The sequence below is a fragment of the Xenorhabdus stockiae genome (genome assembly GCF_002632825.1).
Lineage (GTDB): Bacteria > Pseudomonadota > Gammaproteobacteria > Enterobacterales > Enterobacteriaceae > Xenorhabdus > Xenorhabdus stockiae.
This window is the reverse complement of record NZ_NJAJ01000011.1, coordinates 1-57,671: the sequence shown is the minus strand read 5'-3', so window position 1 is coordinate 57,671 and position 57,671 is coordinate 1. Positions and strand designations below refer to the sequence as shown.

Below are 57,671 nucleotides of genomic sequence, written 5' to 3'. Positions count from 1 at the left end.
TATAGTCGCAAGGCTGGCAAAAGCAGGTTGTTCATTTGTCATTTACGTTGGGCACGGCGGTACTAACTTTGGCTTTACGGCTGGCAGTAATGGAAAGTCAACTTCATCAGTCCCAGTGATAACCTCTTATGACTATGGCGCACCAGTATCAGAAAATGGCCGACAAAATGCAAATTTCCAAGTTATTAAAACTGCTTATGCTAAAAATGCTTCATATATAGTACCTTCTAATCCAATTCCTGCGTCGATCCCCAGTATTACTGACGGCGAAATCTCGCCGATATCGAACAGCCAATTCGTTTTCAGTGATTTTCTATCTAATGTCATTCCGACCATTCCAAACCCCATACCACAGACCATTGAGTGGATCGCGTTGACTCTTAACAGCCAACAACCAGCCAGTACTGGTATTTATCCGGCTGGTATCACTGTTTATCAAACAGAGCTACCTAAGTCAGGTTATGATCTCTCTGTGGAATTCAATCGGCCACCCGATTTTGCATTGGCCTTCCTCAACGGGGTTCGTGTTACAAGCGATGTATTAACAACGGTGAAAGGGGGAAAAATATCTCCTGTAACTTCATTCAAAATTGATGATGTGCCGCCAAATTCTATATTACAGATCGTCTGTATGTCATTCGGACGAGCAAATTATGGTGGTGATGAAATGAGAACGGATGGACGTGGCCTTTCTGGCAACGTAATTCTGAATGGTGATGTGCTGACAAACTGGAAAATGACTCTTTATCCGCTATTGGCATCACAACTGGCGAAACTGCCTTTCGGTATCAATAAACCCACGAGCCCTCGTCCATTTTTTGCTAAAGCAATTCTTACTATCGATATTCCTAAAGACATGTATATTGATATGTCCTCATGGGGTACTGGCTACGTTTTAGTGAACGGACACAATCTCGGCCGTTATTGGACGTTGGCAGGGCCTCAGACCCGGCTATATTGCCCCGGAGTGTGGTTAAACAGCGGCAGTAATACGATTATCATTTTTGAATTTACTCAGGCTACTGCCGGTACGCTTAGCTTCTTTAGTTCGAGTAATTTGCCATATAACCATTAGAATATAAGCTTAGTACTATCAGAGATGATAGGTTTAGATGGTGGGTCGTGCAGGATTCGAACCTGCGACCAATTGATTAAAAGTCAACTGCTCTACCGACTGAGCTAACGACCCATCTGAGGTATATCTGAATTGAAGATTTAAATGGTGGGTCGTGCAGGATTCGAACCTGCGACCAATTGATTAAAAGTCAACTGCTCTACCGACTGAGCTAACGACCCATTTACATCTTGTTTAGCAACACTATTGCTTGCCAACGGCGGCATATATTACTGATTTCTCAGCACGGCGCAACATTTATTTTATTAAAACCCGTTCAAGCGACTACTAATCACCCAATTATCCCCAAAAAGACCGATATATAACCTTTTGGGGATAATTATTACATTCCAGCAATCTTTTTGGCAGCCATTTTTGCCGCGTTGGTACCGGGATATTGCTTAACTACCTGCTGATAAACTGCCTTGGCTTTATCCTTTTGCCCTTTTTCCTGCATGATCAAACCAATTTTATACAAGGAATCGCTGCTTTTTGATGATTTAGGATAATTTTTCACCACTGTCGCAAAATAATAAGCCGCATCATCTTTCTTGCCTTTGTTGTAATTCAACTGACCTAACCAATAGTTAGCATTCGAAAGGTATTTAGACTTAGGATACGCTTTAACAAAGTTCTGAAAAGCAACGATTGCCTTATCATATTCTTTGGTATTAATAGCCAAAGCGACGGCAGCATCATAATCTCCCTTCTCATTACCTGTACTCGTGGCAGCGGCCGGTTGATTATCTGAGCTTTTCTCTGCTGACGGAGTAGCATTATCAGTTTCAGAACCTGAAGGATTGGTGATTTTATCCAGTTGCTGATAAATGTCCTTCTGGCGCTCAATAACCTGATTTAATTGGTACTGATTTTCCTGAATCTGACCACGTAGCGTATCAATATCACGTTGGGAATCAGCAAGCTGCTGCTGAAGTTGAGTTAATAACTGACTGTGAGCGTCAGAAATACGCTCTAACTGGGAAAGGCGCTCATCGGTGGAGCCTGAGCCGACATTACTGATTGGCGCTCGGGCGGTAGCGGCCCAAGGAGCCGCTACGCCAACCAATAACGACAGACCCAATACAAAACGTCTGAAGTTACTGTTCATGCATTACTCTTAGTATACGATTACAGCGCGACGGTTTTTAGCGTATGCTGCTTCGTCATGACCCAGTACTGCTGGTTTTTCTTTACCGTAAGAAACAACAGCGAGCTGGTCAGCTGAAACGCCTTTGCCTTGCAGGTACATTTTAACTGCATTTGCACGACGCTCACCCAGAGCGATATTGTACTCAGGAGTACCACGCTCATCCGCATGACCTTCGATAGTCACTTTAACAGATGGATTGCTACGCAGGAATGCAGCGTGTGCATCCAGCATCTGAGCAAATTCATTGTTGATGTCGTATTTATCGAAACCGAAGTATACGATGTTGTGGTTTTGCAGTTCCTGCATTTGCTGACGTGCTAATTCTTCAGCAGACAGACCTGCTTTAGAAGAATTATCAACAGTGCTTACGCCTGACTGATCACTGTTACCATTTTTATTGGTATTACTACACGCTGCTACGGCCATGATTGGTAAAGCTAACATCAGCCCTTTTAGCACTTTGTTCAATTGCATCTCTTTGATCCTTTTATAGTTTGCCATACATACTTGTTATGCATCACAGATACGGCGACCAGGCAGGAGCTTTCACCTGTCCATCAGTAGCCGGAAGACGCGCTTTGAAACGTCCGTCAGTCGAAACTAGCTGCAATACAGTCCCCAACCCTTGGGTGGAGCTATAAATAACCATAGTGCCGTTAGGTGCGATACTCGGCGTTTCATCTAGAAACGTATCTGTCAAAACCTGAACAGATCCCGTTGCCAGATCCTGTTTGGCGATGTGCTGACTGCCACTCGCTGTGCTAACCATAACGATAAACGTACCGTCAGGACTCACATCAGCGTCCTGGTTCTGTGAACCTTCCCAAGTCAGTCGTTGTGGAGCACCGCCATTAATATCAATTTTATATAACTGTGGGCGACCGCCCTGGTCCGAAGTATAGACCAGCGTCTTATTATCCGGCATCCAGCTTGGCTCAGTATTGTTACTGCGGCCGTCCGTGATCTGATTAATTTGCCCTGAGGCCAAATCCATCACATATAAATTCAGGCTGCCCGTTTTAGATAATGCAAAAGCGAGCTTGGTGCCATCTGGGGAAAATGCCGGTGCACCGTTGTGACGAGGAAACGATGCAATCTGACGCACAGCCCCTGTTGCCAGAGTCTGGATCACCAGAGAAGAATGCCCGCCTTCAAATGTCACATAAGCCAGTTGAGAACTATCTGGTGACCATGCCGGTGACATTAAGGGGGCTGGTGAACGATGCACGACATTTTCGTTATAGCCGTCATAATCAGCGACACGCAATTCATACGGGTACTTATCTGTGGCTGTTTTCTTAACGACATAAGCTATACGAGTCGCAAATGCTCCCTTGATGCCAGTCAATTTTTCAAATACTTCATTACTGACTGTATGTGCAGCATAGCGCAGCCATTTTTTATCAACTTGAAATTGATTCTGAGCCAAGACCGAACCGGGCGTACCAACGACATCAACCAATTGATAGGAAACTAAATATTTACCATCAGCAGCAGGCTGAACCTGCCCGACAACCACTGAATCTATCCCAAGGGCAGACCATGCGGCAGGTGTAACTTCCGATGCCGTGGTAGGTTGTTGTGGCATACGATCCGAAGTGATGGGATTAAACTTCCCACTGTTTCTCAAATCAGCTGCAACAATAGAACCAATTGCTTCAGGTGGAGTATCCGCCCCAGTCCATTTGAATGGTACAACGCCAATAGGACGGGCTGAATCAACACCCTCTGTAATTTCAATGCGAACTTCCGCACGGGCAACTGTTGCCCACAGCAGCAGAAAACCCAATAATGCCTTAAACGTCAGTTTAAAAGTTTGCTTCATCATCTCTCCCTTATCGCGATCACCATGCCCGCAATAATCCGCCGGATTCTAACAAACGCCAACAAACAAAACCAGATACCTAAATAAAATCTGATGATTTTGTTTACATAGATAAATTATCCGCAGTTTTACCTAATAAATTATCCATTATTACCAAATATTTATCTTACTACGGCTTAAAGTCTAGTGAGAAACTCTTGAAATGTTCATAAACCTCTTTACTTGGTGGGCGGGGCATTTTTGTTTGGTTAGCCGCTGCAATTGCCGCTTGGCACAGAGCAGGATCGCCTCCATTAGCATGAATGCTAATTAACATACCATCCGGTGCCAGTTTTATCGTCAAATCACAGGTGCGCCCTAAGAACAAACTCGGATCAAGAAACTTACCCTGAATTGCCGCACGGATTTGTCCTTTATAATTATTGATATCTGATTCAGAAGCGCCACTCTTTTTACCTCCGCCCTTACCTGCTGCGGATGCCCCTCCCTGTTTAGGTGTATCGGAAGTTAGCCCCCCTAACAGATCATCGACTGTCTGAGCCTGTTTGGCGTCTTCTGCCTTGGCTTTCGCTTTTGCTTTGGCCTCTGCTTTGGCTTTAGCTGCTGCTTCCGCTTTAGCTTTTTCTTCAGCTGCCGCTTTAGCCTTCGCTTCGGCTTCTGCTTTAGCTTTTGCCTCAGCCTCTACTTTTGCCTTCGCTTCCGCTTCGGCTTTACGTTTCGCCGCTTCTTCAGCTTCTTTTCTGGCCTGAGCCTCTGCTTTTTGTCGAGCCTCTTCCTGTTCTTTCAGAATTCTTTCCTGCTCTGCTTTCGCTTTGGCTGCTGCTTCTTCTGCAATTTTCTGCTCTTGGCGAGCTTTAGCGGCGGCAGCATCAGCCTGTTTTTTCTGCTCTTGCGCAACCTGCTGTGCCTTTATCCGCTCTTCTTCCGCAGCTTTCAGGCGCTCTTGCTCTTCCGCCTGCTTAGCTCGCAATTCAGCGGCCTGTTGTTCGGCTTTTTTCTTCCGCTGCTGCTCAGCCAGCTTTGCATTAGCCTGTTGCTGTTGCTGCTGGTTATATTGTTGAACTACGGCATTTGGATCGACCATAACCGCATCAATAACTGTACCACCGACTCCACCACCGCCCATCTCAGTTTTTTGTTCTAAAGAACCCCAAATCAGAAACCCGAATAGGATAATGTGCAAAATAACTGAAATAATAATGGCGCGATTTAGCCTGCTGTTTTGCTTGTTTGTCTTTCCCACGCTCGACATCCAGAAACTTTAAGTGTAAGCCGCCATTCAGGCGCCAATAGGCTGAGTCATTAAACCCACTGATTTCACTCCCGCCTGACGAAGCATATTCAGAGCCTTGATGACTTCATCATAAGGAACTTCTTTTGAACCCCCAATCAAGAAAATTGTTTTAGGGTTAGCTTTTATCAGAGTTTGAGCTTCAGCAATAATTTGTTGCTCTGGTAATAATTCCAGACGCTCCTGATTAACAACCATGTTGTACCGCCCTACCCCAGAGACCTCTACTATGACGGGAGGATTATCAGTGCTGGAAACCGTTTTCGAGTCCACTGAGTCAGGTAGATCAACCTCTACGCTTTGCGTAATAATGGGTGCGGTTGCCATAAAAATCAGCAGTAAAACCAGTAACACGTCCAGCAAGGGAACGATATTGATTTCGGATTTTAGCTCACGTCTGCGACTGCGAGTGCGCGCCATTCGCTTTTCCCCTTACTTTTTACGACTTGTTAGTATTAGAAACAAAAGCCTGACGGTGTAATATCGCCAGAAATTCTTCCATAAAATTGTCGTAAGTTTGTTCCAGTTTATTGACACGCTGATTCAGACGGTTATAAGCCATAACGGCAGGAATGGCTGCAAACAGACCGATTGCTGTTGCAATCAGAGCTTCTGCGATACCGGGTGCAACCATCTGTAACGTTGCCTGTTTCACTGATCCCAACGCAATGAAAGCGTGCATAATACCCCAAACTGTCCCGAACAGGCCGATATAAGGGCTGATAGAACCGACGGTACCCAGGAATGGAATATGATTTTCCAGTGTTTCCAATTCACGGTTCATGGAGATACGCATAGCACGGGAAGCCCCGGTCAGAATAGCTTCAGGCGCATGGCTGTTTGCCTGATGTAAACGAGAAAATTCTTTAAAGCCAGAATAGAAAATTTGTTCAGTGCCGCTTAATGAATCACGATGTGACTGACTCTCTTTATAAAGGCGGGACAATTCAATCCCAGACCAGAATTTATCTTCAAATGCTTCCACTTCCCGAGTGGCGGAATTCAGAATTCTTGTTCTTTGAATAATAATCGCCCAAGAGACGACAGAAAAACCAATCAGAATTAACATGATCAGCTGTACTAAAAAGCCTGCCTTCAGGAATAAATCTAGGATGTTCATGTCAGTCACTGCTTAAACTCCGCGACAATAGACTTTGGAAGCGCAATAGGCTTCATTTGAGATGAATTTACGCAGACAACCAGACATTCTGCGTTACTGATAACTACATCATTACAATCAATTATCCGTTGAGTAAATGTCAGCGAAGCACCGCGGATATTCGTCACTTCGCACTCCACAACCAGCTTATCATCTAATCTGGCTGGCTTCCGGTAGTCAACGGTCATACGACTGACAACAAAACCAATTTGTTCATCCAACATATACTTCTGGTGGAAGCCCTTATCACGCAACATTTCTGTGCGGGCTCTTTCATAAAAAGCCAGATATTGAGCGTGATAGACCACACCACTAGCATCTGTGTCTTCGTAATAAACACGGATAGGCCAACGGAACAACATATTACTCACACATAATCCTAATCAGACTAATTGACGCTGCCACTATACTTAAGACAATAGCGCTTTGGAATGACTTGTTATTAAACTAGTCAAAAAAATTTATGGGCCAGTGTCCTGTAAAATTACAAATAGTTTACTTAAAGAAATGATATAAGCCAAAAATAAGGATTAAAAGTGCGGGTAATGGATGAAAGAAGAGACGCCAGACAAAATGTTTAGGATTAAATCCAACGCCAAAAATAACCCCGGAACAAATTGCCCAAATCAGTAAAATACCCTGCCATATCATCAACGAACTGGTGTTCCATGCAAATCGGGTCGGATCCCACAAAATACAGAAAGCAAGCCCTAAAGCCATAATGAGGATAAGGGCCCTCAACAGGCCCTTATTCATTATTAGCTGATAAAGTCTATCAACCAACATTATTTTTTGTCACTCTCAGTTACTTTTTTTGACTCACTGTGCTCAAGAGCTAAAGCCGCAATAATGGCAAAACTACAAGCTAAGAGCGTTCCGAGAATCCAGGCAAAATACCACATGTGCTATGCTCCTTTAGTACAGTGAATGTTTGTTGTTTTCAATGTAACCCTTATCCAGACGCCCGAAGGTTTTGTAGTAACACCAGATGGTGTATGACAAAACAATCGGAACAAAGATAAGCGCAACAACGAACATAATTTGTAGTGTCCACTGACTGGATGTTGCATCCCACATGGTCAGACTGACATTTGGATCAAGGCTTGATGGCATCACAAACGGGAACATGGATATCCCTGCGGTCAAAATAATGCAGGCAACCGTCAATGATGAGAACAGGAAAGCCCAGGCACCTTTATCCAGTTTGGTGGCTAACATAGTCAACAGAGGGAAAACCACACCCAGTGCAGGTATCGCCCACAATATCGGCTGGTTATTAAAGTTGATCAGCCATGCACCTGCCTGTTGAACCACTTCTTTATGTAATGGATTAGATACGCCGTTTACATCCAGACCGCCAGTCACAACATAACCATCGATACCGTAAATCAGCCACACACCCGCCAGTAAGAAAGCCACTGCTGTGATTAACGCACAAACCTGTGTCGCAGTACGGGAACGAAGGTGCAATTCACCTGTAGTACGCATTTGCAGGTAAGTGGCTCCCTGCGTAATGATCATCATCAAACTGACAATACCAGCGAGAAGACCATAAGGATTCAGTAGCCCGAAGAAAGATCCTTCATAAGATACGCGTAAATAAGAATCTACCGCCAGTGGCACACCCTGTAACAGGTTGCCGAATGCCACACCAATCACCAACGGTGGCACGAAACTGCCGACAACAATCCCCCAATCCCACATATTACGCCATTTTCTGTCTTCCAGTTTTGAACGATAGTCAAAACCGACCGGACGGAAGAACAGAGCCGCCAGTACCAGAATCATCGCGACGTAGAAACCGGAGAAAGCAGCAGCATATACCATTGGCCAGGCAGCAAATAATGCTCCTCCAGCGGTGATTAACCACACCTGGTTGCCATCCCAGTGAGGGGCTACAGAGTTAATCATGATACGACGTTCAGTGTCATTTTTGCCAATAACCCGCAACAGGACACCAACCCCCATGTCAAAACCATCGGTCACTGCAAACCCGATTAGCAACACACCAATCAGCAGCCACCATATAAATCGTAATACTTCATAATCAAGCATAAGTGGACTCCCGCTTACTCAATACTGTTCACTGAAGAATTCTTCGTTGAAGAAACGGCTTTTTGTTCAAAATGATAGCGCCCTGTTTTGAGGCTACTCGGGCCAAGACGGGCAAATTTGAACATCAGGAACATTTCAGCAATCAAGAACAAGGTATACAGACCACAAATCAGTGCCATTGAGAAAATCAGATCCCCGACACTGCGTGTCGAAGCGGCAACTGCGGTTGGTAATACTTCACCAATTGCCCACGGCTGACGGCCATACTCTGCAACAAACCAGCCTGCTTCAACAGCAATCCACGGCAGTGGAATACTGAACAGTGCTGCACGCAACAACCATTTCTGCTGACCGATACGGTTACGGATAACACTAAAGAATGCCAGGCCAATAACCAACAGCATGATAAAGCCACAGGCAACCATGATACGGAATGCAAAATAGAGTGGAGCTACACGTGGAATAGAGTCTTTCGCAGCTGCTTTGATTTGTTCTTCTGTCGCGTTTGTTACCTCTGGAGTGTAACGTTTGACCAGCATACCGTAGCCAAGATCTTTCTTACTTTCGTTGAATGCGCTACGTACTGCCGGATCAGTATTGCCTGCACGCAATTCTTCGAGTAACTCATAGGCTTTAAGTCCGTTACGGATACGTTGCTCATGCTGACTCATCAAGTCACGCAGACCAATCACAGGAGTATCAGTTGAGCGGGTCGCTATAAGACCTAAGACGTAAGGAATATGGATGGAGTATTTATTTTCCATCTTATCCTGATCAGGAATTCCTATCAGTGTGAATGCAGCCGGAGGTGCCTGTGTTTCCCATTCTGCTTCAATCGCAGCCAGTTTGGTTTTTTGCACGTCCCCCATTTCGTATCCGGATTCATCACCCAGTACAATGACAGACAATACTGCCGCAATACCAAAACTTGATGCAATTGCAAAAGAACGCTTAGCAAACGAAATATCGCGCCCTTTAAGCAGATAGTAGGAGCTTATTCCCAAGACGAAAACCGCGCCTGTCACATAACCAGCAGCAACAGTATGAACGAATTTCACCTGAGCAACAGGGTTCAGCACAAGCTCGCTAAAGCTCACCATTTCCATACGCATGGTTTCAAAATTGAAATCAGATGCAATCGGGTTTTGCATCCAGCCATTCGCAATCAGAATCCATAAAGCAGAGAAGTTAGAACCTAATGCAACCAGCCATGTTACCGCCAGATGTTGTTTCTTGCTGAGACGATCCCAACCGAAAAAGAATAAACCAACAAATGTGGATTCAAGGAAGAAAGCCATCAGGCCTTCAATGGCTAATGGTGCACCAAAAATATCACCAACATAATGTGAGAAATATGACCAGTTTGTTCCGAACTGGAACTCCATAGTCAAACCTGTTGCAACACCCAGAGCAAAGTTAATACCAAATAACTTACCCCAGAATTTCGTCATATCTTTATAGATTTGCTTGCCAGACAGGACATATACCGTTTCCATTATCGCAAGCAAGAACGCCATGCCGAGCGTCAATGGTACGAATAGGAAATGGTACATAGCAGTTAAGGCAAACTGTAATCGTGACAGTTCGACAATATCAAACATCTTGACTCCTTGCTCCTAGCAGGAAGACACCGACTTGCGGCAACCCGACTTCATTAAATGAAAGTCTCGTAACTACCAGCAATAAATGCCTCAAACACAACAACAAATTATTAAGTAAATCAAATCCAGTATAAATCTCAATAATATTACGCCTATATTCACACACAATAAATAGCTTTTACGTGACTCAGACTAGAATTCTGAATACAGACTAATAGTGCCGTTCATTTATGAGGTAATATCTCTTTATTCTAGATCAATTAAATCAATTTAAGCGAACAGAATTTATAGTAATAAATTGATTTTAGTCATTTTTTTCATTTTCTTGTTAAGTATTTCAGCTATTATTTCATTACAGTTGATTTAGTGTTAATTATTTGTTGCCAATAATGCCTGTTAATATATTTTTTGCTGTGGAAAGCATTATAAAATTAACTTTTCATTTTCATTATTAGAAAAATATATTTTTTTAGCATTTATAATTAAATTAATCGATTAAATAGGGATTTCTAAAAATAAGTTAAATTTAATTTAAAAATATTACTCTGTATAAAAAGACTAACTTACTGTTTATATTATAAATAAAAATAAAAAGGCTGCTTAAAAGCAGCCTTTTTCTATAAAAATAGCTTATTTTGGACTATTTTCCTGCCAATAAACCTTTTACTGCATCTCCGATGTCAGCAAGGCTACGAACAGTCGTCACGCCAGCGGCTTCCAACGCTGCGAATTTCTCATCCGCAGTGCCTTTACCACCCGCGATAATCGCACCAGCATGCCCCATGCGCTTACCTTTAGGTGCTGTCACACCAGCGATGTAAGCAACGACAGGTTTCGTTACATACTCTTTGATGTACGCAGCAGCTTCTTCTTCTGCTGTTCCACCAATCTCGCCGATCATGACGATAGCTTCAGTTTGTGGATCCTGCTGGAACAGTTTCAGGATATCGATGAAGTTTGAACCCGGAATTGGGTCACCACCGATACCAACACAGGTGGATTGACCTAATCCTGCATCAGTTGTCTGTTTCACCGCTTCATATGTCAAAGTACCTGAACGGGATACAATACCCACTTTACCTGCTTTATGAATATGACCAGGCATAATGCCGATCTTACATTCACCCGGAGTAATCACACCCGGGCAGTTAGGGCCGATCATGCGAACACCGGCTTCATCCAGTTTTACCTTAACAGTCAGCATATCCAGAGTCGGAATACCTTCAGTAATGGTAATAATCAGTTTAATGCCAGCTTCAATAGCTTCCAGAATGGAGTCTTTACAAAATGGTGCCGGTACATAAATAACAGAGGCTGTTGCACCTGTTGCTTCAACCGCTTCACGAACGGTATTAAACACAGGCAGGCCAAGGTGTTCAGTGCCACCTTTACCCGGTGTGACACCACCAACCATCTGAGTACCGTAAGCAATCGCCTGTTCTGAGTGGAAAGTACCCTGACTACCAGTAAAACCCTGACAAATCACTTTGGTGTTTTTATCGATTAAAATAGACATTATTTATTCCCCGCTGCTGCGACTGCCTGTTTAGCTGCGTCTGTCAAACTGGTTGCTGCTATAATATTCAAGCCGCTATCAGCCAGTTTTTTCGCACCCAGTTCAGCATTGTTTCCTTCCAGACGAACAACTACCGGTACATGAACACCAACTTCTTCCACAGCACCAATAATACCGTCGGCAATCAGGTCACAACGGACGATCCCACCAAAGATATTTACCAAGACAGCTTTTACATTTTCATCTGACAGGATGATTTTAAATGCCTCAGTAACACGCTCTTTTGTTGCGCCACCACCAACATCAAGGAAGTTAGCAGGTGCACCACCGTGCAGTTTGACAATGTCCATCGTTCCCATTGCCAGACCAGCACCATTTACCATACAACCAATATTGCCATCCAATGCAACATAATTCAGTTCCCATTGTGCAGCCTGAGCTTCACGAGGATCTTCCTGTGAAGGATCGTGCATTTCACGCAGTTCGGCCTGACGGAACATCGCGTTACCATCTGCACCCAACTTTCCATCCAAACAGATAAGATCACCTTCAGTTGTAATAACCAACGGGTTAATTTCAACCAGAGCCAGATCACGCTCAAGGAAAAGGTTTGCCAATCCCATGAAAATCTTGGTGAATTGACCGACTTGTTTACCAGTCAAACCTAACTTGAACGCCAGTTCACGGCCTTGATAGGGCATAGGGCCAGCCAGTGGGTCGATGATTGCTTTATGAATCAGTTCGGGCGTTTCTTCCGCCACTTTTTCTATTTCGACGCCACCTTCGGTAGAGGCCATGAACACTACACGACGTGTACCACGGTCAACAACAGCCCCGAGATACAGCTCCTTAGCAATATCAGTCGCTCCTTCTACCAGAATCTGGTGAACAGGTTGACCCTGTGCGTCAGTCTGATAGGTTACCAGCCGTTTACCCAGCCATTGTTCAGCAAAAGCACGAATATCTTCTTTGCTATTGACGACTTTCACACCACCAGCCTTACCGCGACCGCCTGCATGAACCTGACATTTAACGACCCAAGGACCTGAACCAATCTTGGATGCTGCTTCTTCTGCTTCGCGCGGCGTTGTGCAGGCATAACCAGCTGGTGCTGGTAAACCATACCGTGCAAAAAGTTGTTTTGCCTGATACTCGTGTAAATTCATGATGTTCTATCCATAATTTAATCTAAGAAAGGTAATTAACCTTCTATACCTGCGCATTACAAGCTACAGCTTTATTTACTGCATTTCGAAATTAACAGGGTATATTTTGTTGCTCGGATATGGCCAGCCCGAAAGCTGGCCGCATGGTTTGTTACATCAACACTTTTTACATCAACATCGTTTATACACTTTATCTTTCAAGTTGCCTCTTTGTTGGCTGCGTTCGCTCACCTCAGTTACATAGTTATCTATGCTCCTGGGGATTTACTCTCTTGCCGCCGCGACGCATCTTGAAATCCATTGTGTATACTTCAGACTGGGCGGAATTTAACACCCTCCGCCCTGATGGTGATGCTATACATCCAGCAACAAACGTGTTGGATCTTCCAGCATTTCTTTGATGGTCACCAGGAAGCCTACAGACTCACGTCCGTCAATCAGACGATGGTCATAAGACAGTGCCAGATACATCATTGGAAGGATCTCAACCTGACCATTGACTGCCATTGGGCGATCTTTAATGGCATGCATGCCCAAAATCGCACTTTGTGGTGGGTTAATGATCGGAGTGGACATCAGAGAGCCGAAAACACCACCATTAGTAATGGTGAAATTACCACCGGTGAGTTCATCAACGGTCAATTTACCGTCACGGCCTTTAATAGCCAGCTCTTTGATGGTTTTTTCGAGATCAGCCATGCTCAGGGCATCTGCATCACGTAATACTGGAGTTACCAGACCACGTGGAGTCGATACCGCAATGCTGATATCAAAATAGTTGTGGTAAACCACGTCAGTGCCATCAATTGAAGCGTTAACTTCTGGATAACGTTTCAGTGCTTCAACAACAGCTTTCACATAGAAGGACATGAAGCCCAGACGAACACCATGACGTTTTTCAAACGCATCGCCGTATTGCTTACGCAGTTCCTGAATTGGTTTCATGTTGACTTCATTGAAAGTCGTCAACATTGCCGTATTGTTCTTCGCTTCAAGCAGACGCTCTGCAACACGCTTACGTAAACGTGTCATTGGTACGCGTTTTTCACTGCGGTGAGGCAGTTCAGACTGCTGAGCGGCTGGTGCAGATGCAGCAGGTTTAGCGCTCTCTTTTTTGTTCGCAGCGATATGCTTTTCTACATCTTCACGCACAATACGACCACCTACACCACTGCCTTTAATCGCAGCCGGATCTAAATCGTGCTCTGCAATCAGACGACGAACTGCCGGGCTAAGAGCATCGTTACTCTCATCTTCCAAAGAGGCAGTCTGGCGCTGTGCCGGAGTTGCCTCAGTGGTTTCTTTCACCGCAGCAGGCATGCCAGCACTGTTACTCAGGCTAATACGGCCAAGCAATTGCTTAGACAATACAGTGGCGCCTTCTTCTTCCAAAATAGCTTCCAGAACACCTGCTTCACTTGCTGGTACTTCTAAAATCACTTTGTCAGTTTCAATTTCAACCAGGATGTCATCACGCTCGACAGCATCACCCGGTTTTTTGTGCCATGTTGCAACAGTCGCATCCGCAACAGATTCAGGAAGGTCTGGAACCAGAATTTCTACGCTACTCATTTTCTATCCTTAAATTTATTCAACGTTCAGTGCGTCATTAACCAGAGCTTGCTGTTGCGTCTGGTGAACGGACGTATAGCCCACAGCCGGGGAAGCAGAAGCCGGACGCCCTGCATAACGTAAAGAAGCCCCAAATGGGATCGCTTCACGGAAATTATGTTGACTACAATACCAAGCCCCTTGGTTCAGGGGTTCTTCCTGACACCAAACGAAATCATGAACATGAGCATACTGCTCAAACAGATTCTGCAAATCTTGACGAGGGAATGGATATAGCTGCTCAATACGAACAATAGCAACATCACTCTGTTCATTCTTACGACGCTGTTCCAGCAGATCGTAATAGACTTTACCGGAGCAAAGTACAACGCGTTTCACACCTTTCGGATCTAAAGCGTCAACTTCGCCAATCACTGTCTCAAACTTACCGTCAGCCAGTTCATCCAGACTGGATACTGCCAATGGATGGCGCAGCAGTGACTTAGGTGACATAACGATCAGAGGACGACGCATACCACGCAGAGCCTGACGGCGCAGCATATGATAAACCTGAGCCGGAGTTGATGGCACACAGACCTGCATGTTCTGTTCTGCACATAATTGCAGATAACGTTCCAGACGTGCAGATGAGTGCTCTGGGCCTTGCCCTTCATATCCATGTGGAAGCAACATAACCAGACCACACATACGGCCCCATTTCTGCTCGCCAGAGCTGATGAACTGGTCAATAACTACCTGTGCTACGTTAGCAAAATCACCAAACTGAGCTTCCCAGATGGTCAGCGTGCGTGGCTCTGTTGTTGCATAACCGTATTCAAACGCCAATACTGCTTCTTCAGACAGCACGGAATCCCATACGTTGAATTCACCCTGACCATTGTGAACATTTGCCAGAGGCACATAAACAGAGGCATCAGTCTGATTATGGATAACCGCATGGCGGTGGAAGAATGTACCACGACCAGCATCTTCACCGGACAGACGTACCGGAACACCTTCATCAACCAGAGTTGCATACGCCAGTGTTTCTGCCGCGCCCCAGTCAAATAATTTGTTTCCATTAGCCATTTCTGCACGGTCAGCGTAGATTTTTGCAACGCGGGAATGCATTGCGACTTCAGCCGGAATGGCGCTGATACGTTTGCCAAGATCTTGCAAGCGCTTCATATCCACCTGATGTGGATACTCTGCATCCCATTCATGGTTCAGATAAGGTTCCCATGTGAAGGAATGCAGGCCCATTGGACGCCACTCATCCACGACACAATCACCGTGATCTAATGCGTCACGATATAAGTTGGCCATTTCAGTGACATCATTAGGTGACAGCAGATTTTCTGCGATAAGTTTATCTGCGTAGATCTTGCGTGGTGTTGGATGTTTCTTGATTTTCTGATACATCAAAGGCTGAGTTGCGCTTGGCTCATCAGCTTCGTTATGCCCGTGACGACGGTAACAAACCAAATCAATCATCACGTCACGTTTAAACGTATTACGGAAATCCAGAGCCAGACGAGTCACAAAAGTAACGGCTTCCGGATCATCTGCATTAACATGGAAGATAGGTGCCTGAACCATCTTCGCAATATCAGTACAATATTCGGTTGAACGGGTATCTTTAGGATTAGAAGTTGTGAAACCAATCTGGTTGTTAACCACAATTCGAATTGTGCCACCAACTTCATAGCCGCGCGCCTGAGACATGTTCAGTGTTTCCTGAACAATCCCCTGCCCTGTTACTGCTGAGTCACCATGAATGGTCACTGGCAGAACCATGTTACTGCGGCCTTCATCGAGGCGGTCACGGCGAGCACGGACAGAACCAATAACAACAGGGCTGACAATTTCAAGGTGAGATGGGTTAAATGCCAGCGCCAGATGCACTGGTCCACCATCAGTTTCGAAATCAGAAGAAAAACCCTGATGGTATTTCACGTCACCCGTGCCAAGATGCTCTTTATGCTTACCAGCAAATTCGTCAAACAGATCCGCTGGTTTTTTACCGAATAAGTTGACCAGAACGTTGAGGCGCCCACGGTGAGCCATTCCCAGTACAACTTCACGAGTATCTTGTTTACCTGCGTGACGGATAAGTTCTTTTAGCATTGGAATCAGCGCATCACCGCCTTCAAGGGAGAAACGTTTCGCCCCCGGGAACTTAGCACCTAAATAGCGTTCCAAACCTTCTGCTGCCGTCAACTCCGCCAGAAAACGACGTTTTTCTTCCGTACTGAACTGTGAACCCACTGCCACAGATTCCAGACGCTGTTGGAGCCAGCGCTTTTCCTCTGTATTGGTGATATGCATATATTCCGCACCAATAGAACCACAATAAATGCGCTTCAGGGCGTCATATAAATCAGCCAGTTTCATCGTCTCTTTGCCGATAGCAAATGAGCCTACGTTAAATGTTTCTTCAAAATCTGCTTTGGTTAAATTATGGAAAGCAGGATCGAGATCTGGTACAGGTTCCTGTTTCCATAATCCCAATGGATCAAGGTTCGCATTTTGATGACCGCGGAAGCGGAATGCGTTGATTAGCTGCAAAACCTTAACTTGTTTTGCATCCATTGCTGGATCGCTGACTGAAGTGTGGTAACGAGTGGCATCCTTTGCCAGACGACGGAAGTAATCACGTGTCTGTGAGTGAAGTTGTTCCCCGTGAAGTCCCGCATCCGGTAATTGTTGGAATATTTCTCTCCAACCTGCATCAACAGAATTAGGATCGGTTATATAGTCTTCATAGATTTGCTCTATGTAAGACTGGTTTGCACCAGCCAGAAAGCTTGAATCCAGCCAGTCCTTCATTGCACCGTTCTGCATTGTGATCCCTTAAGCTTTAAAAGCTTTAGTTTTCGCCGTGGTTAACAAATTCCGCTTTATTAAGCGGTGTTGATAAAAGGTTCATTTGGACGTGCTTAATGCATGTTCTTTATTTGGGTTATCCTACCCTTCAAGGAACCTTTAAAAACTGAAGTCAGTTTTTAAAGGTTCCTTATTTTACTGAAACATGCGCCGTCATTAGCAGCAGGCAATTTATCATCTTTCATTCTTTATGCCCTCCACCAGATTGATATTTATTTCAAAAATGTGGAGGGCAACCTTATATGCATTATTTGCACACAATTTATGTGTTATTTATGCACTATATCTTTTGTCTTTCAAGCCGCTTCTTTGTTAACCGCGATGCAGCCTGAAATCCATTAGATATATATATCGACCTATCAGTAATATTTAATTAAGCACTGTGTCTTAACAACATAGACTTAATATGACCAATCGCTTTTGTTGGATTCAGACCCTTAGGACATACATTGACGCAGTTCATAATTCCATGACAACGGAACACACTGAATGCATCATTCAGACCATCAAGTCGGGATGAAGTTTCAGTATCCCGGCTATCAATCAGGAAACGATATGCCGCTAACAGACCCGCTGGCCCAATAAATTTATCCGGATTCCACCAGAATGACGGACAAGACGTCGAACAGCAGGCACACAAGATACATTCATAAAGGCCATCCAGTTTTTCACGCTGCTCTGGTGATTGCAGGTGTTCACGCGCAGGAGGGTTTTTACCGTCATTAATTAAATAAGGACGGATTTTCTCATATTGCGCATAAAATTGGCCCATATCAACGACCAAATCACGGACAACCGGCAAACCCGGCAGAGGACGGATAACAATCTTTTTGTTTCCACGGCGCAAGGCTGAAATGGATGTAATACAGGCCAGCCCATTTTTACCGTTCATGTTCAAACCGTCGGAACCACATACACCCTCACGGCATGAACGACGGAATGACAAGGTTGGATCCTGCTCCTTCAACTGGATGAGGGCATCCAGCAGCATCATGTCACGCCCTTCTTCCGCTTCCAGCGTGTAATCCTGCATACGGGGTGCGTTGTCTACATCCGGATTATAACGATAAATTGAGAATTCAAGTTTCATAATCTATTTCTCCGCAACTGGAACATCGGCAACGCAATTAGTAAGAACGCACTTTCGGCGGGAAGGCTTCACGCAGTTTTGGCTGCATGTTAACTTCACGACGGGTCATGCTCTCAGTCTGCGGTAAATACAAGCTATGGCACAGCCAATTTGCATCGTCACGCTCTGGATAATCGAAACGGCTGTGTGCCCCACGACTTTCTGTACGATAGTTCGCAGCAACAGCAGTCGAATAAGCTGTTTCCATCAGGTTATCCAGCTCCAGACATTCGATACGCTGAGTATTGAATTCTGATGATGTATCATCCAGACGAGCATTATGCAGACGTTCACGGATGACTTTCAGTTCGTCCAGCCCTCTCGCCATTGCATCCCCTTCACGGAATACAGAGAAGTTGTGCTGCATACAGGCTTGTAATGCTTTACGAATCTCAACCGGATCTTCGCCTGAACGGGTATTATTCCAACGGTTCAGACGTTGCAGTGCTACATCAACATCAGACTCACTGGCATCACGGCTGGTTCCCTGCTCCATCAGACACTCTTTCAGATGCAGACCAGCAGAACGACCAAAGACCACTAAATCAAGCAAGGAGTTACCCCCCAGACGGTTTGCACCATGCACGGATACACAGGCAATTTCACCCACGGCAAACAGACCCGGAATGACAACATCTTCGCCTTTCTCATTAATAGTCAGTGCCTGACCGGTAATCTTGGTTGGAATACCACCCATCATATAGTGACAGGTTGGGATCACCGGAATCGGTTCTTTTACAGGATCTACATGAGCAAAGGTACGGGACAGCTCAAGGATACCCGGCAGGCGGGATTCCAGAACATCTTTACCCAGATGATCCAGTTTCAGTTTCACGTGAGGTCCCCATGGGCCTTCACAACCACGACCTTCACGAATTTCGATCATCATAGATCGGGCAACGACATCACGGCCAGCCAGATCTTTAGCATTTGGTGCGTAACGCTCCATAAAGCGCTCGCCATCTTTGTTCAGCAGATAACCACCTTCACCACGGCAGCCTTCTGTGACCAATACACCCGCGCCTGCAATACCTGTCGGGTGGAATTGCCACATTTCCATATCCTGCACCGGAACACCGGCACGCAGAGCCATACCAACACCATCACCTGTATTGATATGTGCATTTGTTGTGGATTGGAAAATACGACCAGCACCACCTGTCGCCAGAATAGTTGCCTTAGCTTTGAAATAGACAACTTCACCTGTCTCGATACAGATAGCTGTACAGCCAACAATGGCACCGTCCTGATTTTTGACTAAATCCAGAGAATACCACTCAGAGAAAATAGTCGTGTGGTTCTTCAGGTTCTGTTGGTACAGGGTGTGAAGTAATGCGTGACCGGTACGGTCAGCCGCAGCCGCAGTACGGGCAGCCTGTTCACCACCAAAATTCTTGGATTGACCGCCAAATGGACGCTGATAAATACTGCCATTATCCAGACGAGAGAATGGTAGCCCCATGTGTTCCAATTCGAGAATGGCTTCAGGACCGGTTTTACACATGTATTCTATGGCATCCTGGTCACCGATATAATCGGAACCTTTTACCGTGTCATACATATGCCATTCCCAGTTATCTTCATGAGTGTTACCCAGAGCAACTGTAATACCACCCTGAGCAGAAACTGTATGGGATCGGGTAGGGAAAACTTTAGAAATCAGGGCGCAGGACAGGCCCATTTGTGAAATTTGCAGTGCAGCACGCATACCTGCGCCACCAGCACCAATAACAACAGCGTCAAACTCTCTTACCGGCAGTTTCATTTATACACCCCACACCACAATTGTTCCGTAAATCAAATAAGCCAACAGCGCAACAATAATGACCAGTTGCAATACCAGACGCAGTGCCAGTGGCTTTACATAATCCGTCAGCACCTGCCACATCCCAATCCATGCGTGGACTAAAATGGAAAGCAGAGCCAATACGGTGAACACTTTTGTGAGAGAGAAGGAGAAAAAACCGCTCCAGACTTCATAGGTGATGTCTGACGTTGTTGCTACAAAACCAACTAGATAAAGAACATATAAAACAATAACGATTGCAGATGCACGTAACAACAGCCAGTCCTGAATACCCGTGCGCCCCAATGCGGATGCGTTGCTTACCATACTAATACCCCGGCCAGAATAGACAGAATAACTGCGATCACGATTGCCACTTTAGCAGAAGCTTTACCAGCGGCGAGACTCTCTTCCAAGAGACCAAAGTCCATCAAAACATGGCGGATCCCACCACAAATGTGGTAACCCAGCGCCGTCAATATCCCCCACAGGATAAATTTGGCGAAAAAGCCAGTCATGATTTCAGATGCATGCTGGAAGCCCTCTTGCGAAGACAGTGACATACCCAACAACCACAGCAGAATGCCGACTGCTATAAAGGTGATGACGCCTGAGATACGGTGCAAGATCGAAGCTATCGCGGAGATGGGTTGATTTATCGTCCGCAGATCGAGGTTGACAGGTCTTTGTTTTTTCACAATTTTGCCCACACAGCTTTTTTTATTTTCCATCCTCCGGCCCTGGGTGGGAATCAGACAGCGTTAAGAGGACACAAAGACACAACATAATTAAATTAACAATCCTTACTGTTTTCAACAAACGTTGTGATTTGATTACGCTGGGTGCTCCTACATCAGGTAATCCGGAGACCTTGACGCAGTATAAGTACTTCACATTGTTATTACAATTCCCACACAATATGATTATTAACATTTAGCTTGAACAGTGAGTAAGATCACGCTTCAAACATTTATCATAAAAACCATTATCTTGTTTGACAAAGATTAAACATTTATCTTACATATATGACGGTGCATAATATTTGCCGTCATTTTCCGATGAAAAAGTAAACTTCACGAAAAATGTGGGCTTTGTAAAAGTATCGTTACGACACAAAATGGTAACATTTTATGTTAGAAATACTTTAGATTGATATCCGGAAACTTTTTAACAACCTGAACACTATTGTCGTCCGTAAAATGAGATTTCAGCATTAAATCGATACCCGACAGAAACAAAGGGTATATACAGCCTGATTTTTAATTCTCTCCGGTAGCACAATGCCGTCGGCGCAGTAAGGATTACGCCTATTTAGGTTGTTAGGGGTTATAAGAAATAAGCGCTAAGGAGATGTAAATGGCTGATAAAAAGGCTACGTTGACCATAAATGGTTCAGCTGCTATCGAACTAGACGTACTAACGCCAACCCTAGGCTCTGAAGTAATTGACGTTCGTACCCTCGGCTCAAAAGGCTTCTATACCTACGATCCCGGTTTCACTTCCACTGCATCCTGCGAGTCGAAAATCACCTATATTGATGGCAATGAAGGCATTTTGTTGCACCGTGGTTTTCCCATCGATCAGCTTGCAATGAAATCAACCTATCTGGAAGTTTGTTATATTCTGCTTAATGGCGAACCACCAACTCCTGAGGAGTATGAAAAATTCAAAACAACGGTGACTCGTCATACTATGATTCACGAACAGATTACCCGCCTGTTCCATGGTTTCCGTCGTGATTCTCATCCTATGGCTATACTCTGTGGTGTTACAGGTGCTCTCGCTGCCTTCTACCATGATGCGCTGGATGTTAATAATCCCCGCCACCGAGAAATCACCGCATACCGTCTCATGTCTAAAATGCCAACTGTAGCGGCGATGTGTTACAAATATTCCGTTGGTCAGCCTTTTGTTTATCCGCGTAATGATCTCTCTTACGCCGGTAATTTCCTGTACATGATGTTCTCAACTCCCTGTGAGGAATATAAGGTCAATCCGGTACTGGAACGGGCAATGGATCGCATTTTTATTCTTCATGCAGACCACGAGCAGAATGCTTCAACTTCGACAGTACGTACAGCAGGTTCTTCTGGTGCTAACCCATTTGCCTGTATTGCTGCGGGGATTGCATCATTATGGGGGCCAGCACACGGCGGAGCAAATGAAGCTTGCCTACGCATGCTGGAAGAGATTCAGACTGTTGATCACATTCCTGAGTTTATTGCCCGGGCCAAAGATAAAAATGACGCTTTCCGCCTGATGGGCTTTGGTCATCGCGTCTATAAAAACTATGACCCACGCGCAACCGTAATGCGTGAAACCTGCCATGAAGTACTGGATGAACTGGGTCTGAATGATAGCCTGCTGGAAGTTGCCATGGAGCTGGAACGCATTGCCCTGAATGACCCCTACTTCATTGAGAAGAAACTGTACCCGAATGTCGATTTCTACTCAGGTATTATTTTGAAAGCGATGGGAATTCCGTCATCCATGTTTACAGTGATCTTCGCTATTGCCCGCACAATCGGCTGGATTGCACACTGGAATGAAATGCATGATGAAGGTATGAGGATTGCTCGTCCTCGCCAACTGTATACGGGTCATGCAGAGCGGGATTTTAACAGTCAGTTAAAAAAATAATCTGACGAGTTCGCTGGCACACTTCACACTAAAGTGTGCATTTTGCTGTACCTTAATGCCATTAGTATTGGCCTCCTGTCTGGCGGTTAAGGTACAGTATTCGTTGTGTGGTACCCATTATTTTTCGAATAAAAGGTAGCGCCATGATCCTTCCTAAAAAATTATCCATCGGTGAAACTATCGGTTTTTTCTCCTCTTCATCTCCTGCAACTGCTTTTGCTCCGACTCGTTTTGCCAGAAGTGTCCGTTATTTAGAAAGTAAAGGTTATAAAACAAAAGCCGGAATACTCACCGGTAAAAGCGACTTTTATCGTTCAGGAACCATTATGCAACGAGTGGAAGAGTTTAATACCCTGCTTCGTGACCCAGAAGTAAGGTGTGTTATGTCTACTATAGGAGGTAACAATTCAAACTCAATGCTGCCATATATTGATTATGATGCCATCAGAAAAGATCCTAAAATCATTATTGGTTATTCTGACATAACAGCACTTTTACTTGGAATATATCAGAAAACCAATGTAATCACTTTTTATGGCCCTGCATTAGTTGCTTCATTTGGTGAATTTCCACCTTTAGTTGATGAGACATTCAATCATTTTTCTCAAATAGTAAATAATAATCATTCTCTCCCTTTTATCTATAAACAACCTGAACATTGGGCTGATGAATATATCGAATGGGAAACGCAGATAATCCCTAAAAATACATATCCTAATAAGTGGATTTTTGATGGAAAAGGAACGTTCCGAGGCAGATTAATTGGTGGTAATTTAAATACGCTTTGTGGGATTTGGGGAAGTGAATATATGCCTGAAATTAAAACAGGTGATATTTTACTTATTGAAGACTGTTTCAAAGGAATAGAGCTGGTTGAACGCGCTTTTTCCCATCTGCTGTTATGTGGGATCTTTGATAAAGTTTCAGCAATTATTCTTGGAAAACACGAACAATTTGATGATAAAGGAACAGGAAGAAACTCTCTGGATGTGCTGAAAGAAGTTCTGAATGGGAAAGAAGTTCCTGTTCTGGCTGATTTCGATTGTTGCCATACACACCCAATGTTTACTATGCCACTTGGCGTTGACATTGTTGTCGATTTTGATTCAGAGTCTGTTTATCTGCCTGAACCATATTGTGTAAATTAACTATTTTTAAATAATTCAGAGTACAAATTAATTGTTAATCTCTATCTGTCTTCCTTTCTGAACCCGCCATATACTCCCGTGGCGGTCTTCCCATAATTTTACGGAAAAAAGTCACAAAAGCACTGTCACTGGTAAATCCCAGTTCCTGCGCAACATAAGATAACGTTTTGCCCTGAGCCAATAATTCTATTGCTTTAACCAATCGCCATTGCTGACGCCATTGCTGATAATTCATTCCCGTTTCACGCTTAAATATACGGGTAATCGTTTTTTCACTGGCTCCAATGTAAGTTGCAAGCACCTGTAGTGAAGGAGGTAATTGTTCAAAGGATAAACTCGCAAAACGGCGATCAGAAGGTAATGGTAATAACGTTGGCTCCCGCTGTGATTCGCAAATTTCATCAAGAAATACTGCCAGTAAATTTGCGTTTTTTCCCTGCTCCCAATCAGTATCAAACGGAGATATTGCGATACGTTCCAGAACAGCCTGTAACAAGGGAGTGGCTTCCAGTATCGCACACTGCTCCGGTAGACATTGTACTTCAGAAACATTGAGATAAATTGATCGATATCCGATGGAGCCTCGCATTTCTGCCCGATGCCGAGTCTTTGGTGGGATCCACGCAACTCGGGTTGGCGGCAAAATAGAGATCTGGCTGGCTAGTGTGATTTTGATACAGCCACGCTGAGTAAACAACAATTGCCCCATACCATGTTGGTGAAATCCGGAATCATGCTGTCCCATATCTGCGGCAATACCCGCAACGAGTACATTCAGATTATCCGGATCAAACTGATCACTCTGCCTCAGCCACGCCATATATAGTCCTCAAGTGTGAATGTCTGATTATATAAATATATTGTCTTTATTATCATAAATAGACAACCACTAAAATGTTAGCCTTCTGCTCACAAATCATTCACTGTCAGAAGAAAAATACTATGCAAATCCAACCACCACTTTGGTTAGCCATTGCTCTGATGATGTTTCCTCAGATTGTAGAAACCATCTATAGCCCGGCATTAACCAACATTTCCCGTGGATTTTCCGTCAGCGTGGAACAAGCTTCTCAAACCTTGTCACTCTACTTTTTCGCTTTTGCTATTGGCATAGTCGTATGGGGCCGATTGTGTGATGTTATTGGCAGGCGCCCCACCATTATTACCGGGTTATTATTGTATGGTGGTGCCTGTTTGCTGGCTCTATTAACTACACATTTCTGGCTACTACTTATTGCCAGAATGTTATCTGCTTTTGGTGCAGCAGTGGGGTCAATCGGAACACAGACTATGATGCGCGATAGCTATCGTGGTGAAGAGCTGACCCGTGTTTTCTCTATTATGGGCATTGCTCTGGCTGCCAGCCCTGCCATCGGTATGATCAGCGGTTCCATGTTGAATCATTTTGGTAATTATCAGGCGGTATTTGCAGGTCTGGCGATTTTGGCCGTTATCCTTACTGTGTGGTCTATGGCTCGTTTACCTGAAACACGCCCTACCACTGTTACCAAAGTCGTTTTATCAGAAACAGCCCGTATGATGCTGAAAGATATTTCAATCTGGCGAAGTGCTTTTCTTATCGCTTTATTTAATATTTGTCTATTTAGCTACTATCAACTGGCACCTTTCCGTTTTGATCAACTCGGAATATCACCAACACTGTTCGGCTACACCGGCCTGATTCTTGCTTTCGGTGTCATGTTAGGCTCTGTATTGAATAAGCTGTTGTTGAAAAAGAAGTGGAAAACCGAAAAACTCACTTTTCTTGCGGCATGTCTTACCCTGTTCAGTGGAGTTTTTGTTTATCTACTCGAAAATAGCTGGCTGTTTATTTTTCCCATGCTGGGAATAGTTATCGCCTACGGCGTCTCTATCCCGAACCTTCTCGCATCTGCGTTAACTCACTATACAGACAGGTTGGGCACAGCAGGCGCTTTATTGGGGTTATTTTACTACATGCTCTTGGCGGGAGGTTTGACAATTGCCGGCTGGAGTCAGGCTTTGGGTAATACACTGGCTTATTGTGGATTAGCCACTGTTCTTTTATCCCTGCCAGGCCTTATTATACCAAGCAGGGATAGTAAGTTTTGAAGTTAATAGCACCGAGAGAAATATTCCATCAGCGGCTATATATGAAAAATTTTTCCATTACCTGTCGGAAATTCTACAGTTAAGCTCAATTTTCCTCCCATAGCTTCAACGTAGCGTTTCAGGGTGACTAACTTTATATCATTACCCCGTTGTTCTATTTGAGTAATAGCTGGCTGGCTGATACCTAAACTATCAGCCAGCTTTTGTTGAGAAATATTTAACTCTTCTCTTAATAGCTGTAAGCCGGTTTCTAAAATCTGCTCATCAGCCATTTGTTCTATATCTTCACGATCTTCTACTGAAAATTCCTGAATTTTTTCTTTGAGAGTTTTCACTGTTTGTCCTCCAAATTCGCCAAATGTGCTTCATATTCAGCATCAGCAATTGGGATCATTTCTTTGTAAAAGCGCTTATCATTTAAAGCTTTATTACCCGCACATAAGACAATTGCCTGTCTTAGCGGATCAAATGCAAAAAGCGCTCTGAATGGCCTTCCTTTACATTGAATCCTTAGTTCTTTCATATTATTGAATTTTGAACCATATAAAGAATCAACTGCGGGACGGCCCAGTTGAGGACCAAAGACTTCTAACACACTCAGGTCTGCTAATATCTTCTTCTGTATACTGATATCTTGTTCATCAAGCCACTCTTCAAAGCGAGGAGTCAAAATTACAATCCACACGATAACCTCATAAGCTATGACTTATAATAGCATTATATAAGCTATAACTTATATATCAATTGTGTTTCATTGTAATACATCAAGCCGGATTAGGAATATCAACAAAAGTAACATCCAGCCCATGATGATTAGCTAACCATTCACCGAGTGTTTTAATGCCATAGCGCTCAGTTGCATGGTGCCCTGCTGAGTAAAAATGCATCCCCATTTCACGGGCAACATGGATAGTCTTCTCTGATACTTCCCCCGTCACAAAAGCATCAACACCAAAGTCAGCAGCCTGCTCAATAAAACTCTGGCCTCCCCCAGTACACCATGCAATAGTACGGATCTCTTCCCGTGCATTATCGCCGCAATGCAGCACCTTACGTTCTAGTCTTTGCTCAAGACGTTCAGTTAATTCTGCTGGGGTAATCGGTTGATCAAATACGCCATGAGGTAATAAAGCGTCAATGTTTCCTATGATCTTCACTCCCATCTGGCGGGCCAACTGAACATTGTTTCCCAAAGTGGGGTGTGCATCCAGCGGAAGATGGTAGCCATACAAGTTAATATCGTTACAGAGTAAAGTCTGCAAACGGCGGCGTTTCATGCCACGGATGACAGGTGATTCATTTTTCCAGAAGTACCCATGATGTACGATGATGGCATCCGCCTCCAGACGCACAGCTTCATCCAGCAAAGCCTGACAGGCTGTCACTCCCGTTATAACACGCTGAATATGGGGACGTCCTTCTACCTGTAATCCATTAGGGGCATAATCCTGAAACTCCCGAACATTCAATTCCGTATTAATTACATGTTCTAATTCAACATTATTCATTACACACTCCCCATTATTTAGCATTTTCACAATAGAATCCGCACCAATTTACTTGCCTATAGTGATATTGTCTGTTAGTAGTAATAACACATCTGCAGCAATAAGCGATAAAAGTAAAACACCCTGCCAGCTTAAGCAGGCAGGGTGCAAGAATACTATATCCGGAAAACTATATCAGGCAGAAAAACGAAGAGCAGGACTCTGCCAAGAGGGGAAATTTAGGGGTTTAGCGTATCTGAAGCAACTTCTGTGCGTTCCAGCCAAACTGGTTTATCACTGGTTTTTACCCATACTTTATGTAAGTAGCTGTAGAAACGGGCACGCTCACGACTAAACAGCATAAAAGGAAGTGCAATAACGCCTAATGCGACGGCACCAATGCGCCGCAAGAGAACCTGATGCCGGGAATATTCACGATACATAGAGACCTCCTCAAATGGGCAATAACTCAATAACTGTAAGACCTGATAAATTTTACTCGATAAAATGAAAATTTACTACTGATCCGACCACTTTTTTACTGCTTAAAATCACTGTTTTTTTATCTTAGCGTAATTTTATTACAAATAAATGATCTAAACAGAAACAAAACCAACATATTAAAAACATAAAATTAACCTGTCAGGTTTTGCTAAACTTACTTTTCACAGAGTCCAATTAATCAGTATTACTTATATTTACTTTGTGCTTTCAGGTTCTCTTTTTATCACTTCTTGATTAGTCATTTTATTTTAATCCGGTTTGTTATTAAGAAGTAACAAGGAGATAAATAGTGAATAACTTACTTATTATTGGCGCTATTCTGGTAGTGTTATTACTTTTCTATCTGGTTTATGCATTATTGAATGCGGAGGATTTCTAGATGGAAACCTCTGCTTTTTTACTTGTCGCTACTTTCTTATTATTACTATTTATATTAAGTAAACCTCTTGGACATTTAATCGCAAATCTTATTGAGGGCGATTTACCTCATCGGCTCACCAATGCCGAAATGATTTTATGGCGTTGTTGTGGCCTAAAAAAACCGGGTGACAATGTTAAAGAAATGAACTGGTGGCAATATTCATTTGCTATTATTGCCTTTAACCTTGCAGGTTTATTATTACTATTTATCCTATTGATAAGCCAAAAATATCTGCCTCTTAATCCCCAGCATTTTGCTGGTATGAAATGGGATTTAGCTCTCAATACAGCAATCAGCTTTATCACCAACACGAACTGGCAGGCCTACAGTGGCGAAAATACCCTCAGTTACCTGAGCCAGATGGCTGGGTTAACCGTTCAAAATTTCCTGTCTGCTGCAACAGGTATTGCTATCGCTTTTGCACTGATACGGGCGTTTTCCCGACAAGGTGTGAAAACACTGGGAAATGCCTGGATTGATATCACCCGCATTACACTCTATCTGCTGCTTCCTTTAGCGATCATTATCGCGTTGATCCTTGCCAGTCAGGGGGTGATCCAAAACTTCTCTCCATATATTTCTGTTCATACCCTTGAAGGCCATCAGCAATTACTTCCGATGGGACCGGTCGCCTCTCAAGAAGCCATCAAAGTATTAGGAACAAATGGAGGTGGTATATTTGGCGCGAACTCAGCTCATCCTTTTGAAAATCCTAATACGATCAGTAATTTCGTACAGATGATTTCCATCTTCTTGATCCCCAGTGCGTTGTGCTTCGCCTTTGGTCTGGTTGTTGGAGACAATCGGCAAGGGTACTCCCTGTTATGGGCTATGGGGATTATCTTTGTGATTTCTGTCGCCATCGTGATGTGCGCTGAAACTATGGGAAATCCCCATTTCATGCCATCCGGCATTAACAGCAATATTAATATGGAAGGAAAGGAATCCCGTTTTGGTATTCTTGCCTCTTCCCTTTATGGCGTAGTCACCACTTCAGCCTCCTGCGGAGCGGTTAATTCAATGCATGATTCCTTTACAGCATTGGGAGGCATGATACCGCTCTGGCTCATGCAAATCGGCGAAGTCGTCTTTGGCGGTGTAGGTGCCGGGATTTATGGCATATTGTTATTTGTCCTGCTGGCTGTCTTTATTGCCGGCCTGATGATTGGCCGTGCCCCTGAATATCTGGGCAAAAAAATTGATGTTCATGAGATGAAAATGGTCGCGTTGGCGATTCTGGTCACTCCTTCCCTTATTCTACTGGGAACCGCACTGTCCGTTTCATTCGAGGCAGGAAGAAGTGCTGTAGCAAACCCAGGGGCACATGGTTTCACCGAAATACTCTATGCTGTTACATCTGCGGCTAATAACAATGGCAGTGCTTTTGCCGGTCTGGCAGCCAACAGTGTATTTTACAATCTGCTTTTAGGTTCCATCATGCTCCTCGGGCGATTTGGCATCATTCTGCCTGTCCTATCCATCGCCGGATCAATGAGCAGTAAAAAACGGCAGCCTATCAGCAACGGTACCCTACCCACTCACACCACATTATTCATTGGCTTATTGATTTTAGTCATCTTATTGATTGGAGCACTCACTTTCATACCCGCACTGGCTCTTGGTCCTATTGCAGAGCATTTACAGCTTTGGCAACTATCACAATAAGTGAAGTTGTGAAATAAATTGTGAGATAAGTGATGAGAAATAAAAAGCAGGCATTATTTGAATCCGGATTAGTTCGTCAGGCAATTATCGATTCAGTAAAAAAATGTCATCCTGCCGTCCAATGGCATAATCCGGTTATGTTTGTCGTTTACCTCGGTAGCTGTCTGGCTACTTTATTATGGCTCAGTATTCTGACCGGACAAACGACTGGTGATGCCCTCTTTACCGGCTCCATTGCTTTATGGTTATGGTTCACTGTATTGTTTGCCAATTTTGCAGAAGCGCTGGCAGAAGGACGCAGTCAGGCTCAGGCCTCCAGTCTGAAAGGAGTCAAAAAAACAACGTGGGCAATCAGGCTTTCATCCCCCAGCCGCGATGCGGCAAAAGAAAAAGTCACTTCCGATTGTTTACGCAAAGGCGATATTGTACTGATAGAAGCGGGTGAAATTATCCCCTGCGATGGTGAAGTCCTTGAAGGTGGTGCATCTGTTAACGAAAGCGCCATTACCGGCGAGTCAGCACCAGTGATACGGGAATCCGGCGGTGATTTTTCTTCCGTGACGGGAGGAACCCAAGTACTGTCAGACTGGTTAATCGTAGAGTGTTCCGTCAATCCGGGAGAAACCTTCCTCGACCGGATGATCTCAATGGTTGAAGGAGCCAAGCGGCGGAAAACCCCGAATGAAATAGCCCTGACCATTTTACTTACCGCGCTCACCATCATTTTCCTGCTAACCTGTGCCAGCTTACTCCCCTTTTCCCTATTCAGTATTGAAGCCAACCACACTGGTGCACCTATCACAGTTACCGTTCTGATTGCACTTTTAGTGTGTTTAATCCCCACTACTATTGGCGGGCTGCTTTCTGCTATTGGTGTTGCAGGAATGAGCCGCATGCTGGAAGCCAATGTCATTGCCACCAGCGGACGTGCCATTGAAGCCGCAGGGGATGTCGATGTGCTGTTACTGGATAAAACCGGAACAATTACTTTGGGAAATCGTCAGGCCTCTCAGTTTCTGCCCGCTCCCGGCGTTACAGAACGGCAGTTAGCTGATGCTGCACAGCTTTCTTCTCTGGCAGATGAAACACCGGAAGGTCGCAGTATCGTCATTCTGGCAAAACAGCGCTTCAATATGCGTGAGCGTGATCTGCGGACATTAAATGCTACATTTGTTCCTTTTTCTGCCATGACCCGCATGAGCGGAGTCAACATCAACGATCGCCTGATCCGCAAAGGTGCTGTTGATGCCATCCGACGCCATATTGAAGCCAACCGCAGTCAATTCCCTGAAGCCATTAATCTGTTGGTGCAACAGGTTGCCAGCAAAGGGGGAACACCGCTGGTTGTCGCTGAAAATCAGCGGGTTTTGGGTGTCGTTGCCCTGAAAGATATTATTAAAGGCGGAATTAAGGAGCGTTTCAGTGAAATGCGCAGGATGGGGATCAAAACGGTGATGATCACCGGTGATAACCACCTGACAGCCGCGGCCATTGCGGCTGAAGCCGGTGTCGATGATTTTCTGGCGGAAGCGACACCGGAAGCAAAACTGACTTTGATTCGCCAGTATCAATCTGAAGGGCGTCTGGTTGCCATGACCGGCGATGGAACAAACGATGCCCCAGCACTGGCTCAGGCTGATGTGGCCGTTGCCATGAATTCAGGAACTCAGGCCGCAAAAGAGGCCGGTAATATGGTGGATCTGGATTCCAATCCCACGAAATTAATTGAAGTGGTACGTATTGGTAAGCAAATGCTGATGACCAGAGGCTCTTTAACCACATTTAGTATTGCCAATGACATTGCTAAGTATTTCGCCATTATTCCGGCTGCATTCGCTGTCACTTATCCGCAACTTAATGCGCTGAATATCATGCACCTCCATTCACCGCAATCAGCAGTGCTGTCAGCAGTTATTTTCAATGCGCTTATCATTATTTTTTTACTGCCACTCGCTCTGAAAGGCATCAGTTATCGTCCGATGAATGCTCTGTCACTTCTGAGACGTAATCTATGGATATATGGTCTGGGTGGTTTGCTGATGCCTTTTGCGGCGATCAAACTGATCGATATGTTACTCACTGTATTAGGCTTTAAATAGATCATCATCCTCTCGGGATTTGACTATCAGGTAAGGTGAAAAAAATGACTTGGTTACGTTCTTCCATTGTTCTGTTGATATTTCTCACCCTGATCACCGGGATCGCATATCCGTTGCTGATCACTGGCCTGTCCACAACCTTGTTTCACCATCAGGCGACAGGTTCACTCATTGAACAGGATGGTGAATTGCTTGGTTCAGAATTAATCGGTCAGGAATTTACCAAAGCGAACTATTTTCATGGACGGCCTTCAATGACTGCTGGACAACCTTATAATGCACAGTCATCCGGGGGGAGTAATCTCGCACCAACTAACCCGTTTTTATTCCAGAAAATACAACAGCGCATTATTAAAATACGTCTATTTAACCACCCGGAAAATCATCCTATTCCTGTCGATTTAGTCACCGCATCCGGTAGCGGCCTTGATCCCCATATTTCACCTGAAGCTGCTGTATTTCAGGCTCATCGTATTGCTACAGCCCGGCACCTGCCGGTAGATTTAATCAACAAGCTGATTGAGGAGAACATCGAATTTCCGCCAATACACTACTTAGGTCAGCCTGTTGTCAACGTACTGAAACTCAATCTGGCGTTAGATAACCAGCGAGCACAAGGTAAGTCGCGATGACTGAGACAGAACCACAGCGTCCTGATCCAGACAATTTGCTGACGCTGGCAAATGAAAAGCCACGGGGCAAACTGAAAATTTTCTTCGGAGCCTGTGCCGGAGTAGGAAAAACCTACGCCATGTTACAGGAAGCTCAACGTTTGCTGGCTCAGGGGCTGGATATTATTGTCGGCGTCGTTGAAACTCACGGACGGCAGGAAACCGCGGCACTCTTAAAAGGTCTGCCACAGTTGCCGCCAAAATATATCTACTCAGCTCAACGCAGAGTCCCGGTATTTGATATTGATGCAGCTATTGCCCGCCATCCTGCCATCATCCTGATGGATGAATTAGCCTACAGTAATCCGAAAGGTTGTCGTCATCCCAAACGCTGGCAGGATGTGGAAGAACTGCTGGAAGCGGGTATTGATGTCCTGACTACCATTAACGTACAGCATCTGGAAAGCCTGAATGATATCGTCGGTGGTATTACCGGTATCCGGGTGAGGGAAACTATTCCCGATCATATCTTTGATAATGCCGACGATGTTGTCTTAGTGGATCTTCCACCCGATGATCTGCGCCAGCGCCTTCACGAAGGTAAAGTTTATATTCCGGCTCAGGCTGAACGGGCTATTGAACATTTTTTCCGTAAAGGAAACCTGATCGCTCTGCGTGAACTGGCCTTGCGCCGTACCGCAGATCGTGTGGATGATCAGATGCGCGCTTTCCGCGATACACGGGGGAAAGAGCCTGTCTGGCATACGCGGGATAACCTGCTGTTATGTATCGGCGATAATCATGGTAATGAGAAATTGATCCGCAAGGCAGCCCGGCTTGCCGCGAAACTGGACTGTATCTGGCATGCCGTTTATGTTGAAACGCCTAAATTACACCGGTTGCCGGAAATCAAACGTCGAACTATTTTAAAAACATTGATGCTGGCACAGGAACTCGGAGCAGAGACAGCCACACTTTCGGAGCCTCATAAAGAAAAAGCCATCCTCCGCTACGCCAGAGAACACAACCTCGGAAAAATCATCGTCGGGCGCTACCATAGTTTATATTCCACCCTCTTTAGCCATCGATGGCGTTCTGATTTTGTCGGGCGTTTAGGTAAACTTGGTCCCGATCTGGATATCATTATTATTGCCCTTGAAGATAAAAAACAGCACTGGATCAAAGAGCCGGCTGAGCAACGCTTATCCAGTGACAAGTGGATAAACCAGCTTCAGGGGTTCCTGATCGCAATTATCCTGTGTACCTTTATTACCTTATTTTCTCGAACAGTTTTATTCCCTCTCGATAAAGCCAACCTGATCACCCTTTATCTACTGGGTGTTGTTGTTATTGCGTTATTTTACGGGCGCTGGCCTTCGGTATTTTCTGCTTTTATCAACGTTGCCAGTTTCGATATCTTTTTTGTCAAACCTCATCTGTCACTGGCCGTTAATGATATGCAATATCTGCTTACCTTTACGGTCATGCTGATCGTGGGAGTGGTCGTCGGGAACTTGACCGCAGGTATACGCTATCAAGCCAGAATTGCGCGCTATAGGGAGCAGCGGACACGGCATTTATATGAAATCACCCGTGAACTCGGCCGGGCACTGAATGAAGAAGACGTTGCCCGTATCAGTTATCATTTTTTATCCAATAGCTTTCAGGCAAAAACAGGGTTATTACTGCCGGATGGCAATAATCATCTTTATCAGGTGAAATCCTACAATGGTGGGCAGATGTTAGTTGATGAAGCCATCGCCAAATGGTGTTTTGATAAAAAACAACCCGCGGGAGCAGGAACAGATACTCTACCGGGCGTGCCTTATCAGTTAATTCCCATCGCCACGCCGTCACAAATTTTTGCTGTCCTTGCGATTGAATCATCGAACCCCCGACAACTATTGGTGCCTGAGCAACAACGGTTACTACAGATTTTTACCGGAATTATTGCTAACGCGCTGGAGCGATTACATCTGGCCCGTGGTGCAGAATCCGCCAAGCTGGAGAGTGAATGGGAACAATTACGTAATTCATTTATGACAGCCCTGTCACATGATTTGCTGACACCATTAACCCGCCTGTCTGAACAAACAGAAGTACTCAGACAGAATTTATCGGTTACAAACTCTCAGCATGCTAAACAATTTCAGTATATTCATCAGCAGATCCTTAATATTTCACATCTGGTGAATAACATGCTGGATATCGTGCGTATCCAATCAGGCAGCCTTCAGCCTAATTTTGGCTGTTATTCACTGAAAGAAATCATTGATAGTGCTTTACGCTCACTCGATTATGCTTTAAGCCGTTATAAGATAGATCTTTCCCTGCCTGCTGATTTGTCCCTACAGTGCGACGCCTCTTTATTAGAGCGTGTATTTGTCAACCTACTGGAAAATGCCATCAAATATACAGATAAAGGTTCAGCACTGGGTATCAGAGCAACAATTGAAAAAGAAAAGGTCAATATCGAAGTTTGGGATACCGGTTCAGGATTACCGGGCGGGAAGGAAAAATCCATTTTTGATAAATTTTCACGTATCCCCCGTAAACATCACAAACCCACGGCCACTAATTCCGGGTTAGGGCTAACGATTTGTTATCACATTATTGAAATTCACAATGGAAAAATATGGGCGACAAATAATGAGAAAGGTGGAGCCAGTTTCCATTTTTCCCTGCCGATTTGTTCCACCAATGATAATCGAGAAAAATGACATGCAGATCTAATTAAATGATAAGGAAATAACCCTATGAAGCAGCTAATAACCCTATCGCTATCCACCATTCTGGTATTAACCTCATGGAGTACACATGCAATACCATCAGGGTTATCTAATACACCGGCACAATGTCAGGACCGAGCATATACTATATGTAAAAAACATATCGATCATCCTAAAAAGTACCAATTTTGTCTTGAAGAAATCTATGACACATGCATACGTCAATAATGTTTGTTTTAACAAAAAGCCGCAGCAAAAGCAGCGGCTTTTTTCATCAGTATTCAGCGCTAATTAACCCGCAGCAAATACTTGGTTAACAATCTCCTGAGCTTCCTGCTCGATTTTTTCACGGTGTTCTGCACCAAGGAAACTCTCGCAATAAATTTTATATGCTTCTTCTGTACCTGAAGGGCGCGCCGCAAACCAGCCGTTATCACTCATCACCTTCAGGCCGCCAATAGAAGCACCATTGCCGGAAGCAGTTGTCAGGCGAGCCGTAATTGGATCACCTGCCAGCGTATCCGCTTTTACCATTTCCGGTGACAACTTAGATAACTGTGCTTTCTGCTGATGACTTGCCGGAGCCTGAAGACGGCTATAACTCGGTGTACCAAAACGAGCCGCCAATTTGTCATAGCGCTGCTGTGGATTTTCACCGGTCACTGCCATCATTTCCGCCGCAAGCAGGCAAAGAATGATGCCGTCTTTATCTGTTGACCACGGAGTACCATCAAAACGCAGGAAAGATGCGCCCGCACTTTCTTCTCCACCGAAGCCCAGCTCACCTTTATATAGCCCGTCAACAAACCATTTAAACCCGACAGGAACTTCCACCAGTTCACGTCCCAGATCAGCCACAACCCGATCAATCATGGCACTGGAAACCAACGTCTTACCCACGGCCACTTTCTCAGACCATTGCGGACGATGACGGAACAGGTAATCCACTGCGGTCGCCAGATAATGGTTAGGGTTCATCAGGCCGGCTGGGGTAATGATGCCGTGGCGGTCATAATCAGGATCATTGGCGAATGCCAAATCGAATTTATCCCGCAATTCCAGCAAGCCGGCCATCGCCCAGCGGGATGAACAATCCATCCGGATCACACCATCACGATCCAGTGTCATAAAGCGGAAAGTCTGATCAATGTTATCATTCACCAGCGTCAGATCGAGATTATAATACTCACCAATACGCTGCCAGTAAGCAATACCTGAGCCACCCAAGGGATCAATCCCGATTTTCAGACCCGCTTTCTGAATTGCTGCCATATCGACAACTTCACCCAACGCGGTGACATAAGGATCAACTAAATCCTGAGGGTGCAAATATTCACTTTTTAAGGCCTGTTCGTAAGGCTGGCGTTTAACGCCTTTCAGATTACCAGCCAACAATTCATTAGCCCGATTTTCAATAACGGAAGTCAGATCCGTATCGGCCGGGCCACCATTAGGCGGATTATATTTAATACCACCGTCTTCCGGTGGATTATGAGAAGGAGTAATTACAATACCATCCGCCAGATTTTTTCCCTGACGGTTATAAGACAAAATGGCATGTGAAATAGCAGGCGTTGGCGTAAAACCATTATTCTCCTGCACGACCACATCAACACCATTCGCTGTCAGTACTTCCAACACGGAAATAAAAGCGGCTTCAGAAAGTGCATGTGTATCTTTCCCGATATAACACGGGCCAGTAATATCATATTGCTTACGTACTTCTACAATCGCCTGAGAAATTGCCAGAATATGCGCTTCGTTAAAGCTATTACGCCCGGCACTGCCACGATGGCCAGAAGTACCAAACTTGACTTTATGGGCCGGATTTTCGGGATTGGGTTGTAAGGTATAATACTGTGAAGTGAGGAGTGCAACATTGATCAAATCATGCTGCTGGGCCAGTTGCCCTGCCCTAGGATGAATCGCCACTTTATTTCTCCTGAAAGGCTGCACCGGACAGTCGCCAGTGCAGTATAAAACAGATACGCTGAACGGTTTAGAGAGTTAATTGATTAACCGCAGACTGCTGATTAAACCTAAACGCCGAATCTAAATAGTGCCACACACTTTTTCAATCAAATTTACCGGTAAACTCATATCCTGCATAACTTGCTCAATCATGCTACGTTTACGATCAGTATTGGTATTGGTGATCACCCAAAAAGGTGTGCCGGGGATATGGCGAGGTTTGGTTTGTTTACCGCTGGCCAGCAGCGTATGTTCATCACCGGCAAAATACGTGCGGGTACGACCATGCATTGCTTCTGTTGTTCTGGCGAAACTTTCGCTGTCCAGACTATACAACGTAGACAGTACTAACATGAAACGCTCAACGGATTTTTTCTTTTCAGCATATTCATCGGAAAGCAGTAACTCGCGTATAACGCGGACAGTATCTCGGGGACGTACAGCTGGTATTTTGTTGACGGGTACAGGTTCACTGGCAGGCTGTGTAGTTTGTACTGGCTGCCCGGCGTCCAACTTCAGTATGCGCCGTAAAATATCAGATGCACTTTCACCGATATGCAGGGTTTGGCTTGCAATAAAGCGGTAAAGGTCTTCATCAACTTCTATCGTTTTCATTTCTATCCAGTACTGTTCTTAATGAAAAAATTATCCCCAGATTATAAGATATAATGCAACAAAACAAAACAATTAAACTTTCAATAACTTAAAGTGATTCTTTCTTAAATTGAGAATTGAAAAGAAAGAAACTTTTCCCCTAAAATAAATCAATTAGTTACAGCCGATATCCCTCATTTTGTTTGTCTCTGCTGATGTGTCATGATATTAAACTCTACAATATTAAACATTGTATGAACGTCATTAAACTCAGGCAAATTATGAAGTCAAACAATCAATTAAATTATCATTTACACAAACCCGAAAATCCGTTGTCTTCCACTCCCATTATCCTTATCCATGGACTTTTTGGTGATTTAAACAACTTAGGAATATTAGGGCGTGATTTACAGCAATATTATCCGGTGATTCAGATTGATGTACGAAATCACGGTATTTCTCCCCGCATGGAAAATATGGATTATCGTGACATGGCACAAGATGTGCTGGCACTTCTTGACGAACTCGATATAGCAAAAGCCATCATTATAGGTCATTCCATGGGGGGAAAAATCGCCATGAGCATGACAGCAATTGCCCCGGAGCGCATTGAAAAAATCGTGGTGATTGATATGGCTCCGGTTGCTTATCAGGCAAGGCGTCATGACAGTATTTTTGCGGCACTGCACAAAGTAACGGAAGCAGGTGTACAAACCCGGCAGGCGGCTACAGACATCATGCTTGAAGATATTAAAGAAGATGGCGTGATTCCATTTCTACTAAAATCATTCCGTCAGGGGGAATGGAGATTTAACCTACCCGTACTGCAAAAAGAATACGAAAAAATTATCGGCTGGGAAACAATTCCGGCATGGCATAAACCAGCTTTATTTATTCGTGGTGGGAACTCCGATTACATTACGGAAGAATACCGTCAGGATATTATTAATCAATTCCCACAAGCCACTGCCTGGGTTGTCGCGGGAGCCGGTCATTGGGTTCATGCAGAGAAACCTGAAGCAGTACTACGGGCAATTCACCGATTTTTAGGCACTGAATAAAAAAATAGGATATCAGTCTAACGAAATATATGGGTTGATATCCTTACTAAACTTACCCGATATTATTATAGAATAACAATATACTTAAAATAAAATATCCAATTTATTTATCATGTTCCATTAAAATAACATACCTGATATAAAAATAATCATATTAAACTGGGTATTTATATATTAAGGTAAAACCCAGAAAAAAACATCAAATATTATATCACTAACAAATTTAATTCTTATAAAACAGCAAAAAATTCCGCTTATTTTTTACCTTAGTTTTGTTTCTTTTATCTTAGTTAAGGACAGAAAGTAATGAATGAAAAAAACGTATATAACGCTATCGCTGATGTTTATGAAAGATTTTCAGATTCTGCTCCGCAGATAGAGGTAGAAATCAGGACGGTTTTTGAGCTGGCAGGTGAGATACAAGGAAAATCAGTATTAGATTTAGCCTGTGGCTATGGCCTGTTTAGCCGGCTTTACAAAAGTCGTGGGGCATCAAAAGTTGTCGGTGCCGATATCTCAACTAACATGATTGAAATTGCAAGAAACAAATCTCGGCAATATGGTGATGGTATCGAATTTCATGTCAGAGATGTCTGCAATATGGAATCACTGGGTAAATTTGACATCATTAACGCATCCTGGCTATTTTGTAATGCTATCTCACTCGAAGAACTTGAAATGATGTTCCGCACTGTTGCTAATAATCTGGCACCTTCCGGTAAATTAATTGCTTACACTATTGAGCCTGACTACCGGTTAACTAAAGGCAATTGTTCCAATTATCTCTGCGATATTCTTAGCGAAGAGCACTGTAGAGGCGGTCTCCTCTTTAAAGCCGAATTTACCTTTCCATCACGTAATCCTCCTCTTCCTCCTGCGCCTTTTACAATGTACAGCTGGAGCCGTGAACAACACGCAGAGGCAAGTCATAAAGCGGGTTTACAGATTGAGTGGCATAAACCTATGCTGTCACAAAGTGATATTGATAACCAGCCAGCAGGTTTTTGGGACACTTACCAGAATAACTGCCATGAAGCCGCGTTTGTTTGTAAATTCCTATAATATCAGTCAATCAAACTCCTCACTTATCAACATAGGTCATCAAAATGGCATATTGAAGAGTGAAGAACATAAACGGTATTCATCGCGATAAAATAAAATTCAATCTCACCATTGAATGCAAAATCTAAAATAGAATATCAACCCGAATATTAATATGGGTTGATATTCCTTCTAAAAATAGATGGTTATCATTAATAGAAATAGCTTACCAGAATAACTGCCATGAAATATCCCTTGTTTGTAAGTTACGATAATATACACTTCGTCTTTCAAGTTGCCTCTTTGTTGGCTGCGCTCGTTCACCCTAGTCACCGTCTTTATAAACATACGGTTATCTATGCTCCCGGGGATTTACTCCCTTTCCGCCGCGATGCATCTTGAAATCCATTGTGTATACCAATTAATTATTTTCTTCATCTTTCAACTTGTACCAATAAAATGGGAAATTGAAGGATGAAGAATATAAATCTATAACCTCTGATAATTATATCTTGCGATAAACTTTCCCATTCTTGGTGAAGAAGAAGCCATTCTGTCTCAATAAATATCATCCAAAAGCGCCCCATTGTGCGGAAAAACCAAAGTAAATTCCGTGACATTATTCCTATCTGATTAATTTCATAATATATCCAATCGGTTTGCCATAATATTTAGCAAGATCATGTGCCGGCTTAAACGAACACATGGCCTATACTCAATGGGATTTCAATATGTATCGCGTGGGCATCAGAAAAAAATTTCTTCTTTTTGTCATACCATATTATATTTTTGACATTCAGTTCACAATTTGAGCGCATGACTATGATAAACATCGATCTCAACTCAGACATTGGCGAAGGCTTCGGCCCGTGGACTATCGGCGATAATGTGGATGAATCAATTATGGCATTAATCAGCTCAGCCAATATAGCCACCGGTTTTCATGCGGGCGATCCCTGCATTATGCGTAAAACCGTGGAGCTGGCACACCAAAAAGGTGTGTCCATTGGTGCCCATCCCGGGTTCCGCGATCTTGCCGGATTTGGCCGCCGCCATATCAATACCACCCCACAGGAATTAACCAACGATGTGTTATATCAGCTCGGTGCATTACGCGAATTTGCTGCGCTGTATAACCTTCCGCTACAGCATATAAAACCACATGGTGCCTTATATATGCATCTGGCCCGTGACAGCGATGCTGCGCATTACTTCGTCTCCACACTGCATAAACATGCTCCTGAACTGGCCATATTCTGTATGCACGGTTCGGCTATCTGGCGTGAAGCTACCACACTCGGTCATCCTGTGGTTTGTGAGTTCTACGCTGACCGCGATTACGATCTCAGTGGCTCTATTGTATTTACCCGTCGGGTTGAGCCTCTCGATCCTGAAATAGTCGCTGATAAAGTGTTACGAGCCTGTCAGGAGGGTAAAGTCCGTACCGTAGAAGGAGCCGATATTGACGTTGAATTTTCCTCTGTCTGCCTGCACAGCGATACCCCCGGCGCACTCCCGCTACTTCAGGCAATAGTCACCCGTTTACAGCTCGCAGGCATCACGATTACACCTCCACACCAGCACAAATGACGGTATAAATTTTAATGAGGAGGAGTGCTAATATGTCTGACCCAAATTTACGCTACACCTTCGGCGGCGACGAACATCTTTTTATTGAAATCAGCGAAGCAATGTCTCTGAAGGCATTCTTTCGTAGTATGTCGTTAACAAAAGCGATTAAAAACCTTGCATTACCGGGCATATTCGATATTTGTCTGGCAAATGCATCATGCCAGATACGCTTCAACCCGGATATTCTGCCCCCCTTAACATTACTGGAGAAAGTTCAGGCTATAGCAGAGCAAGAAAACACCGGAGAAAAACTCTCTACGCGTATTATCGAAATTCCGGTGCTTTACAACGATCCCTGGACGCATGAAACCCTGATGCGTTTTCGGGAACGCCATCAGGACCCACACTCCACCGATCTGGAATATGCAGCGAGAATTAACAGCTTGCCTGATATTGATGCATTTATTGCTCAGCACAGCGGTGCTCCCTGGTTTGTTTCTATGGTCGGTTTTGTTGCCGGATTACCCTTTATGTACCAGATGGTAGAACAGGAACAACAAATTCAGGTGCCTAAGTATCTGATCCCCCGTACGGATACCCCACAGCTTTCACTGGGACACGGCGGGTGCTTCGGCTGTATCTACTCTGTACGGGGTGCAGGGGGTTATCAACTTTTTGGCGTGACTCCTGCCCCCATTTACGATACCCAACAGCGCCTGCCTTATCTTAAAGATTCAATGGTATTTTTCCGCACAGGCGATATCGTTCAATTCAAACCTATCAATCGCGATGAATATGATCAGGCTATTTCACAAGTTGAACGAGAAGAGTTTACATTGCGTATTCGTCCTGTTGAATTTGACCTTGCAGCCTTTGAAGCTGATCCACAATCTTGCACTGCAAATTTGCAGGAGGTGCTATATGGCGATTGAGGTGTTATATGGCATTAAGGTGCTGAAACCGGGGCTGTCAAGCTCAGTACAGGACGCTGGCCGGGAAGGCTATTATCACGTAGGTATTCCGCCTTCCGGCACACTGGATCGTTTTGGGCTGGCAATCGCAAATCTGCTGGTAGGGAATGCGCCGGATACAGCGGGATTAGAATGTACTCTGATGGGGCCGGAACTGCTCTTTGAGCAGGACACCGTTTTTGCTGTCAGCGGAGCACCAATGGGCATACAACTGGATGGGCAGTCCGTTCCCCTTAATACCTGCCTGCTGGCGCAAAAAGGGCAGCAACTGAAAATAACCGGCTCATCTTTAGGTGCCCGTAGTTATCTTGCCATCGCAGGTGGTATCGATGTCCCTCTGGTACTGGGTAGCCGCTCCACATACAGCCTCGGCTCACTGGGTGGATATCAGGGCCGCCGGTTACAGGCCGGAGATACGCTTCCTGTAACGGCGTATTGCGGACAAGGCCCTGTTGGTCATCACCTGCCGGAAGAATTTAAACCGGAGTTTCATAAACATGCCGAACTTCGGGTGGTTCCCGGTATGTATATCCATCGCCTGACGGCAGAATCCGTTGACAGTTTTTTCAGCGATGAATGGAGGATCAGCTCTGAATCTGATCGCATCGGTTACCGCTTTCTGGATGGGCGTCCACTAAATTTTGTGGAGCGTACACCGCCGTTTGGCGCAGGTTCTGATCCCTCCAATATTGTGGATGCCTGCTATCCTATTGGCTCTATTCAAATTCCCTCGGGGCGTACGCCCATTGTCTTACACCGGGATGCCGTTTCCGGAGGTGGCTACATGACTCTGGGTACCGTCGTCAGCAGTGATCTGGATATTCTCGGGCAGTTACCTCCCGGTGCCAAAGTAAAATTTACCCAAGTGACATTACAACAAGCGCTGGCTATCCGGCATACGTTTCAGGAAAAACTGCAACGGCTGGTCACCGCACTATCCTAGTAACCCTACAAATTTATGCCATTTTCAGGAGAATAATTGATGAAAAATACAGAGTTGAATCAACGTCGTCTGAATGCTACTCCACGCGGAGTAGGTGTGCTGAGTGACTACTTCGCGCAAAAGGCGGAAAATGCTACTCTGTGGGATGTGGAAGGTAACGAAATCATCGATTTTGCGGCTGGCATTGCTGTACTGAATACAGGTCATCGTCACCCTGAAATCGTATCCGCAATTGAACAACAACTAAAAGCATTCACCCATACCGCATATCAAATCGTACCTTATGAAAGCTATGTGACACTGGCAGAACGTATTAACGCGCTGGTGCCTATCAACGGCCCGACAAAAACCGCGTTCTTCACCACCGGAGCGGAAGCTGTCGAAAATGCCGTGAAAATCGCCCGCGCTTATACCCGTCGGCCGGGAGTGATTACTTTCAGTGGTGGCTTTCATGGTCGTACTTTTATGGCAATGGCGCTCACTGGCAAAGTAGCACCGTATAAAATCGGTTTTGGCCCATTCCCCGGTTCTGTTTACCACGCCAAATATCCGAACGGGCTTCACGGAGTATCAGTCGATAATGCTCTGGCAAGTCTGGAACATATTTTCAAAGCCGATATCGCACCGGATCAGGTTGCCGCTATTATTATTGAGCCAGTACAGGGTGAAGGCGGATTCAACATGGCGCCCACCGAGTTTATGCAGGCGCTACGCACATTGTGCGATGAGCATGGCATCCTGTTAATCGCCGACGAAGTGCAAACCGGCTTTGCGCGGACTGGTAAACTGTTTGCGATGGAACACCACAATGTAAAAGCAGACCTGATCACGATGGCGAAAAGTCTCGCGGGAGGGATGCCGCTTTCCGGTGTAGCTGGCCGTGCAGAAGTGATGGATGCACCGGCACCCGGTGGGCTTGGCGGCACCTATGCGGGCAATCCACTGGCGGTAGCAGCCGCCCATGCAGTACTTAACATCATCGAAAAAGAGCAGTTGTGCGAACGAGCTAATCAGCTTGGTCAGCATCTGGTGGAAATACTGGCACAAGCGCGCACTCAGTGCCCGGCAATCGCCGAAATTCGTGCACTGGGTTCCATGGTTGCGGTGGAATTTAACGATCCACAAACCGGTAAACCCTCACCAGAATTTACCCGCGAAGTACAAACCAGAGCTAAACGCGAAGGGTTGCTATTATTGAGCTGCGGTACTCACGGTAACGTGATCCGTTTCCTCTACCCGCTGACGATACCGGAGGCTCAATTCGGTAAGGCACTGCAAATTCTGTCACATATTCTGAAGAATTAAGCTTCATAGCCCCGGATGTAGTACCACATCCGGGATTTTCTCTCTCACATTACGTATATCGCTAATGGGTTTCGAGTTTCATCGCGCCCGTAAATGAATACAGCCAACAAAGAGGAAATGTGAAAAACAGAGGAATTATCATTTAATTTTTTGTATCAGCACGAGAGTTCATTATCTCTACCACCTGATCCAGCAATGCTGAATTACAGGCCGAAACTAGGCTGCCACCAAACATGGCCCTTTTCCGACTGCCGTTCAGTGCACAAAAATCACCACCCGCTTCTTTAATACAGGGCAAAATTGCCGCGCTATCCCACGGTTTCATTATTGTATCAATAGCACAGTGCAACCTTCCGGCTGCAACCATCGTGTGCTGGTAGCAATCATTAACAAAGACAAAATCACGGGCAGATTTCACTACCCCATCCAGATTATAAACCACAGTGCCATTTTCCAGATGATAACCGGAACTGTGTATACCGGAAGCTGAAATCACAGCATTGTTAACAGATATTGGTGAGTTATCCATCACTTTAAGCTGGCGTAACGGCTTGCCTTCCACATTCATCCAGCCCCCTTCCCCTTGTGAAGCATAAACAACGGTGGAAATTGCCGGAAAACTGATTACCCCAAGTTTTGGTTCACCATTTTCGACAAAAGCCAGCAACGTACTAAACAAGGGTACGCCATACAGAAATGCCCTTGTTCCATCAATGGGATCAATGATCCAGCCCGATTCGAATTGATCACTGCCATCCTGCCCAAACTCTTCTCCCAGAATGGGAACACCCGGGCTGCGTTTTTCCAGTATGTTACGAATCTCTGTTTCCAGCATTAAATCAGTTTGAGTGACAACAGAACGATCCGGTTTGTAGTCAAACTGTCCGGCTCCGTCAAACGCATCCTGAGTCCGTTTTTTGATTGTATTTACTGCTTCAAGGGCAATTTCTAACATTTTTTTGTCGCTCCTCAAGGTATCGTTTAACGTCATTTCAACGTGGCAATTCTATGATAAAAGCCATAATTATGTCTTGTTAAAAACATATTTTTAGAAAAAAATAGAAATACATTAAGAATGTAAAAAATAGAAATAGAAATAGAAATGATTTCCACTTTATATTCATTTGAAGATTTTATTATTTAACAATCATTAAATTAAATTAAAAAATACAGCATCATACTTCTCTTGATTTTTTAAAAAAAAGAAAGAAATAAAATTTAAATGTATAATTAATTATAAATAAATTTCTCAGTAATATTGACATGTTGGTATAAGTGCTATAATTAAAAATACACACAACCAAGTTGTTTTTTTAAAATCAAGCAAGGAAAATATTATGAGGACTAATAATATATTTAAAATTATTGTATTTTTATTAACATGCTCAATTGGTTCCGCCTATGCTGAATACTCTTGCCCACCTGGAAATCCTTCTGTACTACAGGGATACGTAGGCGCTATTTTATATTTTGATGATTATCAATCTATTTTTTTTACTATAACAAATCAGCCCAATTATTATATAAAATTAAACAGATTAGATGGAAAAATTACTGATGAACAAAAAAAAATAGCTCTTAATCTATTAATAGATGCCAGAAACAATGATCACATGGTTAATGTGACCTGTAGGAATGGATGGGCCACATATATATCTACATTTTAATAAAATAACACATCGTCATTATTTATAAATTTATTTAACAAAAATCAATAACATTATTAAAAGTTGATGATTTGATATAGCTATAATAGTAACAAATAATTTATCAGAAACTTTTTAATATCATACCGTATTTCTCTATTCATTATGATATAAAAATGGCCCACCAATGTGAGCCATTTTTATTACTTAAATAAAACTATCAAACCAGTCTGGATTTACCCGTTGTCGTATCCGACCAGGCCATCATAATGGAAGATTGTGTTTGTCCATCCAGTGCGTCAATAAAGCCACTGTCACCAATTGTTGGTGCAAAGCCACTCATTGCCTGAACCAGCGAATCCACTGCATTGGCAGAAAGCGCGGTATATTCACGCTCACCGTGGGTATTTTTATCGCCCATTCGGGTAACAATATCCGCACGGTTGCCATTGAAGTAATCCGAAAAGGTCACAGAGCCGATTGCTTCAAACTGCCCCTGTTCAGAACTGTCTTCCACATTACGGTTGGTGAGCATCACCAGATCGTAACCACTGCGCTGGAACCATAAATCCTGCCAGTTGAGTTCATTGAAGACAATCTTGTCACCGCGTTTGATATCTTCAACCACGTTATCGATCACATCTCCGCTGATCACATAGCTATTCACGCCAGCACTGCCTTTAAAGCGGTTCTGGTATCCTCCCAGCACCAGCAAGTCATCACCATCACCGCCGTCAAACTGGCTGAACTTGGAGATAACATCCGCAATCAGATGATCATCTCCCGCTCCGCCGTTAATCAGAGCATGGTAACCCATCAGTTTTATGGCATCGTTACCTGCCCCGCCATCGATCCGGTTATAGTTGCCGAAAACCGTGGCAAAGTCATGATCATCACCCAAATCGGCCTGATTATTGTTGCCGATAGCAACGACATAATCCTGACCTTCTCCGCCTTCAATACGGTTGAAGTTACCGGAAGCCACAATGTAATCACGCCCTTTACCGGTTTCGATGACTCCGCCTTCACCAAAGGCAAAGACCTGATCATCCCCCTCTCCCATGTAGGCGTAGTTTATGCGGCCAGCAACTACGGCAACATCATTGCCCTGACCACCAAACATGATGTTTTCGCGCCCCATCAGAACACCGGTGTCGTTGCCTTCACCGCCAGTGAAAATATTGGAGGTTCCCAGAGCATAATAAACATCATCACCACGACCGCCCCAGAAGTTGTTATTATCACCTAAATAAGCACCGAGATCTTTGCCGTCTCCACCCCAGTTAAAGTTATAGTTACCGAGGGAAACATGGATGTCTCCATCCCCTTGCAAATGACCGCTGGTACGCAGGAAATCAAAGGTTTTTTCCTGCATATGCAGCAGATCATCAGTCAGGTTCTGTTTCAGATCAGAAACCAGATCTTTCATCTCTTCCTGCTTATTCTGCTTCAGCAAGGTTGCAAACAAGTTTGGCAAATTGAGGGAATTAAAGCCGAAAGTGCGCTCTGATTGAGTATTTTCCTCATCGGTATTTTCAGCCGATGTAATCTGTTCTGTCGGGGCTTTTTCTTTGATGCCATGACTTTCAAGGAACGAATTCACCCCGTCTGCACCGGCTGCCAGATGGGTTTTCAGACCATTACGCAGTGTTTCCGGATCAACAAATGCCGACAACTGGTTACCACTGAATTCGCTGATCACCTCCAACATTTCCCGCACAATGGCAACACCATCTACCGCTTTATTTGAACGGGAAATAATAGCTCCATCTGCGGTGTAATCCACGCCAAAGATATCACCCAGTGTGGTATCAGCATTCACGCTGGCAAGGTTTCTCAACAGCTTATTTTTAAGCTGACGAGGCAGATCCGCCGGATTAAATGTGAATGTGGTTTTTGCTATCCCTGTTGAGGTGTATTGCTGAGTCATCAGGCCAAACAATGAACCGAGGTTAATATCCAGAATCGAATGAATATTGTCGCCGAACATCAGGTTCCAGTTACCGGTTGTTACCTGAATATCAGCACCCTGACCACCAACGGCAAAATTGAAGGCCAGTTTTTCATTCATCTGGCGGAGTTTATTGGCTCTGCTGAAGTTAGCCATTTCCGGCTTATTCCCGGCTCCACTCAACCACTGGTTATATTTCTTGTTCAGTGTGCTTTCAATATCGCTCTTCAGGCCGCGGCCGCTGCGTTTATACTGAGAGCCGAGATCCGTCAGCGATGTGTAATCCACGCTGCTGGTCATATCCAGCCCTGACATATCCTGTAGATATTTCTTCACGCTTTCGGTTGTCCACTGTGCTTCCTGTTCAGACAACCAGTCAGAAGTGAAGTACGAACCAGCAATGTTTTGCAGAATGCCCGAGACGCGGGAAACATTATCAAACGGGTTAAGCATCGGTGGTGTCGGGATGGATTTATCCATCATAACCAGCAAATCATTGCTGCGTCCCTGATTAAAGCTGATATTCCGGTTACCGATGAACAGCTGTGCTCCTTCCAGTGCCTGATAACCGGCAATGTTGACACTGTGTTTGCTGTCACCGTCTCCCAGATGAACCATGACATTATTATCGCCAAACGCCAGTGACTTGAATCCTCCCGTGCCAACTTTAATACCCACGTTGGTGGTTCCCCAGTTAATAGAGGTAAATTCGCCATCACCCGCCTGTACCTGTACATTGCCGGAATAGCTCAGTCGGTTATCGGAAGACGTCCCGACCGGATAATCCTGATGCTGATGTTTTTTCGGCGCATGGAAAGTTTCGGTATTGTCTGCAATCGCATTCTTCTCTGTCATCACCTCATGCGGGCGATGCTTCCGGCTATTGGTGCTACTACGCAGGCTACCTACACGGACAAGTGAAACGTTGTTTTCAGAAACATTATTGCGTATACGTTCGGCATTGCCTTCAACTTCTCCTTTATCGTTCCAGCTCAGAACGATTTTATTTTCCGTGATCTTATTTTCCGCTCTATTGTGCTCAGAACGCGTATATTTACGACCTGATTTACCGATCACTACTTCGGTTCGACGGGCAGATACTGTAGTGCGGAGCCCATTTTCATCAAGAGCAGAAATCAGGCGATAGGCAAAACCATCGCGCTTGTCATCACTGAGCAGAGAACAGCCGACCAGACTGATATAATCCAGCTTTCCGCCATACTGGAAACTATTCTGGAACTGCTTTAACCGCATTGCCAGTTCAGATGCCGTGTAATCACTCATTGTCGTGCTGTTGTAGCCATCAATCTCATCACCACCGTGACCAACAACCTGCCAGCGTATTGTGCCGCTCAACTGACTCGGATCGCCATATACCACTTTATACTGACCATTGCGATCAAGCTGGACAAGCACACTCTCTTTCGGATGCTTACCCGCCAGATAAGAGACAGAATCAGCCACATGGGGATCATCTTCGAGCTGAATAATAACCTGACCATCAAAACGCATTTTTTTGCGTTCCAATCTCGGCAACACCTCAATCTCTTCCCATTCACTCAGATCGTGGTTATTCAATGGATGAAGCCTGTTCAGCGCATTTCTCATCGGTGAGCCATCAAAGATTTCCATGGCCAGAATATCTTTCATGGTTGTTCTGTCACCGAATACCGGACGATAAGCTGCCAGTGCCTTTCCATCCAGAACAACGACACGCCCGAACATTCTTTCCCGCTGGCTGTTTTTAGCCATGTTGTAGCTTTTTGCCATGTTCAGACCGGATTGACCGAAGAAACGTGTGACGTAATCGCTGAATTTCTCTGCCGAGGAGAATTCGACAATCCCGACATTAGGATCATAGAAGCCGTATGTCCGGTTCTCACCGCTACCTTTTGACCACGCCGCCATCGCGTGTCCCAGAGTATTCAGCTCCAGCAGAATCGGTTTTTGCCCTGCATTGGCAGCCGTGATTTTTTCAATCACACCTTGTACACTCAGCGCTTGTTCACCGCTCAGTTTCTCTTTCCATATTTTCGTGGTGCTATCCAGCATCGGATCTCTGGCATAGAGCGCAGATAGTGTTCCCAGTAACTTACTGGCGTTAACCTGTTCACCTTCAGAATACAATTCAGGATTGTTGAGCACTGAAGCCGCAGAGTACATTTTATTCAGCAGGCTACGTCCTACGTTTTCCTGACCGTCATTTTCCAGCTGTTTTGCCAGCAGAACCAGTTTTGACAGTGGTACACAACGCCCACCAAAACCATCATTAGACAAGTTGAGTAACAGCAGTTGTGGCGCCAGATGTTCGCTGGCTTTTGCATCTACCGCCCCCATAGAAGCGACATCACGGAAAAGGCGGCTATATTTCTCTACTTTTGGTCGCAGAGTCATTTTCAGTGCCCGGTGCTCAATTTCCCACGCCAGTGCACCTTTCTGTTCCGCCGTCCAGTTTCCTTTAACCAGCATATCCACCAGCTGCCGGATATCCATATCCGAATGGAAACCATCCACAATTTGGTTAGCGTGATTATGCCGGTAACCTGACAGGAAGGCTTTTGTCGCGCGCAAATCCTGCTCCCGACCCTGATTATCTATCTGAGGTTTCAGCACCTGCGTGTAGCGCATCAAATCATTTTTGATGCCTTTGAGAATATTGCTGTTTTCCTGCTCGTGCACCTGAGAAGCAGCTTCAGATAAATTGGCAACAATTTGTCCGGCATATTTCACCATTATCTGATAACTGGATGCATGGCTATAGTACGTGTGTTCACCAGAAACGTTATAATCAGAGGCCACCAATCTGGTTCGGAGTTTTTCGCCTTCATTGCCCAGACCTTCATTATCTGTCAGCAACATAATCGGCATCTGTTTCGAGACCCCGCGCAGATTGTGCTCCACAGAGAATTTACCATTGACGGCTTTTGCCAGTATTCCGGTAAGACCGGACGGATTCGATATTCCATGAGCCGTGATCGCTTTGGTCATACTTGGCATCGGTCTGTCCAACAGTAAGCCGGAAACCGTCATTCCTTTACTCTCCGCATAACGGGCCAGATCAGCCGCAATCGGTGCTCCCATTGAATAACCGTGGATAATGATATTTTCCGGGCTGATATCACGTTCATTAACCAGATAATGGAACATGGTACGTACATCCTGATACATTCCCTGTTCATTCGGATACCCGTCGCTGGTGCCATAACCGCGCATATTCACCGACAACACATCAATACCCTGTTGTCGGTAATGCGGCTGAATTTTACCCGCCTGATCTTCCGCCGATGAACCGGAGCCGTGGATAAACAAGACGACTTTTTTATCCGAAGTATCCCTCTGTGATGCGTTTTGCCCCTGATGGTAATAGCCTGCCAAACGTCCGGCTTCCCCCTTTAGGGTCACTTTTTGGGTAGTACCGAGATTGATTGCTAAATTAATTCTGTTCTGCATCTCCCGACTGATTTGGCGACGCTCTTCTTTTGTGCCGTACAGTTCACTGTTCATGAAGCGGGTTACAGGATTCTTCGGCGATCGCTCATGCGGTGCTGAGCCATCATTAGGAATAGCTAATTTCTCTGATCTTTCCGGTTGCTGTCCGGTTCCGCCATGATTTAACACAGTATCAAGACGGTGATGTTTTTGCTTAACCCGCTTGCTCTGAGTTGCTTCCTGCAATGACTGACCGAAATCAAACAGCTCGCTTGGTGTCCAGACACCAAAACCAGGCCGCCATGCTTTGCCAAGCAGTTTCTCTGCTCCGCCAGCTTTGAGGATACGGGCAACAACACTTGAACAGTTTTGCGTCATAAGCTGATAGCGGGCATCCGGATCACTGCTGATTTTGCCCCATTCGGCCTGCATTGCCGCTACATCAAGGCCTTCCAGATTGATGCGATAGACTCGATCAGGGTCAACTGTGCTATTTTTGAAATTGGCAATCTCTGCCAGCTCTCTTTCAGCAAACTGGCTCATAACACTGGCAATGGCTTTCTCCATGCGTCTGGAATTTTGTAGTCTCGCTGCCAGACGTAAAGCTTCCGCAAAATTACGGCCGACTTCATGCATATCCATGCCGGGATCAGCCCATTGAGCAAGGTACGGGCGATAAATGTATTGCGGTATTTCAGCGGATTTGAGCAGCTCCGGATTAGCAAGCGCCGCCATCGCAAATCCTTCGCTGACATCGCTGAATTTAACATCCACACCTTTGGCGATTTTCAGTTTTTCAAGGAATTCTTTCAGCTCAGCTGAACCATCTGCCAGACCAAAGCCATCATCTTCTTCAGCCTCAACATCAAATGTCAGAGTCGGTGCCTGAAAAGCAGGTTGGCTCAGATCACGCCAGCGAAGTCGCAGATCGGGCTGATCCGGTGTGGCGATATTCAGAAGTTCTCGTATATCCGTCGATTTATTCCCTGCCGGCCACCAGCTCACATAGTTGATTTGATTGAGATGAGTCGCATCTTCTGCATTAACCAGAACACGGCCCTGACCAATCTGCATTGCAACATGGCCCAGCGTACTGTTTTCACTCGGCCGCCAGACATACAGTGTGGCACTGACAGGAGACAAGTGTTGTTCAATTGCCAGATGAACTTTTTTCAGACCTGCAATATCAATACCTTTGCCATCTTTCGCGAGATCATGGGCAGCCAGACCGGCGAAAACAGCATTCGTGACATCCTGACCATACTCTTTGGTTACAGCGGCCATTACCTGTTTCAGCCCGGCATCTGCGGTATTTTTACCAATATGCAAACTGAACTGACCGTGAGTAACAAAATCGCCCTGAGGATCTAAATAGAGATGTTTACTCTCTTTGAGGTTAGCGTTATCGAGCCTATTGTATAGTTCGCTGAACGTCCCTTTCCCTGAGCTTTTCAAGGTCGGATCTGCCAGAACCAGTGACTCTTTCAGACGGATATCAATCTGAGAAAGTAGCCGATTCATTGCAGGTGCCCGCCCTGATTCAGAATGCCCAAGCAAATATCCCGCTACCTGTTGTTGCAGGTGAGTTAATTGTTCAATGGCATCCAGTGAATAATCCGGTTTTTCCCGTAAGAGCTGTTCATAAGCACGCAGTGATTCAATGACATTACGATAGCTTTCACCCAGTGGCTTGCCTTTGATATAAGCCATTTTCTGTAATTCATCACCGGACATCAGTTCAGTATTCGGCGAGTAATACCAAGAACCACTGACTTTTTCGGCAAGAATGCGGGTATGACCATCTTCAAGGGAAATAATGTGACTTCCCACCAGACGTAATTCATCCGGGATCTGTTCATAATTCTGATAATTGGCAAATATAAACCGCTCGATGGTATTAATCTGCGCCTTATCCTGCGGGTTTTCGACTTTAATCACCTTTGATCCGGAAGAACGAAGCCCCGGCCAGGACATAACTTCAAAGCTATTATTTAAGCCTTCACGTATCAGAATATTGCGGTCAGTGCGCAGGCGATAGAATGGGATAGCTTGGTTTAACATGCCATCAATAGCACTGACTTTAATATCCAGATCAATCAGTGTATTTGCGTGGTAACCATCAGGATCCTGTTCAAGATATCTCATCTGCTCCGCCGGACTCAGTGAATCAAAGCGCATTTTCACTCTGACACCCGGATCGGTCAGTCTGTGCCCCATAGACTCCAGCGGCTTTCCACGGTAATGATAAGCGTGTTTATCCAGCAGGCGAATTTCATTAACCAGACCTTCACGCTGTAATTGGCGCAATACCGGCAGCTCAACATTCCAGAAGAAATTGCCTAAACGTACCCCGCTCGGTGCGATGACATAAACATCATCACGCGCACCCGTCGCATAAACAGAACACCAGAAACCAATATTACTCCGTGTCGCTTCGCTGATGGCGGTGTGCAACCTTTCCTGTTGGAAATCATCAGGATCAAGGGATGTATTGCACCAATCCATCAGCTTCTTATTGAGTTCAAGGGCAAGCACGTTTCCTTTCACATCAATATCGTAAACCACTTTTTTATCATCTGGCTGCACAGCATCCAGTACAGAGCGATAGATGCTGAACTCCTGACCTGACCAGAATGAAACGATACTTTTTTCACCATGATTAGGTTCAAAGCTATAACCAAAACGCTCTAGTTTAGTAATAAACTGAACCCGCTTATCCCAGTCAAAATCAAGGGTTGAATCAACAAACAACTTCGCCAGCGGCGCAATTTGATCTTTAGGAATGGTATGCCGGATGATGCTGAAGAAATTCTCAATGAAATCAGTCAGTCTATCTCTGATGTTGTCATTAATCTCAACATTAGGGCGCACACTACCCGGTACAGGAATATAGTTACTCTTTGAATGATCATTTAACTGATCGCGTCCTCTATCCAGCCAACGGTATATTTCCGCGACTTTCTCTGCTCTTTCTCCGATGAAAGGATAGGTTGAGCTGCTCTTTTGCGACAAATTACTCCGCACGGAGCTACCGCGGGAGTCTGACCTTCCCAGAGGTTTCAGGCCACTCAGATCCAGACCAGAAACAAACAGGGATTTTCTGTTCTCCGACCCAGAGATATTCGGCACTGTTTCAGGTGAAATATTGCTATGCGGTAATTGCTGCGCGCGCAATGAGCGCGGTATATGAGTAGAGTTTGCCTGTGTAGCACGAAGGCCCGCATTGATCTGTAAACGCTCCACAGCCTGTTTAGCATCGGCAAGGGCAGATAAATCGCTCTCGGATTCTTGTAGCTTTTTACTGAAAGCCCCGACTTCCTGTATCAAAGTCGTGGAATTAATGTGGCTGGTTGTATCACCAATCCTTTCTGCTTCATAGGCTTTACCTGATCGATTACTACCAACATTACTAAAACGCGGTGTATAGCCATTATTTTTTGCAACTTCACTGGCTTCAGCCTCAATATCCTGAAGCGTCTTGCTGGCACTAAGTTTGGCCTGCTGCGCCTGCTTTTGCTGTGCTTCCGCTTCTTCTTTCCGGTATTCGGCTTTCATCCGGGCATCCGCAACATCTTTCCCGACATTTAGCTGATCTTGTTTAGATTTGGCAACATTGATTTCTGATTTATCCAGTGAATTTTCGATCTTCTGCTGTTGCTGTAGCGCTGTAGACAGTGCGTTATCCAGTTGCTGTCCGGCTGCTGCTTTTGACGTGTCCACCTGTGTCTGAAGCTTATCCAATAATTCACCGGCAAAGTCATGACGCCAGTGTGTTCCGGATTCCCCCTGATGGTGTGCGTGGATCTGTTCATCCAAAAGTTCCAGCGCCTTGGCTTTCGCCAGCAGTTCATCTGTCACAGCCTGCTGTTCTTCCCGGATAACATCACGCTGTGTCAGTCCATTCGCATTCAGGGCATCAAAATCCGTGGATTCCAGCTGATTCTGAGTGCCTGCAATCGCTGCCAGTTGTTGCTCTTTTTCCTGCGCCAGACGTTCATGATCAGCTTCAGCGCTACTTTTATCGGCTAATACACTTTCAGCCACGACATCTTTTGACGGAAGATCACCATCATGACTGTTATCTGAGCGATCCGACGTTGCCACGATGTTATCCAGTATATAACCCCTGCCATCGTCTTTACCGATACCTTTAAACGCCAGTCGGTTACTGCCCGCCTGAGCAACCAGTACCAGTTGTTTATGCTGCCAGACGATCCTATCGTCCGCAGATGAGAAGACAACCTGACCATTCCAGAGCACTTCCATTCCGTTATCATCGGTGCTGGCTGCTCGTCGGGCAAAATCAAAATCAAGGGTAATGACTTCTCCCGCTTTAAGCTGGCTCAAATCCTGATAAATAGTGGTGTTAACCTGTGCATCCAGTTCAGACACATAGCTACCGTGGCCTGCGTTATCCAGCCCATAAGATGCCGCCGGATGCTGGGCTTCAATCCCGTTGGTCGCTTGCCAGCCCAGAGTACCGTCCTCAAAATCCCCGTTGATAATCAGGTTAGGCTTCTGATTTTTCCCAGATTGTCCCTCTTCATTCATGATGGTTTCCAGCCTGCTGACATCCGGTGTTTCCAGCTGGCTCACCGAGGCATGCAGATCAGCAGAAAGCGTGGAGCTGACCTCACTGATTTCCGTCAGCTTAAAGCCTTTCAGACCATCTACCTCCGGCAAATTGATAGCACCCCGTCCACGGTTACTGCCGGATGTATTGGCTTCATCACCATGAACCAGAAAGCTAATTCCCTGACTGCCCATGACACCCAGTAACGTCTGTTTGATATTACCGAACAGTGTTGCCAGTTTATGGCTTTCCGTATTGCTGGAGGCCAGCGCCAGATTGTAAAAATCCCCGTTACCGATTTGAATGGCGACATTATTACGGGCATAGGAAGCGTGAATATTCATCCCGTCACCAACATGGATGTTGGCATTGCCGGTGCCTTTCATTACCGAGACATTCAGTCCATCACCCACTTTGGTGCTGACATTGAGCTTACCCCATGCCACATTGACCGAGATACCATCCCCCACTTTGGTATTTACGTTCAAATCACCGTGGGCAGCAACCACGCTCAGGCCATTCCCCACGCTGGTTGTGATATTACTTTTACCCTTCGCGGCAGTAACCTGCATACCATCACCCACTTTGGTGACAACATTGCTTTGGCTCCACAGGGCATTAAAGCTGTCACCCTGCCCCACATGCGTGACAATATTTGCATCGCCTTTAGCCAGTGTAACCTGACGGCCATTCCCCACTTTGGTGATCACATTCGCTTTACCCCATGCGCCGGTGTAATCATCACCACGACCTACATGAGTAATGATATTAGCCATTCCCTGCATGACACTGACAACCTGACCATCACCGATCTTGGTCACCAGATTGGCTTTCCCTTTAGCAAAGTTATAGTGATCCCCGGCTCCCATATGAGTCATGATATTGGCATCGCCCCAGGCGGCATTGACCGCCAGACCGTCTCCCATTTTGGTCATCAGGTTCAGCGTACCTTTGGCAAAACCCACGGTATTGCCATCGCCAACATGGGTC

General features: G+C 44.9%; 44 protein-coding genes and 2 tRNA genes (1 of these 46 running past the window's edge). 16 read left to right on the top strand and 30 right to left on the bottom strand.

The window, feature by feature from the left end; genetic code table 11:
* A protein-coding gene (locus tag Xsto_RS07405) for a beta-galactosidase (protein ID WP_099124643.1) crosses the window boundary here: on the top strand, window positions 1-1,075 show its 3' portion. 860 nt of this gene lie to the left of the window's left edge; only the last 1,075 of its 1,935 coding nucleotides appear in the window; its start codon lies beyond the left edge, outside the window; it ends in the stop codon at window positions 1,073-1,075.
* A 38-nt stretch (window positions 1,076-1,113) separates the two neighbouring features.
* Here Xsto_RS07405 and Xsto_RS07400 read toward each other — a convergent pair.
* From Xsto_RS07400 to sdhC, 21 genes are all read right to left on the bottom strand, one after another.
* Window positions 1,114-1,189, bottom strand: a tRNA-Lys gene (locus Xsto_RS07400).
* A 31-nt stretch (window positions 1,190-1,220) separates the two neighbouring features.
* Window positions 1,221-1,296: transfer RNA gene (locus Xsto_RS07395), tRNA-Lys, on the bottom strand.
* Between the two features lie 161 nt (window positions 1,297-1,457).
* Complete coding sequence (cpoB, locus tag Xsto_RS07390; protein ID WP_099124642.1) at window positions 1,458-2,222, bottom strand: cell division protein CpoB; 765 nt, start codon at window positions 2,220-2,222, stop codon at window positions 1,458-1,460.
* Between the two features lie 9 nt (window positions 2,223-2,231).
* Window positions 2,232-2,738, bottom strand: coding sequence for a peptidoglycan-associated lipoprotein Pal (gene pal / locus Xsto_RS07385; RefSeq protein WP_099109116.1), 507 nt, complete (start codon window positions 2,736-2,738; stop codon window positions 2,232-2,234).
* Window positions 2,739-2,781: 43 nt separating this feature from the next.
* On the bottom strand, window positions 2,782-4,089 hold the full coding sequence (tolB, locus tag Xsto_RS07380) for a Tol-Pal system beta propeller repeat protein TolB (protein WP_099109115.1): 1,308 nt from the start codon (window positions 4,087-4,089) through the stop codon (window positions 2,782-2,784).
* Between the two features lie 169 nt (window positions 4,090-4,258).
* Window positions 4,259-5,332, bottom strand: a complete 1,074-nt coding sequence (tolA, locus tag Xsto_RS07375; protein WP_169926604.1) for a cell envelope integrity protein TolA — start codon at window positions 5,330-5,332, stop codon at window positions 4,259-4,261.
* A 36-nt stretch (window positions 5,333-5,368) separates the two neighbouring features.
* Window positions 5,369-5,800 (bottom strand): colicin uptake protein TolR, encoded by a 432-nt coding sequence (gene tolR, locus Xsto_RS07370; protein ID WP_086953752.1) that lies wholly within the window; start codon window positions 5,798-5,800, stop codon window positions 5,369-5,371.
* Between the two features lie 19 nt (window positions 5,801-5,819).
* On the bottom strand, window positions 5,820-6,509 hold the full coding sequence (gene tolQ / locus Xsto_RS07365; RefSeq protein WP_099109113.1) for a Tol-Pal system protein TolQ: 690 nt from the start codon (window positions 6,507-6,509) through the stop codon (window positions 5,820-5,822).
* Entirely contained in the window at window positions 6,506-6,910 is a 405-nt protein-coding gene (ybgC, locus tag Xsto_RS07360) for a tol-pal system-associated acyl-CoA thioesterase (RefSeq protein ID WP_169926603.1), read from the bottom strand. The genes tolQ and ybgC overlap by 4 nt, the downstream gene beginning before the upstream one ends.
* 124 nt (window positions 6,911-7,034) lie before the next feature.
* Window positions 7,035-7,325, bottom strand: a complete 291-nt coding sequence (ybgE, locus tag Xsto_RS07355; RefSeq protein WP_099124640.1) for a cyd operon protein YbgE — start codon at window positions 7,323-7,325, stop codon at window positions 7,035-7,037.
* A complete protein-coding gene (cydX, locus tag Xsto_RS07350) occupies window positions 7,325-7,441 on the bottom strand; it encodes a cytochrome bd-I oxidase subunit CydX (RefSeq protein ID WP_099109110.1) in 117 nt (38 codons plus the stop codon). The genes ybgE and cydX overlap by 1 nt, the downstream gene beginning before the upstream one ends.
* Before the next feature lie 13 nt (window positions 7,442-7,454).
* The gene (cydB, locus tag Xsto_RS07345; protein WP_099124639.1) at window positions 7,455-8,594 is read right to left on the bottom strand and encodes a cytochrome d ubiquinol oxidase subunit II; all 1,140 of its coding nucleotides are present in this window, start codon (window positions 8,592-8,594) and stop codon (window positions 7,455-7,457) included.
* A gap of 14 nt (window positions 8,595-8,608) precedes the next feature.
* A complete protein-coding gene (gene cydA, locus Xsto_RS07340; protein ID WP_099109108.1) occupies window positions 8,609-10,195 on the bottom strand; it encodes a cytochrome ubiquinol oxidase subunit I in 1,587 nt (528 codons plus the stop codon).
* A gap of 640 nt (window positions 10,196-10,835) precedes the next feature.
* Window positions 10,836-11,711, bottom strand: a complete 876-nt coding sequence (gene sucD, locus Xsto_RS07335; RefSeq protein ID WP_099124638.1) for a succinate--CoA ligase subunit alpha — start codon at window positions 11,709-11,711, stop codon at window positions 10,836-10,838.
* Entirely contained in the window at window positions 11,711-12,877 is a 1,167-nt protein-coding gene (gene sucC / locus Xsto_RS07330; protein WP_099109106.1) for an ADP-forming succinate--CoA ligase subunit beta, read from the bottom strand. The genes sucD and sucC overlap by 1 nt, the downstream gene beginning before the upstream one ends.
* 354 nt (window positions 12,878-13,231) lie before the next feature.
* Window positions 13,232-14,449 carry a 2-oxoglutarate dehydrogenase complex dihydrolipoyllysine-residue succinyltransferase gene (odhB, locus tag Xsto_RS07325; protein WP_099122485.1) on the bottom strand — a complete coding sequence of 406 codons (1,218 nt, stop codon included), beginning with the start codon at window positions 14,447-14,449 and terminating at the stop codon, window positions 13,232-13,234.
* A 15-nt stretch (window positions 14,450-14,464) separates the two neighbouring features.
* Window positions 14,465-17,272 carry a 2-oxoglutarate dehydrogenase E1 component gene (gene sucA, locus Xsto_RS07320; protein WP_099124637.1) on the bottom strand — a complete coding sequence of 936 codons (2,808 nt, stop codon included), beginning with the start codon at window positions 17,270-17,272 and terminating at the stop codon, window positions 14,465-14,467.
* Window positions 17,273-17,687: 415 nt separating this feature from the next.
* Window positions 17,688-18,404, bottom strand: coding sequence for a succinate dehydrogenase iron-sulfur subunit (locus tag Xsto_RS07315; RefSeq protein ID WP_099109102.1), 717 nt, complete (start codon window positions 18,402-18,404; stop codon window positions 17,688-17,690).
* A 37-nt stretch (window positions 18,405-18,441) separates the two neighbouring features.
* Complete coding sequence (sdhA, locus tag Xsto_RS07310; RefSeq protein ID WP_099109101.1) at window positions 18,442-20,208, bottom strand: succinate dehydrogenase flavoprotein subunit; 1,767 nt, start codon at window positions 20,206-20,208, stop codon at window positions 18,442-18,444.
* Window positions 20,209-20,556 carry a succinate dehydrogenase membrane anchor subunit gene (sdhD, locus tag Xsto_RS07305; protein ID WP_099109100.1) on the bottom strand — a complete coding sequence of 116 codons (348 nt, stop codon included), beginning with the start codon at window positions 20,554-20,556 and terminating at the stop codon, window positions 20,209-20,211. It lies immediately after the preceding gene.
* Window positions 20,550-20,939, bottom strand: coding sequence for a succinate dehydrogenase cytochrome b556 subunit (gene sdhC / locus Xsto_RS07300; protein WP_099124690.1), 390 nt, complete (start codon window positions 20,937-20,939; stop codon window positions 20,550-20,552). Before sdhC ends, sdhD begins: the two co-directional genes overlap by 7 nt.
* A 646-nt stretch (window positions 20,940-21,585) precedes the next feature.
* On the opposite strand from sdhC, the gene Xsto_RS07295 reads away from it, so the two are divergent.
* Window positions 21,586-22,869, top strand: coding sequence for a citrate synthase (locus Xsto_RS07295; RefSeq protein ID WP_099109099.1), 1,284 nt, complete (start codon window positions 21,586-21,588; stop codon window positions 22,867-22,869).
* 143 nt (window positions 22,870-23,012) lie between these two features.
* Window positions 23,013-24,017 (top strand): S66 family peptidase, encoded by a 1,005-nt coding sequence (locus Xsto_RS07290; protein ID WP_099124636.1) that lies wholly within the window; start codon window positions 23,013-23,015, stop codon window positions 24,015-24,017.
* A gap of 34 nt (window positions 24,018-24,051) precedes the next feature.
* Here the strand turns inward: Xsto_RS07290 and Xsto_RS07285 are convergent, their stop codons facing one another.
* Window positions 24,052-24,837: an AraC family transcriptional regulator gene (locus Xsto_RS07285; RefSeq protein ID WP_099124635.1), complete on the bottom strand. Its 786-nt coding sequence runs from the start codon at window positions 24,835-24,837 to the stop codon at window positions 24,052-24,054.
* A 122-nt stretch (window positions 24,838-24,959) separates the two neighbouring features.
* Between Xsto_RS07285 and Xsto_RS07280 the strand changes: the two genes are divergently transcribed.
* Window positions 24,960-26,108, top strand: coding sequence for a multidrug effflux MFS transporter (locus Xsto_RS07280; protein WP_099124633.1), 1,149 nt, complete (start codon window positions 24,960-24,962; stop codon window positions 26,106-26,108).
* A gap of 35 nt (window positions 26,109-26,143) precedes the next feature.
* Here the strand turns inward: Xsto_RS07280 and Xsto_RS07275 are convergent, their stop codons facing one another.
* The 4 genes from Xsto_RS07275 to Xsto_RS07260 all read right to left on the bottom strand — a co-directional run bounded on the left by Xsto_RS07275 (window position 26,144) and on the right by Xsto_RS07260 (window position 28,038).
* Complete coding sequence (locus tag Xsto_RS07275; protein WP_099124631.1) at window positions 26,144-26,443, bottom strand: helix-turn-helix domain-containing protein; 300 nt, start codon at window positions 26,441-26,443, stop codon at window positions 26,144-26,146.
* Window positions 26,440-26,787, bottom strand: coding sequence for a type II toxin-antitoxin system RelE/ParE family toxin (locus tag Xsto_RS07270; RefSeq protein WP_425303992.1), 348 nt, complete (start codon window positions 26,785-26,787; stop codon window positions 26,440-26,442). The genes Xsto_RS07275 and Xsto_RS07270 overlap by 4 nt, the downstream gene beginning before the upstream one ends.
* Before the next feature lie 85 nt (window positions 26,788-26,872).
* On the bottom strand, window positions 26,873-27,616 hold the full coding sequence (locus Xsto_RS07265; RefSeq protein WP_099109095.1) for a type 2 GTP cyclohydrolase I: 744 nt from the start codon (window positions 27,614-27,616) through the stop codon (window positions 26,873-26,875).
* A 218-nt stretch (window positions 27,617-27,834) separates the two neighbouring features.
* Complete coding sequence (locus Xsto_RS07260; RefSeq protein WP_099109094.1) at window positions 27,835-28,038, bottom strand: YbfA family protein; 204 nt, start codon at window positions 28,036-28,038, stop codon at window positions 27,835-27,837.
* Window positions 28,039-28,388: 350 nt separating this feature from the next.
* Here Xsto_RS07260 and kdpF point away from each other — a divergent pair, with 350 nt between their 5' ends.
* From kdpF to kdpD, 5 genes are read left to right on the top strand one after another with little or no spacing between them, the layout of a single operon-like run.
* Window positions 28,389-28,478 (top strand): K(+)-transporting ATPase subunit F, encoded by a 90-nt coding sequence (gene kdpF / locus Xsto_RS07255; protein WP_099109093.1) that lies wholly within the window; start codon window positions 28,389-28,391, stop codon window positions 28,476-28,478.
* On the top strand, window positions 28,479-30,185 hold the full coding sequence (gene kdpA / locus Xsto_RS07250) for a potassium-transporting ATPase subunit KdpA (protein ID WP_099124630.1): 1,707 nt from the start codon (window positions 28,479-28,481) through the stop codon (window positions 30,183-30,185).
* 32 nt (window positions 30,186-30,217) lie between these two features.
* Window positions 30,218-32,284 (top strand): potassium-transporting ATPase subunit KdpB, encoded by a 2,067-nt coding sequence (gene kdpB, locus Xsto_RS07245; RefSeq protein ID WP_099124628.1) that lies wholly within the window; start codon window positions 30,218-30,220, stop codon window positions 32,282-32,284.
* Between the two features lie 44 nt (window positions 32,285-32,328).
* Window positions 32,329-32,916 carry a potassium-transporting ATPase subunit KdpC gene (gene kdpC, locus Xsto_RS07240; protein ID WP_099124626.1) on the top strand — a complete coding sequence of 196 codons (588 nt, stop codon included), beginning with the start codon at window positions 32,329-32,331 and terminating at the stop codon, window positions 32,914-32,916.
* Entirely contained in the window at window positions 32,913-35,615 is a 2,703-nt protein-coding gene (gene kdpD / locus Xsto_RS07235) for a two-component system sensor histidine kinase KdpD (RefSeq protein WP_099124624.1), read from the top strand. Before kdpC ends, kdpD begins: the two co-directional genes overlap by 4 nt.
* Before the next feature lie 300 nt (window positions 35,616-35,915).
* On the opposite strand, the gene pgm is transcribed toward kdpD, so the two are convergent.
* Both pgm and seqA read right to left on the bottom strand, forming a co-directional pair.
* Entirely contained in the window at window positions 35,916-37,556 is a 1,641-nt protein-coding gene (gene pgm / locus Xsto_RS07225; RefSeq protein WP_099109087.1) for a phosphoglucomutase (alpha-D-glucose-1,6-bisphosphate-dependent), read from the bottom strand.
* Window positions 37,557-37,676: 120 nt separating this feature from the next.
* Entirely contained in the window at window positions 37,677-38,210 is a 534-nt protein-coding gene (gene seqA / locus Xsto_RS07220; RefSeq protein ID WP_099109086.1) for a replication initiation negative regulator SeqA, read from the bottom strand.
* A gap of 260 nt (window positions 38,211-38,470) precedes the next feature.
* Here seqA and ybfF point away from each other — a divergent pair, with 260 nt between their 5' ends.
* The 6 genes from ybfF to Xsto_RS07190 all read left to right on the top strand — a co-directional run bounded on the left by ybfF (window position 38,471) and on the right by Xsto_RS07190 (window position 45,082).
* Window positions 38,471-39,250 carry an esterase gene (ybfF, locus tag Xsto_RS07215; RefSeq protein WP_099109085.1) on the top strand — a complete coding sequence of 260 codons (780 nt, stop codon included), beginning with the start codon at window positions 38,471-38,473 and terminating at the stop codon, window positions 39,248-39,250.
* A 306-nt stretch (window positions 39,251-39,556) separates the two neighbouring features.
* Window positions 39,557-40,312 carry a class I SAM-dependent DNA methyltransferase gene (locus Xsto_RS07210; RefSeq protein ID WP_099109084.1) on the top strand — a complete coding sequence of 252 codons (756 nt, stop codon included), beginning with the start codon at window positions 39,557-39,559 and terminating at the stop codon, window positions 40,310-40,312.
* 801 nt (window positions 40,313-41,113) lie between these two features.
* Window positions 41,114-41,881: a 5-oxoprolinase subunit PxpA gene (pxpA, locus tag Xsto_RS07205; protein WP_099124620.1), complete on the top strand. Its 768-nt coding sequence runs from the start codon at window positions 41,114-41,116 to the stop codon at window positions 41,879-41,881.
* 32 nt (window positions 41,882-41,913) lie between these two features.
* A complete protein-coding gene (locus tag Xsto_RS07200; RefSeq protein WP_099124619.1) occupies window positions 41,914-42,795 on the top strand; it encodes a 5-oxoprolinase subunit B family protein in 882 nt (293 codons plus the stop codon).
* Window positions 42,785-43,777 carry a 5-oxoprolinase subunit C family protein gene (locus Xsto_RS07195; protein WP_099124617.1) on the top strand — a complete coding sequence of 331 codons (993 nt, stop codon included), beginning with the start codon at window positions 42,785-42,787 and terminating at the stop codon, window positions 43,775-43,777. The genes Xsto_RS07200 and Xsto_RS07195 overlap by 11 nt, the downstream gene beginning before the upstream one ends.
* Window positions 43,778-43,816: 39 nt before the next feature.
* Window positions 43,817-45,082, top strand: coding sequence for a 4-aminobutyrate--2-oxoglutarate transaminase (locus Xsto_RS07190; RefSeq protein ID WP_099109080.1), 1,266 nt, complete (start codon window positions 43,817-43,819; stop codon window positions 45,080-45,082).
* Between the two features lie 142 nt (window positions 45,083-45,224).
* On the opposite strand, the gene Xsto_RS07185 is transcribed toward Xsto_RS07190, so the two are convergent.
* Entirely contained in the window at window positions 45,225-46,037 is an 813-nt protein-coding gene (locus Xsto_RS07185) for an inositol monophosphatase family protein (RefSeq protein ID WP_099124615.1), read from the bottom strand.
* Window positions 46,038-46,419: 382 nt separating this feature from the next.
* Between Xsto_RS07185 and Xsto_RS07180 the strand changes: the two genes are divergently transcribed.
* On the top strand, window positions 46,420-46,749 hold the full coding sequence (locus Xsto_RS07180) for a hypothetical protein (RefSeq protein ID WP_099109078.1): 330 nt from the start codon (window positions 46,420-46,422) through the stop codon (window positions 46,747-46,749).
* 199 nt (window positions 46,750-46,948) lie between these two features.
* Here Xsto_RS07180 and rtxA read toward each other — a convergent pair.
* The coding region (rtxA, locus tag Xsto_RS07175; protein ID WP_099124613.1) for an MARTX multifunctional-autoprocessing repeats-in-toxin holotoxin RtxA at window positions 46,949-57,671 on the bottom strand (10,723 nt) is incomplete at its 5' end.

Bases quoted from the DNA above. Each gene is read 5' to 3' on its own strand.
- cpoB (WP_099124642.1), bottom strand. From the start codon at position 2,222: ATGAACAGTAACTTCAGACGTTTTGTATTGGGTCTGTCGTTATTGGTT.
- pal (WP_099109116.1), bottom strand. From the start codon at position 2,738: ATGCAATTGAACAAAGTGCTAAAAGGGCTGATGTTAGCTTTACCAATC.
- tolB (WP_099109115.1), bottom strand. From the start codon at position 4,089: ATGAAGCAAACTTTTAAACTGACGTTTAAGGCATTATTGGGTTTTCTG.
- tolR (WP_086953752.1), bottom strand. From the start codon at position 5,800: ATGGCGCGCACTCGCAGTCGCAGACGTGAGCTAAAATCCGAAATCAAT.
- ybgE (WP_099124640.1), bottom strand. From the start codon at position 7,325: ATGTTGGTTGATAGACTTTATCAGCTAATAATGAATAAGGGCCTGTTG.
- cydX (WP_099109110.1), bottom strand. From the start codon at position 7,441: ATGTGGTATTTTGCCTGGATTCTCGGAACGCTCTTAGCTTGTAGTTTT.
- cydB (WP_099124639.1), bottom strand. From the start codon at position 8,594: ATGCTTGATTATGAAGTATTACGATTTATATGGTGGCTGCTGATTGGT.
- cydA (WP_099109108.1), bottom strand. From the start codon at position 10,195: ATGTTTGATATTGTCGAACTGTCACGATTACAGTTTGCCTTAACTGCT.
- sucD (WP_099124638.1), bottom strand. From the start codon at position 11,711: ATGTCTATTTTAATCGATAAAAACACCAAAGTGATTTGTCAGGGTTTT.
- sucC (WP_099109106.1), bottom strand. From the start codon at position 12,877: ATGAATTTACACGAGTATCAGGCAAAACAACTTTTTGCACGGTATGGT.
- odhB (WP_099122485.1), bottom strand. From the start codon at position 14,449: ATGAGTAGCGTAGAAATTCTGGTTCCAGACCTTCCTGAATCTGTTGCG.
- sucA (WP_099124637.1), bottom strand. From the start codon at position 17,272: ATGCAGAACGGTGCAATGAAGGACTGGCTGGATTCAAGCTTTCTGGCT.
- Xsto_RS07315 (WP_099109102.1), bottom strand. From the start codon at position 18,404: ATGAAACTTGAATTCTCAATTTATCGTTATAATCCGGATGTAGACAAC.
- sdhA (WP_099109101.1), bottom strand. From the start codon at position 20,208: ATGAAACTGCCGGTAAGAGAGTTTGACGCTGTTGTTATTGGTGCTGGT.
- sdhD (WP_099109100.1), bottom strand. From the start codon at position 20,556: ATGGTAAGCAACGCATCCGCATTGGGGCGCACGGGTATTCAGGACTGG.
- Xsto_RS07295 (WP_099109099.1), top strand. From the start codon at position 21,586: ATGGCTGATAAAAAGGCTACGTTGACCATAAATGGTTCAGCTGCTATC.
- Xsto_RS07290 (WP_099124636.1), top strand. From the start codon at position 23,013: ATGATCCTTCCTAAAAAATTATCCATCGGTGAAACTATCGGTTTTTTC.
- Xsto_RS07285 (WP_099124635.1), bottom strand. From the start codon at position 24,837: ATGGCGTGGCTGAGGCAGAGTGATCAGTTTGATCCGGATAATCTGAAT.
- Xsto_RS07280 (WP_099124633.1), top strand. From the start codon at position 24,960: ATGCAAATCCAACCACCACTTTGGTTAGCCATTGCTCTGATGATGTTT.
- Xsto_RS07265 (WP_099109095.1), bottom strand. From the start codon at position 27,616: ATGAATAATGTTGAATTAGAACATGTAATTAATACGGAATTGAATGTT.
- Xsto_RS07260 (WP_099109094.1), bottom strand. From the start codon at position 28,038: ATGTATCGTGAATATTCCCGGCATCAGGTTCTCTTGCGGCGCATTGGT.
- kdpA (WP_099124630.1), top strand. From the start codon at position 28,479: ATGGAAACCTCTGCTTTTTTACTTGTCGCTACTTTCTTATTATTACTA.
- kdpB (WP_099124628.1), top strand. From the start codon at position 30,218: ATGAGAAATAAAAAGCAGGCATTATTTGAATCCGGATTAGTTCGTCAG.
- kdpC (WP_099124626.1), top strand. From the start codon at position 32,329: ATGACTTGGTTACGTTCTTCCATTGTTCTGTTGATATTTCTCACCCTG.
- kdpD (WP_099124624.1), top strand. From the start codon at position 32,913: ATGACTGAGACAGAACCACAGCGTCCTGATCCAGACAATTTGCTGACG.
- seqA (WP_099109086.1), bottom strand. From the start codon at position 38,210: ATGAAAACGATAGAAGTTGATGAAGACCTTTACCGCTTTATTGCAAGC.
- ybfF (WP_099109085.1), top strand. From the start codon at position 38,471: ATGAAGTCAAACAATCAATTAAATTATCATTTACACAAACCCGAAAAT.
- Xsto_RS07210 (WP_099109084.1), top strand. From the start codon at position 39,557: ATGAATGAAAAAAACGTATATAACGCTATCGCTGATGTTTATGAAAGA.
- pxpA (WP_099124620.1), top strand. From the start codon at position 41,114: ATGATAAACATCGATCTCAACTCAGACATTGGCGAAGGCTTCGGCCCG.
- Xsto_RS07200 (WP_099124619.1), top strand. From the start codon at position 41,914: ATGTCTGACCCAAATTTACGCTACACCTTCGGCGGCGACGAACATCTT.
- Xsto_RS07195 (WP_099124617.1), top strand. From the start codon at position 42,785: ATGGCGATTGAGGTGTTATATGGCATTAAGGTGCTGAAACCGGGGCTG.
- Xsto_RS07190 (WP_099109080.1), top strand. From the start codon at position 43,817: ATGAAAAATACAGAGTTGAATCAACGTCGTCTGAATGCTACTCCACGC.
- Xsto_RS07185 (WP_099124615.1), bottom strand. From the start codon at position 46,037: ATGTTAGAAATTGCCCTTGAAGCAGTAAATACAATCAAAAAACGGACT.
- Xsto_RS07180 (WP_099109078.1), top strand. From the start codon at position 46,420: ATGAGGACTAATAATATATTTAAAATTATTGTATTTTTATTAACATGC.